This is a genomic window from Methylobacterium sp. 174MFSha1.1 (genome assembly GCF_900116815.1).
Classification (GTDB): domain Bacteria; phylum Pseudomonadota; class Alphaproteobacteria; order Rhizobiales; family Beijerinckiaceae; genus Methylobacterium.
The window spans coordinates 112,140-168,567 of the sequence record NZ_FPCB01000016.1 but is presented as its reverse complement, the minus strand read 5'-3'; the positions used below and the strand labels follow the sequence as shown (position 1 = coordinate 168,567).

Below are 56,428 nucleotides of genomic sequence, written 5' to 3'. Positions count from 1 at the left end.
CGCGGGCCGCGTCGCTGACGTTGCCTCTAAGCCGCATCGCGCGCCATGTCACACCGGTTCGCGGAGAAAATCCCGCTTGCCCGCCCAACCACGGCGGCAAGGGATCCCGGACGGCGGAACCCGTCGCCGGGAAGCGGGGTTCATCCTTCCGAAGAAGAGGTCCGGCTACGCCTTGCCGTGGGTCGGCTCCACCAGCCTCGTTGCCCCCCTCGGCTTGCCCATTGGCTTGCCACTCAGCGACGCGGTGCGGACGATCGCGTGCGGGGCGCAGCCGGGAGGGGTGCTGCGGTCGTCGGGCGCTCGCACCCGGACCGCGGGCCATCCGGACCCTGCGCCGCCAGTTGAGGAGAGACTCACCGCGAGTGTCGGCAGCCCTATCCCATCCCGCCCTTTGGCCCATCCCCTCGATGACCCTCGAAAACGGCGCACCCGACGCGCACGGAGCTTACCGCAAGCTGGCGCGTCAGCGGGCGAGGTGCTGCCGAGCCATCGTCACGGCTCGGCGCCCCGCATGGGCGGTGAGTGCGGTCTTCGCCGCTCTACAATACGTTCGACCCGTCAAAATCGACGCTCTCTCGTCGCGCGCGCTTCTGCCTCCCGCAATGCATCGTCGAGCCGTTTCTCTTGGCTCGCCGAAACGCTGGATCTGGCATACGGATTCCGATCGTAAGATTTTTGCGACATGTAATTTTGATTGGCATTATTAGTTGAAGCATACTGAGCTTGCTTTATTGGATTTGCCGCAACATCAAAACTCATCATCGCCGGAACAGCGAAGATAGCAAAGCGAATGCAAGCTGGTAACAACATGAACCCCTCCTCTGTCACGGCCGAGATGACACATTCTGCGTCCACGTCACCGTAGACGTGGACCCTTTGAAATATATGGTAACGTCCCGCGAGATCAACACTCGCGGGCCCGCTCCGCCGTGGGCGCTCGCAATTTCGAAAAATTTACCGCTGCCCTACGAAACTCAAGGTGCCGTGAGCGAGATTTTCAGCCGGTCGATATCACGCCGCGACCCGCTCAGAAGCGATCCGACCGCGGCCGAACCGGAAACCGGGACGAAGCTCATCCCCGGATTGATCTGCCCGCCGTACTTCGTCTCGAATTCGGCCGTATGGGTGATCGTCAGGGGTAGGGTCACGAAATCGGTCTTCGTGTCGAACGACTCGAAGCTCCTCCTGGTCCACTCGTATATTCCGAGATTTCCGTAGAACTCACCACGCGGCGACGATTTTCTGACGTACACCCTTCCGGCCACTTCGACGAGGTTGCAATCCTTCTTCCTCAGGTCGTTCAAGGTGACGGCGTTGAAGTCGATCTGCACGTCCCGTCCGGCACGGCTGCTGAAGCTGGGACCCAACCCGAGCTTGAACGCGCCGAGCGGGACGGCGCGGGCGATGTCGGAGGAGAGACCCAGCGCGCTCTCCTCGTCGATCTCGAGCGTCAAGCTGAACTTGGCCGCGAACCTTCCAAGCAAGCCATCGAGGAAGTCGATACGCTTCTCAAGATCCACCAGGGTGAATTGCAGTTCGCACTGAACCGTATCGACGATAGCCTCGATCTTGAGATTCTTTTCCGGCGGAAGTTCCGGCAGTGTCGCGCATCCAGCGGCCATGACGATACCGCCGCACAGCGACGCAAACCTTTTCAATGACATGACTGCTTTGCGAGCTCCAACTCATGTCATTAAATTTACCTTAGGGCATGATGGCAAGTGCGATTGCAGCTCGCAGAAGTCAAAGACCAAACTGTTGCCATCATGCAACAGCAAGGAGCAGAGATAGACAAAATTGGCCATCCAATAATAGGCCGATGTCAATATCTCGGCGCATTTCTGCAAATATTACAAAATATATGAGGTGGTGCAATAGACTTTTAACAAAACATTATTATAAACCACGCGGCAATCCATGCAGCAAGCCAGCGGAAGCCGGAATATCTGCCTCACGGAAGGCGGCATCTTTGCTGGATGCACACCTCCCGCTCCATCATGCTCGCCGGAGAGACCGGCTTCCCCTCACGGCCCCGCCCGGTCCGCCGCCAGCCGCTCCGCCCGCGCCTTCTCCTCAGGCGTGAGCCCCGATACAGCCTGGGTCAGCCAGGCATCGGACAGCCCTTGCGCCCGCGCGGCCATGTCCCAGGCGGCGGCCTCGACGAGGTTCTTCTGGACGCCGCGGCCGCTGGCGTAGAGCCGCGCCACGCGGTTCTGCGCCACGGCGTTGCCCCGGAAGGCGGCGTGGCGGAAGTAGCGGGCGGCGCGGGTCTCGTCCTTCGGCACGCCCTCGCCGTTGAACAGCAGGATCGAGAACTCGACCTCGCCGGCGAGGTCGCCGTTGTCGGCGGCGCGGCGGAACCAGCCGGCGGCCTTGGTGGTGTCCTTCGCCACCCCGCGGCCCTGGAGGTAGAGCACGCCGAGGGCGTGCTGGGCCGGAGCCAGCTCCTGGTGGGCGGCCTGGCGCAGGAGTTCGATCGCGCGGGTCAGGTCGGCGGGCACGCCGCTGCCGAGCAGGATCAGCGCCAGGTTGTAGCTCGCGGCGGCGTCGGCCCGGGCGGCAGCCTTCTCCAGGAGGGCGCGGCCGGCGGCAGGGTCCTTGGGCGCCCCGCGGCCCTCGATCTGCATCATGCCGAGGGTCGCGGCGGCATGGGGATCGCCGAGATTGGCGGCGAGTCGGTACCACTCGGCGGCCCGCGCCGGATCCTGGCGCACGCCGAGGCCCTGGCTGTAGAGCTCCGCCAGCAGGGTCATGGCGGGAAAGTCGGTCTTGTTCTTCTCCAGCCGCTTCGTCGCCTCGCGGAACGCCGTGACGTAGAAGCCGCGCTGGTAGGCGCCGTAGGCGAGGTCGGCATTCGGGTCGTTCGACGGCGCGGGCGGCAGCGTGGCGGCGCCCGGCAGGGTCGTGGACTTGGAGGCCCCGAAAGTATTGGGTTTGACCCCGAAGGTGGTGGGGGCGCCGAAACCGGGCGCGGCGGCCCCCGGCGGGGCGGCGGGTTCGGTCGTGGACGGGACGGACCGGGAGGCGGCCGGCCCGGCCGCGAGGCTCGCCAGTCCGAGGGACACCGTCCCGATGAGCGCCAGCGTTGCGAGGTCGGAGCGGCGCATCCTCACCCCTCCCCGCCCGCCGGGCGGTTCAGGATATGGGCCTGCGCCGCGGCGACCGCGGCCTCGCCCCCTTCCCCGGCCCAGAGCGCGGGATCGAGGCCGATGAACTCGGCTCCCGTCGCGACGAGGTCGGGCACGGCCTGGAGATCGTGGGCGAGCGCGATGCAGGGGGTCTCGAAGATCTCGACCCACCAGGTCAGCCGGGCCAGGAGGTCGTCGAGGGGAAGCCCCGGATCGTCGCCGAACAGGATGTAGTCCGCGCCCGCCTCCCCGGCCTGCATCGCGGCGTGCTTGCTGCGGATGCCGCCGACGCCGAGGATGCGGCCGTCGCGCAGGCGCTCGCGCAAGGCGTGGAGCGGCCCCTTGCCCGCGTCCTCCTCCTCGTCGTCCCCCTCGGACTCCACCTCCGCAGGGACCGCCTCGGCCTCGCCCGCCTGGACGTGGACGCCGTCGGCACCGCTGCGCGAGGCCACGGTGGCGAGATCGATGCCCCCGCCGCCGGCGAGCACGAGCGCCGCGCCGGCCTCCTGCACCGCCGGCGCGACCGCCTTGACGGCGTTGACGAGCGCCCGCTCGTCGCCCGGCGGCAGGCGCAGGATCACCGCGGCGACGTCGCCGGCCGCGACCGCGCGGGCGAGGCGGTCCCTGAGGTCCGGGCCGGCCTCGGGGGCGGTGAGGAGGATCAGGCGGGTCTGGGGATCGGCCATCGGGATCGTCGAGCCTTCGGGGCGAACGGGCGGGGGTGAAAACGCCAAGGGTTGAAAACGCCAAGGGTGAAAACGCATGGGGCGGACGGCCCCTCGGCCGCCCGCCCTGGTGCATCGCGAGTGGGGCGGCGATGCGGCGCGGGCCGCATCGCCGGTGCCGGGATGTTACTCCGCCGCGGCCTTCGTGGCGGCAAAGGACGGGTCGAGCTTGCCGGCGGCGTAGCGCTTGGCCATCTCGGACAGGGCGACCGGCCGGATCTTGCCGGCGTGGCCGGCGGTGCCGAACTCCTCGAAGCGCTGCTTGCACAGCTTCGTCATCGCGTCCATCGCGGGCTTCAGGTACTTGCGCGGGTCGAACTCGGCCTTGTTCTCCTGCAGGATCTTGCGGATCTGGCCGGTCATCGCCATCCGGTTGTCGGTGTCGATGTTGATCTTGCGCACGCCGTGCTTGATGCCGCGCTGGATTTCTTCCACCGGCACGCCCCAGGTCGGCTTCATCTCGCCGCCGTACTGGTTGATGATGTCCTGCAGGTCCTGCGGAACCGACGAGGAGCCGTGCATCACCAGGTGGGTGTTGGGCAGGCGGCGGTGGATTTCCTCGATCACGTTCATCGCCAGCACCGCGCCGTCGGGCTTGCGGGTGAACTTGTAGGCGCCGTGCGAGGTGCCCATCGCGACCGCGAGCGCGTCGACCTTGGTGGCCGCGACGAACTTCTCGGCTTCCGCCGGGTCGGTCAGGAGCTGGTCGTGCGACAGGGTGCCTTCGGCGCCGTGGCCGTCCTCGGCCTCGCCCTGGCCGCTCTCGAGCGAGCCGAGCACGCCGAGCTCGCCCTCGACCGAGCAGCCGGCCCAGTGCGCCATCTCGGTCACCTTGCGGGTGATCTCGACGTTGTAATTGTAGTCCGCCGGGGTCTTGCCGTCGGCCTTGAGCGACCCGTCCATCATCACCGAGGTGAAGCCGTACTGGATCGCGGTGGCGCAGGTCGCCTCGTTGTTCCCGTGATCCAGGTGCATGCAGACCGGGATGTGCGGATAGATCTCGACGAGGCCGTCGATCAGCTTGGCCAGCACGACGTCGTTGGCATAGGCGCGGGCGCCGCGGCTCGCCTGCAGGATCACCGGCGAGTCGGTGGCGTCGGCCGCCGCCATGATGGCGAGACCCTGTTCCATGTTGTTGATGTTGAAGGCCGGCACCCCGTAGCCGTGCTCGGCGGCGTGGTCGAGGAGCTGCCTGAGCGTGATGCGCGCCATATCGAAATCCTCCGAGATCGTCAGTGTTGCCGCATTGTAGCGGACGGGTCGGCGGGCGTCATAGCCCTGCCGACCTGAACGGAACCCTCAAGCTTTTTGGCGCAGCGCGTCGACGCCCGGGAGCGGCTTGCCCTCGAGCCATTCAAGGAAGGCGCCGCCGGCGGTCGAGATGTAGGTGAAGTCCTCGGACACGCCGGCGTGGTTGAGCGCCGCCACCGTGTCGCCGCCGCCCGCCACCGAGACGAGCTTGCCGGCCTTGGTCCGCGCCGCCGCGTGGCGCGCCGCCGCCACCGTGCCCTGGTCGAAGGGTGCGATCTCGAAGGCGCCGACGGGCCCGTTCCACACCAGGGTTCTGGCGTCGTCGATCGCCGCGGAGATCCGGTCGACCGACAGGCCCCCGATGTCGAGGATCATGCCGGTCTCGGGGATCGCGTCGACCCCGTAGGTGTGGTGGGGAGCGCCGGCCTTGAACTCCTCCGCCACCACGCCGTCCACCGGCAGGATGATCGCGCAGTTGTTCTCCCGCGCCGCCTCGATGATGGCTTGCGCGGTGCCGGCGAGGTCGCGCTCGCACAGCGACTTGCCGACGCCGAGGCCAGCGGCGTGCAGGAAGGTGTTGGCCATGCCGCCGCCGATCACCAGGGCGTCGACCTTGGCGACGAGGTTCTTCAGGAGGTCGATCTTGGTCGAGACCTTGGAGCCGCCGACGATCGCCACCACCGGCCGGGCCGGGGCCTCGAGGCCCTTGGTCAGGGCGTCGAGCTCGGCCTGCATCAGGCGCCCGGCATAGGCCGGCAGCACGTGGGCGAGGCCTTCGGTCGAGGCGTGCGCCCGGTGGGCGGCGGAGAAGGCCTCGTTGACGTAGACGTCGCCGTTCGCGGCGAGCGCCTTGACGAAGGCGGGGTCGTTCTTCTCCTCGCCGGCGTGGAAGCGGGTGTTCTCCAGCATCAGGACGTCGCCGTCCTTCAGCGCCGCGATCGCCGAGGCCGCCGTCTCGCCGATGCAATCCTCCGCGAAGGCGACCGGGCGGCCGAGCTCTTTGGCGGTGGCCTCGGCGATCGGGCGCAGGGACTCGGACGGGACTGGCTTGCCCTTCGGGCGGCCGAAATGCGCCAGCAGGATCACCTTGGCGCCGGCGTCGGACAGCTCGTTGAGGGTCGGCAGCACGCGCTTGATGCGGGTGGCGTCGGTGACGCGGCCCTGGTCCATCGGCACGTTGAAGTCGACGCGGACGAGGACGCGCTTGCCCTTCAGGTCGCCGGCATCGTCGAGGGTACGGAAACGGGTCATCGGCGGGGGCACCTTGTCGGGAGGGGGATGGGCGCTGTCGGGATCAGCGCAGCGGGATCAGGCCCTGGAGGTTGAGGCGCTGCGCGACCAGGGTCAGCGCCACCGTCAGGACGGCGGTGACGACGGCCGTGACGATCAGGGCGCCGGCGCCCGGCAGGCGGCGGGTGCGCTCGGTGAGCGCCCGGACCTCGTTGCGGAGCGCCGCGAGATCGGCCTGGCGGGCGGCCTCGTTCATGCGGGCGCCGGCCGCATCGACCCGGTCCTCGACGCGGGCGAGCAGAGCTTCGGAGCGGGCGTACTTGTCCTCGATCCGCGAGGCCTTGTCCTCGATGCGGGCGAGCTGGTCGGCGACCTGGGTCGGCAGCGCGACGGCGATCCGGGAGGGCGCGCCGGGCTGGGGCGGGACGGAAGTCGGCGGGGTGGGGGCCGGAACGGCGGGCGCCGCGTTCGGCGGCAGGGCGGCCGGGGTCGGAACCGGTCCCTGGAGCAGGGCGGTGTCGGCGGCGTTCGCGGGGCGGGGGGCGGGCGCGGCGTCGGTCATCGGCGGATCCTCGGGGGCGAATCCTGGCAAGGGCAGAGCGGGCGGCCCCGCGACGGGGCCGCCCGGGAACGAAGGCCGGCCCCGTCGGAGCCGGCCCGTCGCGTCGGCCGCGTCAGATCAGCTTCGCCATCGCGATGGCGGTGTCGGCCATGCGGTTCGAGAAGCCCCACTCGTTGTCGTACCAGGTCAGCACGCGCACGAAGGTGCCGTCCATGACCTTTGTCTGGTCGATGTGGAAGGTCGACGAGTGGGGGTCGTGGTTGAAGTCGATCGAGACGTTCGGGGCCTCGGTGAAGCCGAGCACGCCCTTGAGCGGGCCGTTCGCCGCCGCCTTGATCGCCTCGTTGATCTCGGCGACCGAGGTGGCGCGCTTGGAGTTGAACTTGAAGTCGACGACCGAGACGTTCGGGGTCGGCACGCGGATCGAGGTGCCGTCGAGGCGGCCGTTCAGCTCCGGCAGCACCAGGCCGACGGCCTTGGCGGCGCCGGTCGTGGTCGGGATCATCGACAGGGCGGCGGCGCGGGCCCGGTAGAGGTCCTTGTGCATCTGGTCCAGCGACGGCTGGTCGTTGGTGTAGGAGTGGATCGTGGTCATGAAGCCGCGCTCGATGCCGACGGCGTCGTTGAGCACCTTGGCGACCGGGGCGAGGCAGTTGGTGGTGCACGAGGCGTTGGAGACCACGAGGTGGTCGGCCGTCAGCTTGTCGTGGTTCACGCCGTAGACGACCGTGAGGTCGGCGCCGTCGGCGGGGGCCGAGACGAGGACGCGCTTGGCGCCGGCGTCGAGGTGCAGCTTCGCCTTGTCCTTCGAGGTGAAGATGCCGGTGCATTCCATCGCGATGTCGACGCCGAGCTCGCGGTGGGGCAGCTCGGCCGGGTTCTTGATCGCGGTGACGCGGATGCGCTGGCCGTCGACCACGATGTGGTCGCCCTCGACCGAGACGGTGCCGGGGAACTTGCCGTGGACCGAATCGAAGCGCAGCAGGTGGGCGTTGGTCTCGACCGGGCCGAGATCGTTGATGGCCACGACCTCGATGTCGGTGCGGCCGGCCTCCTTGATGGCGCGCAGGACGTTGCGGCCGATGCGTCCGAAGCCGTTGATGGCGACCTTGACCGTCATGTGTTCTCTCCCGTGGGGTTGGCGTGGCGGAGGGGATGGGGGCCGGACGACCCCGCAGCGGACCGGGCGGCGCGGCGGGCGCGGCGCGCGTCGACGCCGAAGAGGAGCCGGCCTTCGCCGGCATGTACGCTGAAGGGGAGCCGGCCTTCGCCGGCATGTATGCTGAAGAGAAGCCGGCCTTCGCCGGCATGGCCCGCCGCGCCGCCCGTGGTCCCGGACACGCCGGCCGTCCCGGCGGGGACGGCACTGGCGGGGAGCACGGGAAGCGTCACGGCGGCTCGTATTTCTGTCAATCCGCCGGCGACAGCCGCCCGGCGGGGGCGCCGGCTTCCTATCATGGCGCCGGGAGGTGTCAAACCCGGGCGGGGCCTTGGGGAAAACCGTCCCGTCCGCGATCACGATGCGGCAGCATCGTGCGGTTTTACGGTGGATGACCCGCCGTTCACGCGCGTGTGGCGATCGTCATCCGCTCGCCGCGTCGATTCTGCCCGGCACGGATGCCGGGACATCGCGTGGAACATCTTTAACCATGCTCGCGCAACGGGCGGGAGACAGTCGGACCCGTAACGAAGATTGCAGTCGCCGACCTGTATGCCGAGAGGTATAGGTGACGACAACGATGCAGATCGATCTTCACACCCTCTATTGCCTGATCGTGGGCACGGTGCTGGTCGCCGGTGCGACGATGCTGTGGGAGCGCCAGGCCCAGCCGCGGCGGGCCCGCGAGCTCGGAATCTGGGCCGGCGCCTTCCTGGCCTTCGCGGCGGGCCTGGTCATGGCGATCAACCGGACCGCCCTGCCGGGCGTCCTGGGATCGGCGCTGGCCAACCTGCTGATCGTGTCCGGCTACCTGATGATCCTGCACGGCGTCGCCCTTCTCGACGGGCGGGCGCGGCTGCGGCTGCCGCTCGCCGTGCTCGCCGGCCTGGCCCTCCTGTGGATCACGGTCGGGGTGCGCGCGCCCGGCATGCTCTGGAACTATCTCGGCTCGCTGCCGATCGCGCTGGCCTGCGGGCTGACCGCCTGGCGGCTCCTGCAGAGCCGCACCGCCCGGTCCTTGCGCGCGCGGCAGGTCGCGGTCGCGGTGGCGGGCGGGCACGCCCTGTTCTACCTCGTGCGGGGGGTCGCGACGCCGGCCCTCGTGGCGATCTTCGGCGAGGGGCTGCTGCCGGTCTTCGGCAAGGTGACGATGTACGAGGGCGTGCTCTACTCCGTTGCGATGCCGATGGGGCTGATCGCGCTGGTGCGCGAGGAGGCGCAGGCACAGGCCGTCGCGGCGTCCCGCACCGACCACCTCACCGGCCTGCAGAACCGCCACGGCTTCTTCGAGGACGGGGAGCGGCTCCTCGCCGAGCGCCCCGCCGCGCTGCTGGCCTTCGACCTCGACCACTTCAAGGCGATCAACGACCGCCACGGCCACGCCGCCGGCGACGTGGTGCTGCGGCTCTTCGCCGACACCGCCCGCCGGGCCGCCGGGCCGGACGCCCTCGTCGCCCGGCTCGGCGGCGAGGAATTCGCCGCCCTGCTGCCGGGGCTCGACGTCGCCGCGGCGCGGCAGGTCGGCGAGGGCGTCGCCCGCCGCTTCGCCGAGGCGGCGCTCGACCGCGCCGGGCCCGGCATCCCGGCGACCGTCAGCATCGGGCTCGCCGCGGCGCGGACCGAGAGCCGCGACCTCCCCACCCTGCTCTCGGCCGCCGACCGCGCCCTCTACCGGGCCAAGGCCGCCGGGCGGAACCGGCTGGAGGTGGCGGCGGCGGCGTGATCGTCCCCGCACTCCCCGTTATTCCCCCCTCACCCGGGCGGCATCCCCGTTCCCGCCGGGCCGGCCGGCACGGCGATTGCGACGCGGGCCCCGGACCTTTAGGGTTTCGGCCGAGTATCCGTGGTTGTCGGTCGGCGTTCGTCGCGGCGTTTTTTTCGGAGGTGAGCATGACCGCAGCGGTGGAGGAAGCGCTGCGCCGCCTCGAAGCTTCGGTGGCCCTGCTCGAATCCGCGGTGGCGCGCCGGCTCGACGCGGAGCGCAGCCACAGCGACCTCGAGACCGAGCTGGAGATCATGCGCGACGACCGGGCCCGGCTCGCGGCGGAGCTCGACGGCGCGACCGCCCGCCTCGCCGAGATGCAGTCGGTGACCGAGGACGTCGACCACCGCCTCGGCCGCGCCATCGGCACCGTCGAGGGCGTGCTCGGTCGCTCCGGCGAACGGGGCGAGGGGTGACGGCTCGCAAACCCCCGCTGCCGCGCCGGCCTTCCACGCATTCGATGACGGGACCCGTGCCCAAGGTGACCCCATGCCTCAAGTGACCGTCACCATCGCCGGCAAGACCTACCGCATGGCCTGCGGCGAGGGCGAGGAGCGCCACCTCGAAGGGCTGGCCGCGAGCTTCGACTCCCGCATCGGCGACATGCGCAAGGCCTTCGGCGAGATCGGCGACATGCGCCTGCACGTGATGGCGGCGCTCACCCTCGCCGACGAGCTGGCCGAGACCAAGCGCCGGATGGAGGCGATGGAGCGCGAGACCGCATCCTTGCGCGAATCCACCGATGCCGGCAGCGCCGAGCGCGAGGCTTCCGAAGCGCGCCTCGCCGAGACCGTGCAGCGCACGGCGGAGCGGATCGAGCGGCTGGCGCGGCGCCTGGGGCCGGTACCCGGAGGCGCGCAGGGCGGCTGAGGCCGCCCGCAATCACCGCCGCGCCGTCGAGCCCCGGGCGATCAGCCGCCCGCTGAGCACCACCTTGCGCACCGGCTGGCCGGGGGTCTTCAGCCGGTCGAACAGGAGGCCGATCGCCTGGGCGCCGATCTCGGCGACGGGCTGCTCGATCACCGTCAGGCCGGGCTCGACCAGCTCGGTCCAGGGCTCGTTGTCGAACCCCGCGAGCGCGATCCCGCCGGGCCAGGCGACGCCCGCCGCGCGGGCCGCCCGCACCGCCCCCATCAGGATCAGGCCGTTCGAGACGATCAGGGCCTCGGGGACCTCCGGCTCGGCGAGCCAGCGCGCCACCTCGGCTTGCGCCGGCTCGGCCTCGGGCGGCACGGTGCGCATCTGCGGCGCGAGCCCGTGCCGGCGCATCGCCGCGAGGTAGCCGTCGCGGCGCTCCTCGGCGGTCGAGCTGGTGGAGCCGAACAGCCCACTGATACGGGAATAGCCCTGCTCCACCAGGTGGTCGACCAGGGCCGCGCCCGCCGCCACGTTGTCGAGCACCACCCCGTCATGGCCGCCGGGCGGGCCGGTGCGGTCGATCAGCACCAGGGGGAAGGAAAAGTCCTCCGGCCGCAGCCGCTCGGCGGTGCGGCGGGTCGGCGCGAAGACGACGCCGGTGACCCGCTCCTCCTGCATCAGGCGCAGGTACAGGGCCTCGCGCTCGGCATCCTCGCCCGTGTTGCACAGGATCAGCCGCATCCCGGCCTGGTAGGCCGCATCCTCGACCGCCCGGCTGACCGCAGTGAAGAACGGGTTGCGGATGTCGGCGACGATGAGCCCGATGGTCTGGGCCGATTGCGAGCGCAGGCGGCGGGCCGACAGGTTCGGACGGTAGCCGGTCGCCCGCACCGCCGCCTCGACCTGCTCGCGCAGGGCGTCGCTGACCGGGCCCTTGCCCAGCGCCCGCGACACGGTCGCGGTGGAAACGCCCGCCGCGCGGGCGACGTCACGGATGCCGACGGTCATCGCCTCGAAAACGTTTTCAGCCTCGTTACACCTGTTGTGACAGCCAGACGCGCCCTGCGCAAGTCCTGACACCGGCCGTGTCGCGAGCGAGCCGCAGATTGCCGCTTGACGCGGTCAATGAAAACGTTTTCATAGACGACAAGGAAAACCCGAACGCTTTCCGGGAGGAAGCCCGCCATGCTCGCGCCGACACCGCCGCTGACGCCGCGCGTCCTGATCCGCACCGCCGCCTCCCCTTCGACCAAGGAGGCCGCCATCCGCGAGGCGGCTCAGCTCCTCGTCGCCGCCGGCTGCATCGACCCGGCCTACGAGGCCAGCATGCTGCGCCGGGAAGAGGTGGCGAACACCTATCTCGGCCACGGCGTCGTGATCCCGCACGGCATGGTCGACGATCGCGCCCTGGTGCGCGAGAGCGGCCTCGCGGTGCTCCAGGTGCCCGGCGGCGTCGCCTGGCACGACGGGCAGGACGCCCATCTGGTGGTGGCGATCGCCGCCCAGTCCGACACCCACATCACGGTCCTGCGCCGCCTCACCCGGCTGATCCAGGACGAGGCCCGGCTCGAGCGCCTGCGCACCACGACCGACGCCGCCGAGATCGCCGCGGCGCTGGCCGAGGACGCCGCGTCGGGGAGCGCCGGCCCGGCCGCCGACCTCGCCCAGCGCTTTACCTGGACCGTCGACTATCCCACCGGCCTGCATGCCCGCCCGGCCTCGGCCTGGGTCGAGGCGGCCCGCACCAGCCCCGCCCGGATCCAGGTCCGCCACGGCGCCGAGGTGGCGGATGCCAAGAACCTCATCTCGCTGCTCCAGCTCGGCCTGCGCGCCGGCGACGAGGCGGTGATCTCCGCCGAGGGCGACGACGCGCCGGCGGCGCTGGCCCGGCTCAAGGCCGTGGTCACCGGCCTGTCGGCCGGCGAGAAGGCGGCCGCCGCCCGCGCGGCGGAGGCCGCCGCCAAGGCCGCGGCCCCGGTGGCGGGCTGGAACCCGGTCGATGCCTGCCAGGTGATCCCCGGCATCGGCGCGAGCCCGGGCCTCGCCATCGGGCCGATCCACGTCCTCGGCCCCACCGAGGTGGCGGTGCCGGACGAGCCCGAGCCGCTGACCCGCGGCGGCGACCGGCTGCACGCGGCGCTCGAATCGACCGCGGCGCAGCTCAAGGCCCTCGCCGACGATACCGGCCGGCGCCTCGGCAAGGCCGATGCGGGAATCTTCAAGGCGCAAGCCGACCTCATCGCCGACACCGACCTGATCACGCTGGCCTGCCAGCTGATGGTCGAGGGCCACGGCGTCGCCTTCGCGTGGAACCAGGCGGTGGAGCGGATGGCCGGCCAGCTCTCGGCTCTGGGCAACCCGGTCCTCGCCGCCCGCGCGGCGGATCTGCGCGACGTCGGCCGCCGGGTGCTGGCGCAGATCGATCCCGCACTCCGGTCCGGCCACGCCCTCCCGGACGAGCCCTGCATCCTCTTGAGCCCCGACCTCGCGCCCTCCGACACCGCCGGGCTCGATCCGGCCCGGGTGCTCGGGCTCGCGACGGCGCAGGGGGGTCCGACCTCCCACACCGCGATCCTCGCTCGCACCCTGGGCATCCCCTCGGTGGTGGCGGCCGGTCCCGGCTTGCTCGCTCTGGCCGCGGGCCAGCGGGCGATCCTCGACGGCACCACCGGGCGGCTCTACGTCGATCCCAGCGAGCGCGACCTCGCCTCGGCGCAGGCCTGGCACGAATCCTTGAGGGCGACGCAGGAGGCCGAGGCCCGCGAGCGCGGCCTGCCGGCCCGCACCCGCGACGGGCACGCCCTCGCCATCGGCGCCAACGTCAACACGCCCGACCAGGTGCCCTTCGCCCTGTCGCAGGGCGCCGAGGGCGTCGGCCTGATGCGGACCGAGTTCCTGTTCCTGGAGCGCGGCGACACCCCGGACGAGGACGACCAGTACGCCACCTACCGGGCGATGCTGGAGGCGCTCGCCGGCCGCCCGCTGATCGTGCGCGCCCTCGATATCGGCGGCGACAAGCAGGTGCCCCACCTCGCCCTGCCGAAGGAGGAGAACCCCTTCCTCGGCGTGCGCGGCGCCCGGCTGCTCCTGCGCCGGCCCGACCTGATGGAGCCGCAGCTACGCGCCCTCTACCGCGCCGCGAAGGATTGCCTGCCGGCGGACGCCCCGACCGGCAAGGACGCGCCGCTCTCGATCATGTTCCCGATGATCACCTCGGTCCCCGAGGTCACGGCCCTGCGCGCGGCCTGCGAGCGGATCCGGACCGAGATCGGCGCGCCGGACGTGCCGCTCGGCATCATGATCGAGGTGCCGGCGGCGGCGATCCAGGCCGACGCGCTGGCGGCCCATTGCGACTTCTTCTCGATCGGCACCAACGACCTGACGCAGTACGCGCTGGCCATCGACCGCCAGAACACCGAGCTGGCACCGGAGGCCGATTCGCTCCACCCGGCGGTTTTGCGCCTGGTGCGGATGACCTGCGAGGGCGCCGCCCGGCACGGGCGCTATGTCGGGGTCTGCGGCGGCATCGCCGGCGATCCGTTCGGGGCCGGGCTGCTCGCGGGCCTCGGCGTGCACGAGCTCTCGATGACCCCCCGCGACCTGCCGGCGGTGAAGGCGCGCCTGCGCGCCGCCTCGCTCACCGAGCTGAAGGCGCTCGCCGACGAGGCCTGCGCGCAACCCGACGCCGCGTCGGTGCGGGCCCTCGACCGTTCGGAGGCGCACCGGTGACCCGCGTCCTCACCCTCACCCTCAACCCGGCGATCGACCGCACCGTCACACTCGACCGGCTGGCGCCGGGCGAGGTCCACCGCGCCCGCGCGGTGCGCGACGATGCCGGCGGCAAGGGCATCAACGTGGCGAGCTGCCTCGCCGACTGGGGCGTGCCGGTCGCCGCCGCCGGGGTGCTCGGCTCCGGCAACGCCGCCGCCTTCGAGGCCCTGTTCATCGCCAAGGGCATCGAGGACCGCTTCGTCTGGGTGCCGGGCGAGACCCGCACCAACCTGAAGCTCGTCGATCCCGCCGGCACCACCGACGTCAACCTGCCGGGCCTCGCCCTCGACCCCGCGACCCTGCGGGCGGTGCGGGCGCTCCTCGCCGAGGCTGCCGGCCCGGACACGCTCGCGGTTCTCGCCGGGAGCCTGCCGGCGGGCGCGGCGCCCGGGCTCTACGCCCAGCTCACGGCGGAGCTGAAGGCCCGGGGCGCCCGTGTGCTGCTCGACGCCTCCGGCCCGGCGCTCACGGCGGCTCTCGTTGCCGAGATCTTGCCCGACGCGGTCAAGCCCAACCGGCACGAGCTGGAGGAATGGGCCGGCCGCCCCCTCCCCGCCCTCGACGACGTGGTGGCGGCGGCGCGAGGCCTGGTGGCGCGCGGCATTCCGCTCGTCGTGGTGTCGCTGGGCGCGGACGGCGCAGTGTTCGTGCGCGACGGGGAGGCGCTGCATGCGCTCCCGCCGGCGATGGAGGTGGCGAGCACCGTCGGGGCTGGCGACGCCCTGGTGGCCGGGCTGGTGGCGGGCCTCTGCGCGGATCTGAGCCTCGGCGACACCGCCCGCCTGGCGCTGGCTTTCGCCGCCGGCAAGCTGACCCGGGCGGGGGCCAACCTGCCGGGGCGCGAGGCGGTCGCGGCGATCGCGAAGGACATCGAGATCCGCCAATTGCCGGCGTGATTTAGCCAAACACCATCCCACCCACGACCTCATCCTGAGGTGCGACCGAAGGGAGCCTCGAAGGAGGCCTCCAGAAGTCACTGCGATCTCTGGAGCCCTCCTTCGAGGTCAGTCGATTTTCAATCGACTGACACCTCAGGATGAGGTCGTGAGCGGGACCCAAGAATGAACTCCAACCCAATCGAAGATCGCTTCGTCCGGCAACCACAACACATCCCAGGAGGAACACCCCCATGACCCACTTGGTGGCCGTCGTCGGCGGCGATCTCAGCACCCACGCGGTGCTGGCGGCCGAGGCCCTGCGCCGGGCGGCGGGGCGGCGCAACCAGCGCCTCGACCTCGAACTCCGCGGCCGCGGCGCGACCGGCGCGCCCTTGAGCGAGGGCGCGATCCAGGGCGCCGACGCGGTGCTCCTCGTCGGGACCGGCGATCTCGGCGAGGGCCGGTTCGGCGCCTTGAGCCGCGCCAAGGCGGCGATCGAGGACGTGCTCACCGACGTCGACGGGGTGATCGACCGCGCGCTCGCGGGCAGAAGCCCCGGCGCGAAGCCGGGCGCTGCGCCGGAGACGGGCGGGCCCAGGCGCATCGTCGCCATCACCTCCTGCCCGACCGGCATCGCCCACACCTTCATGGCGGCGGAAGGCATCCAGGCCGCCGCGCAGGCGCTGGGCCACGCGGTGCGGGTCGAGACGCAAGGCTCCGTCGGCGCCCGCGATGCCCTGACGCCCGACGAGATCGCGGCGGCCGACATCGTGCTCATCGCCGCCGATACCGGGGTCGATCGCGGGCGCTTCGCCGGCAAGCGGGTCTACGCCACCACCACCAAGGCGGCGATCCGCGACGGCAAGGGGCTGATCGCCACCGCCCTGAAGGACGCCGAGCTGCAGGGCGAGGCCGCATCCGAATCCGGCCCCGCGCGCCCGGCCGCCGCCGAGAAGAAGGCCGGCGCCTACAAGCACCTGATGACCGGCGTGTCGTTCATGCTGCCCTTCGTGGTGGCGGGCGGCCTCCTGATCGCGCTCGCCTTCGCCTTCGGGGGCATCGACGCGATGTCGCCGGAGAACAAGGGGAGCTTGGGCTTTGCCCTCGGCGAGATCGGCGCCAAGGCGGCCTTCGCGCTGATCGTGCCGGCGCTCGCCGGCTACATCGCCTACTCGATCGCCGACCGGCCCGGCATCGCCCCGGGGATGATCGGCGGCATGCTGGCGGCGAACCTCAACGCCGGCTTCCTCGGCGGCATCGTGGCGGGCTTCATCGCCGGCTACACCGTGTCGTTCCTGAGCCGCCACATCCGCCTGCCGAAGAACCTGGAGGGCCTCAAGCCCGTCCTGATCCTGCCGCTCCTCGGCACGCTCGTGACCGGCCTCCTGATGGTCTACGTCGTCGGCGTGCCGGTGGCGGCTTTGCTGGCCGCGCTCACCGGCTGGCTCAAGGGTATGCAGGGCGCGAGCGCGCTGCTGCTCGGCCTGATCCTCGGCGCCATGATGGCGGTCGACATGGGCGGGCCGATCAACAAGGCGGCCTACGCCTCCTCCGCCGCGCTGATCTCCTCGGGCATCTATGCCCCGATGGCCGCCGTGATGCTCGCCGGCATGACCCCGCCGCTCGGCATCGCGCTGGCCACCCGGCTCTTCCCCGGCCGCTTCAGCGAAGCGGAGCGCGAGGCCGGCAGCGCCGCGGCGGTTCTGGGCGCGGCCTTCATCACTGAGGGGGCGATCCCCTTCGCGGCCGCCGATCCCCTGCGGGTGATCCCGGCCCTGGTGGCCGGCTCGGCGGTGGCGGGCGCCCTGTCGATGACCCTCGGGGTGGCGCTCCGCGTCCCCCATGGCGGCCTGTTCGTGCTGCCGATCCCGAACGCCATCACCCCGGTGCTCGGCGCCGTGGTGGCCCTCGTCGCCGGCACCGTCATCACCGCCGTGCTGGTGGGCGTGTTCAAGAAGCGGGCGGCCTGACCAGCCGCATTCCCGCGGCGACGATCCGACACGGCCCCAGCCCTTCGGATCGTCGCCGCCCGTGCCTTTTCCTGATAGATGAGGATGCTCGCCCGCGCTCCCGCGGGTCGTTGCTTGACTTGTGTCGGATTGGACTACGCGGCGGCATGACGGTGATCGGGCAGGTCACGCTGGACCTGGTCCAGACGGTGAAGGCGGCGCAGAGCACGGCCGAGATCGCGGCGATCCTGATCCGCGCCGGCGGGATCTTCGGCTACGAGCATTTCGCCATCGCGGGCCTGCCGCAGCGCGCCGGCGAGACCCTGCCCGAGCGGCTGCTGCTGATGCACTGGCCGGCGGAATGGGCGTCGCGCTACGTCGCGCGGGGTTACGTCCGGCACGATCCGGTGGCGGCGCATGTGCGGCGCACCACCGAGCCGTTCCGGTGGTCGGAGGTCGCGATCGAGCCCGGCGCGGTCCTGGCCCGGCGGATCATGGACGAGGCCCGCGCCTTCGGCCTCGGCGACGGCTTCTGCGTGCCGATCCACGACATCGACGGCACCGAGAGCGTCGCCTCCTTCGGCGCGCCGCGGATGGACCTGTCGGAGGAGGCCCGGGCCGGGCTGCATCTCCTGGGGATCTACGCCCACCTCGCCTCGCGCCGCCTCGGCCCGGCCGTGCCGGCGAGGCCCAGCCGCCCGGGCGGGGCGACGCCGTGCCGGACGCGCGACGTCGCGTGCCGCGCGGGGAATATCGCCGGCGGGACCGACCGGGAGACTTCATGCGAGATCCGATTGGTCGCTTCGGGCGATCCTGTCGGATCGCTCACGCAATGCGGATTTCGGCTTCGCTCGGACGCCGCGTGAGCCGATGATACGAATTCCGGAAGGAATCGTCCGGCGACTGTATCACTCGACCCCGGCCGGGGGCTTCAGCGTCGCGCCGATGCGCGAGGAGACGATCACCGCCTGGGTGCGGCTCTCGACGCCGAGCTTCTGCAGGATCGCCGAGACGTGGGCCTTCACGGTCGCCTCCGAGACGCCGAGCTCGTAGGCGATCTGCTTGTTGAGCAGGCCCTCGGACAGCATCATCAGCACCCGCACCTGCTGCGGCGTCAGGGTGGCGAGGCGGCGCATCAGGTCGGCCGTCTCCTTGTCCTCGGAGGCCGACAACTCGATGTCCGGCGGCGACCAGTTGCCGCCGGCCAGCACCTGCCCGATCGCCTCGCCGATGCGGTCGACCTCGAGGGATTTCGGGATGAAGCCGGCGGCGCCGAAATCGAGGGCGCGGCGGATCACCACCGGGTCCTCGTTGGCCGAGACGATCACCACGGGGATCGCCGGGTGCTGCGCCCGCAGGTAGATCAGGCCGGAGAAGCCCTGCACCCCCGGCATCGTGAGATCGAGCAGCACGAGGTCGATCTCGGGCTCCCGGTCGAGGATCGCCGTCAGCGGTTCGAGCCCGCTCGCCTCGATGATCCGGGCGCCGGGCATGATCGCCGTCACGGCGCCGCGCAGCGCACCGCGAAAGAGCGGGTGGTCGTCCGCGACGACGATGGTGGTCTCGGAACCCAACGCACTCCCCGCCACGGCACCCGCGCTCCTTGGCGCTTCTCGGCCTACTTCTTTTGTCTCTATAGCTTTTTTTGGCGGGGTTGAAACCGGAGGGTGTGCGTTCTCCACGCCGGTCCGCCCGTGGTCGATTGCGCAGGGCGCCACGCCCGCGCCGGCGGTCTTCCGCCCCGGGACATGCCCATCCGAACCGGATCCCCCGGCACGAGCCGGCCGCCATCCGCGTCATCGTGCGAATGCGGCACCGTCGACGCCCGCCCTGGGAGTTCGCCGGGCGCCCCCTACCCTCGTCCCGACCCGCAACGCTCGCACCGGCCCCCGCGGTCGGCGCGCCGCCCGACCCGGAGGCGTACCCGACGATGGCCCGAAATTCACCGAACCAAAATCCACCGGATCACGATCGACCGGACCGGGATCTGCCGGACCTGCCGCCGGAAGCCTTCGCGAAGCGCGACCGCACGCCCGATCCGCTGTTCTACGAACACCCCCGCTTCGTGACCCATATCGACGCCGCCGCGATCGCGGCGGTGACCGACCTGTACCGGGAGGTGATCCCGCCGGGCGGCGCCGTCCTCGACCTGATGTCGAGCTGGGTCAGCCACCTGCCGGAGGAGGTCGCCTATGCCAGCGTCGTCGGCCACGGCCTGAACGCCGCGGAGCTCGCCGCCAACCCGCGCCTGACCCGGCGTTTCGTGCAGGATCTCAACGCCGCGCCGCACCTGCCCCTCGACGCGGCGAGCGTCGACGCCGCCCTGATCTGCGTCTCGGTGCAGTACCTGCAGCGGCCGGTGGCCGTCCTGTCCGAGGTCGCCCGCGTGCTGCGCCCTGGCGCCCCGGTGGTGATCTCGTTCTCGAACCGCTGCTTCCCGACCAAGGCGGTGGCCATCTGGCACGGCCTCGACGTCGCGGGCCAGGTCCAGCTCGTCGGCCTGTATCTCGAACGCGCCGGCTTCACCCGCATCGAGGGATGGGCGCTGCGGCCCGAGGGCGGTCCGGGCGACCCGATGACGGCGGTGATCGGCCGGGTTCCGGCGGCTTGAGGAACCCCGGCCGCGGCGGATGCGGCCGCGCGGGCGTCACGGGCCGGCAGCGCCGGCTCCGGCCCTCTCGCCCGGCGCGCGGGCGGGGAACCAGTTGCCGTGGAAGCCCGGCGGGATCCGGTGCCCGAGGCGGATCGCAGCGACGGGCGGCGCCTCGAAGGATCGCGCGTCGAGGACGACGAAGTCCGTCGTGTCGCGCGCAGCGTCGATGACGAGCCCGACGAGCCAGCCTTCGTCCTCGCCGGCCTCGGGGTTCGCCGGCACGAAGACGAACTCGCCCGGGATCCGGCCGGCCCCGAAATCGTGCACCCGGCGCTCGCCCGTCTCCAGGTCGTGCCGGTAGAGCTGCGTCGCCCCGGCGAGCTGCGTGTTGCCGTCGGCCGGGACGCTGACCGTGTAGAGGAGGCGGTGGCGCTGCCCGAAGCGCCGCTCGTCGATGCGGGGGAATTCCTGCGCCGCCGGATCGAGCACCCGCCGGGCGACGTGCCGCGTCGCGGGATCGATGGTCCAGCGCTCGAGCCGGCCCGGGCCGTCGAACCCGCCCCCGGCCGCGGTGAACACCGTGTCGTAGGCGACGACGTCGAGGATCACCCGCCCGTCGGCGTCGTCGTAGGCGTTGGCGGTGTGGAACACGAAGCAGGGCTCGACCTCGCACCAGAGAATGTCGGCGCCGTCGCCCCGCCGGGGCAGCAGGCCGACCCGGGCCCGGTGGCCGGAATTCCAGCGGAACGGGAAGCGGTAGCCGGCGAGCAGCGCCCCGAACGAGAACGTGACCGGCAAGTCGAGCACGATCGCGAAGCGCGCGGTGATCGCGCAGTCGTGGATGCAGGGGCCGTGCTCGACCGCCACGGGCCTGTCGCGCACGACCTGCCCGGCCGGCCCGAGGACGACGTGGCGGACGCGGTCCCAGACGCGGCCGTCATAGGCGATCGCGTGGGTCTCGCCGGTCAGGGGATCGCGGTGCGGATGCCCGGTGAAGGAGCCGGCGAGCGTCCCGTCGAACGGGTTGTAGCGCTGGTCGTCCAGGGTCCGCGAGAGCTCGACGGGGGTGCTACCGGCCTCGACGACCGCGAAGATCCGGCCGCCGATCTCGACGACGTTGGTGTTGACGGTGTCGTCGCCCCGCCGCGGCCCGGGGGCGGGCGGCCGTCCGAGCGCCGCGGCGGCGTGGCGCGATCCGATCCAGCGGTTGCGGTACCACAAAGCCCGGCCGCCCTCGATCGCGAGACCGTGCACCATGCCGTCGCCGAGGAACCAGTCGTGGCCCCGCCTCGCCGGGCGGACGGGATTGGCCCCCATCTTGAGGTAGAGGCCGTCGAGGCCGGGCGGGATCGTCCCGGCGACGGGCAGGTCCTGGAGGGTCAGCTCCTCGCGCATCGGTTCGTGGATTCCGACCACGAAGGGATTTGGCGCACCGGGCAGCCGCAGCCGGTTGCAGGCCGCCCACAGGCCGACGCCGACCTCGGCGGCGGCCCGCACAGCCGACTCGATTCGCTTCGACATCAGCGGCGATCTCCGGATCGGATGACGGGCCGGACCGTCGTCGCGACGGGCCCGCCCTCGGGCCGCCGGAGGAGGACCGAAGGGCCGACGCGCGGGCCGGCCGGGAGGATGATCATGTCCGAGGATACCGAAAAGCGTCGCGCCTTGCTCAGTGCCCACAGGGACGCAGCGGGCCCGTCAGTGGCGCCGGCGCACCGCCCGCGACGCCGTCCGGCAGCGCCGTTCCGGGAATCCGGGATTAAACGAGGCTCTCGCACGTCACCTCAGAGACGTCATCACGCCACGGAGGACCTGTGAGCATCGGACTGATCGCCCTGCTGGACGATGTCGCGGCCCTCGCCAAGACGGCCGCGGCCTCCCTCGACGACATCGCCGGGCAGGCCAGCAAGGCGGGTGCGAAGGCCGCCGGCGTCGTCATCGACGATGCCGCGGTCACGCCGCGCTACGTCGTCGGCTTCGCGGCCGACCGGGAATTGCCCATCGTCGCCCGGATCGCGGTGGGCTCCCTGCGCAACAAGCTCCTGATCCTGCTGCCGGGCGCGCTCGCGCTCAGCGCCCTGGCTCCCTGGGCGATCACCCCGCTGCTCATGCTGGGCGGCGCCTATCTCTGCTACGAGGGGACCGAGAAGGTCTACGAAGCCCTCGTCCCCCACCAGGCCCATGCCCACGAGGACCGGCTCGGAGCCGGCCCGGGAGCGGACCGGACGCTGGAGGACCGACGCGTCGCGAGCGCCATCAAGACCGACTTCATCCTCTCCGCGGAGATCATGGCGATCACCCTCGCGGCCATTCCGGAGGGGAGCTTCTGGATGCGGGCCGCCGTCCTGGCGATCGTGGCCGTGGGCATCACCGCGGCCGTCTACGGCGCCGTCGCCCTGATCGTGAAGGCCGACGATGCAGGCCTTGCCCTCGCCGGCAATGCCTCGCCCTCGCCTCTCGGACGACTCAGCCGGGGCGTCGGACGCGCCGTGGTGAAGGGCATGCCCGGCCTGCTCAAGCTGCTGGGCATCGTCGGCACGGCCGCGATGATCTGGGTGGGCGGCGGCATCCTGATCCACGGCCTGGAGGGCTACGGCCTGTCGGGTCCGGCCCACGCGATCCACGGGGCCGCCACCCACGTCGCGGCGCTGCTTCCGGCAGCCGGGGGGTTGGTGGAGTGGCTGGTCACGGCGACGGCCTCAGGGCTCGTCGGCCTGGTCGTCGGCGGTCTCCTGATCCCGATCACCGGCTTCGTTCTGGTGCCGGCATGGCAGAGCCTCGCGCGGTCACGCCATCGTGCCGCCTGAGGTGTCGCACCGCGTCGCGTCACGAGAGACCGCCGCCGGCGCCGCGCGGGCTCCGTCCCGGGTCCGGTGAGGGAAGTGGCCGCGCCCGCAGGCCGTCAGCCCGCGAGGAGCCGCCGGGCCGCCGCCAGGTTCGCCCGCACGTGGTCCTCGGGCGCGGTGGCGCCGGTGATCGGCACCTCGATCGACAGGGAGGCCGTCGCCGGCAACGCTGCGACCAGCGCCCGCAGCGGCAACGCCCCGTCGCCCGGGGGCAGGCGCCCGGCCCGGGCCTCCTGGATGATCGCGTCCGTCGATCGCGGCGCCTCGGCCGGAGCGTCGCAGAGCTGCGCGTGGCGGATCAGGCCGGGCGGTACGGCGCGCACGTCCTCGGGCGAGCCACCGGTCCGGGCGAGGTGGAGCGCGTCGACGAGGACGCCGCCATTCGGCCGGCCGGCGGCCTCGACCACCCGGACGGCATCGGGCAGGCTGGCGACCTGCCGCCAGGCCATGCATTCGAGGTCGACGCCCAGGCCGAACCCGGCCGCGAGGTCGCAGAGCTCGGCGAAGCGGGCGACGAGGCGCGGGCGATCGGGGTCGTCGCCGCACACGCTCAGGCGCCGGGCGCCGAGCCCCGCGGCGGATTCGAGCATGCCGGCGAGCGAGGCCGGCACGAAATCCTCGGACAGCGTGACGAACTCGATGTCGTGGACGCGCATCCCCTCGTCGGCGAGCGCCCGGCGCATCTCACGAAACACGTCGCTCCCGGCCGGCAGCGCGTAGAACGGCGCCCCCGGGAAGGCGGGGTAGAGGCGCAGGCCCACCGCGGCGCAGCCGGTCCGGGCGCCGAGCCGGACGAGATCGACGGGCGTCACCCCGATGCATGTGAAGTGGGCGAGGCCGAGCGGCCAGTCGGACGAGGCGTGCATGGTGATCGCTCGAAGGTGGGGATCGCGGGGCGGTCGCGCGCGGACAGGGCGGGGATGCTCGTCCGCTCAAGGAGCGAGCGTGTCGGCGAGGTGCCGCCGGAGGTTGGTGCCCGTGCGGTGGATGTGCTCGCGCAAGCGGTCGCAGGCGAAGTCGGCGTCCCGCGCGACCGCGCCCTGCGCGATCTCGCTATGCTCCTGGGCGATGGTCCGGTCGCCGCCGGGCGTGCGGCGCAGGAACGAGCGCCGGTAGCGGTCGTTCAGGCTGAGCAGCACGCCGCAGAAGTTGAGCAGCAGCGGCATGCGGCAGCCGGCGATCAGCGTGAGGTGGAACTCCCGGTGATACGCCTCCCACCGCTCCAGCGTGTCGGGCTGCTCCGGGTCCCGCGCGATCCGGTTCATGCGGTGGAGGGCCCGCATCACGTCGCCCTCCCAGTCCACGGTGCCGATCGCGATCGCCTGGCGCAGGGCCAGGATCTCGAACTCCTCGCGCAGCCGGGTGATCTCCGCCAGGTTCGAGAGCGAGACCGGCGCGACGCGGTAGCCGCGATTGTCCTCGAAGACCACGAGCCCGTCGGAGATCAGCCGGGCGAGCGCCTCCCGCAGCGGGCTGAGGGAAACCCCGAAGCTCGCGCGGGCGCGTTCCAGGTTGATCTTGCTGCCCGCTTCGAGCTGGCCGGAGACGATCGCCTCGCGCAGCCGGTCGACGAGCTGGCTCGCCATCGTGTTCTTGCCGTCGTCGACCAGGGCGAGGCCCGGCATGGCCGCTGCGGGGGCAGGCCGAAGCCCGTCCCGGTCGCCCGCAGCGCGTCGGCTCCTGGCCTCGGTCAAGGCGGCTTCCCTCCAAACAGGCGATCCTGCACTTCGTCGACGATCCGTATGAAAAACGATTTTCCTTGTCAATCAGGGTGATCCCGTCTGTCCTGGCGGATGCCGGAACGCACCTGAATCCTCGACATGGACGAGCCCCCACCAGCGGCTTCGGTTCGGCGAAAATATCCGACTTCTGAGTCCCTTGATCGGTTTTTACTTCTTGCGAGCATCCGTCCCCCTTCGGGCAACCACGGTCACGGGCGCGCTTCCGCAGCATCCGTCGCCCCACGCGAAGCGCCGAAGCCCCATGACAACAATCGCTTCTTGACGAATAATCGATGATATGGGACCAGGATGCGGTTTCAGAGAGGCGGAAAGCCATGCGCATTGAGCGCCAGCAGGACGTAACGCCGGCCGTACTGAAGGTCATGGCGCGGACGCGCGACCCCCGCCTGCGCGAGATCATGACCTCGCTCATCACCCACCTGCACGGCTTCGTCCGCGACGTGCGCCTCACCGAGGCCGAGTTCCGCGACGCCACGGCGATCCTCAACGAGATCGGGGCGCTCGCCTCCGACACCCACAACGAGTTCGTGCTGATGGCCGGCTCACTCGGCGTGTCGTCCCTCGTCTGCCTCCTGAACAACGGCGACCACGGCAACACCGAGACCTCGCAGTCGCTGCTCGGGCCGTTCTGGCGCCTCAACGCGCCGCGGGTCGAGAATGGCGGCACGATCGTGCGCTCCGACACGCCGGGCGACCCGCTCTTCGTCAACGCCCGCGTGCTCGACGGCGAGGGCCGGCCGATCGCGGGAGCGGAGGTCGACGTGTGGCACGCCTCGCCGGTCGGCCTCTACGAGAACCAGGATCCCGAGCAGGCCGAGATGAACCTGCGCGGCAAGTTCACCACCGACGACGAGGGCCGGTTCTGGTTCCGTACGGTGATGATGATCGGCTACCCCATCCCCACCGACGGGGTCGTCGGCCGGCTGCTGGCGGCTCAGGGTCGCCACCCGATGCGCCCGGCCCACCTGCACGCCCTGATCGTCAAGCCGGGCTTCAAGGTGCTGATCTCGCAGGTCTACGACGCCAACGACCCGCATATCGACTCCGACGTGCAGTTCGGCGTGACCAAGGCCCTCGTCGGTGACTTCGTCCGCCACGAGGAGCCGCATCCGGACGCGTCGGAGCCCTGGTACTCCCTCGACTACACCTACGTCATGGAGTCCGGCGAGGCCGTGCTGCCGCGCCCGCCGATCAAGTGAAATCTTGCAAGTGACATTCCGGAGCGAACAGCCGTGCTGAGCGACGACGACCACCGCAAGGCCGCCGAGGCCATCCTCAAGGCCGAGCGCGAGCGGGTGCCCTGCCCGCTTCTCTCCAAGACGTTCCCGGGCATGGACATCGCGGACGCCTACCGCGTCCAGGATCTCTGGGCCGAGGCGCGCATCGCCTCGGGCGCCCGGCTGGCCGGCCACAAGATCGGGCTGACCTCGCGCGCCATGCAGATGGCCTCGAAGATGACCGAGCCGGATTACGGCCGCATCCTCGACGACGCCTTGTTCAACGACGGGGCGCAGATCCGCGCCGACCTGTTCATCAAGCCGCGGCTCGAGGTCGAGCTCGCCTTCATCATGGGCGAGGACCTGTCGGGGCCGGGCTGCCGCATCTACGACGTGATGCGGGCGACCGAGTTCGTGGTCCCGGCGCTGGAAATCATCGACTACCGCACCGAGGTGCCGCGGGCGATCGTCGACACCATCGCCGACAACGCCGCCTTCGGGGCGATCGTGGTCGGCGGGCGCACGGTCCGGCCCTTCGACGTCGACGTGCGCTGGATCGGCGCGACCCTGTCGCAGAACGGCATCATCGAGGAATCGGGCGTCTCGGCCGCCATCATGGGCCACCCGGCCGCCGGCATCGCCTGGCTGGTCAACAAGCTCGCAGCGGTCGATGCGGGATTGAAGAAGGGGCAGATCGTGCTCGGCGGCTCGTTCACCCGTCCGGTCGACATCAGGAAGGGCGACGTGATCCAGGCGGATTACGGCCCGCTCGGTGCCATCGGCGTCTCCTTCGTCTGAGAGCCTGCTTGAGGTGGCCGACCGCATTGAAACGCTCAACGTCATCCCGGGGCCGCGGAGCGGAACCCGGGATCCATAACCGCTGACGGCGCAGAACCGGGCTTGCACCGTCCCGCTTCATCCTGGAGCGTCAGCGGTGATGGATCCCGGGTTCCGCTCCGCGGCCCCGGGATGACGTCGGCGGGTTTCGACGAGGTCCTTCCACCGCCGATGGTCCCCCGCCCGTGAGATCCTGGCCGACGACATCATTCCAAGGGACACGACCGGCCTTGACGACGTGCTGACGGTGCAGCAACCAACAGTGGAGCGACAGTGCCGTTTCCGAGTGTGAACCGGCAGGCGACGGCGAAAGCTGCATGGATCCGCGAGAAGGCAGGGCCGTCCGCTACATCTTCGGCGATTTCGTCCTGAGCCCGTCCGAGCAGCGGCTCTGGCGAGCCGACACGGTCGTCCGGCTCGGGGGGCGACCGATGGCGATCCTGACCGCGCTCGTCGAACGCGCAGGACAGGTCGTCGACAAGGAAGACCTCACCAGGCGCGCCTGGCCCCGGACGACGGTCGACGAGTCCAACCTGAAGGTCAACATCGCGGCGATCCGGCGCGCCCTCGACGAACGGGACCCGGAGAGACGGTTCATCGCGACGGTGAGCGGACACGGGTACCGCTTCGTCGCGCCCGTCGACGTCGCGCCCATCGTCCCGCCCATCGTCCCGCCCGTGCCGATCCCGGCCGCAGCCCGGCGCCACAACCTGCCGAGACCGACGGACCTGCTCGGCCGGTCGGAGGATCTCGCCGAGATCTCGACGCATGTGCTGCAGCGGCCGCTAATCACGATCACGGGTCCCGGCGGCGTCGGCAAGACCAGCCTCGCCGTGGCCCTGGGGCACGGCGTCGTCGAGCAGTTCCGGGACGGGGTCTGGATGGTCGACCTGTGCGTCGTCGACAGCGACCGCTACCTCGCGAGCGCGCTCGCCCAGGAGATGGGGATGGCCATCCACGCGGACGATCCTCAGGCCGCGCTGGCGGCGGTCCTGGCGGAGCGGCAGTGCCTGCTCGTCCTCGATGGCTGCGAGAACTCCCTCGACCAGGCGGCCCGGCTGGCCACCCTGCTCGCCACCGCCGCGCCCCGAACCCACGTGCTGGCAACGAGCCGGGAGCCGCTCCGGGTGGCCGGCGAGGGCGTGCATCCCCTCCGCCCCCTGGCGGTTCCGGCAGCGGACGGGACGCCCGCCGCGCGGGACGTCCTGACGATCCCGGCCGTCGCGCTGTTCGTCGCGCGCGCGTCGGCGGCCGCTCCGGGCTTCGACGTACGGGACGACGACGCGCCGGCGCTCGTCGAGATCTGCCGCCGCCTCGACGGGCTGCCGCTGGCCCTGGAGCTCGCCGCGACGCGGGTCGGGGCGTTCGGACCCCGCGGCCTCCTTCGGGTGCTGAGCGAGCGCCTGGACATTCTGGACGACGGCCGGCGGGCGGGTCACCCCCGGCATCGCGGCCTGACCGCGACGCTGGATTGGAGCTACGGGCTGCTCTCGGAGGAGGAGCAGGCCTTGTTTCGACGGCTGTCCGTCTTCCACGGCGTCTTCCCGCTCGACGCGGCGCTCGCGGTCGGCGGGACCGAATGCAGGGGCCGCCGCATCAGCCACCTGGCCGATCTCGTCGCCAAGTCGCTGGTCGTCGCAATCCCCGGGCCGTCGTCGCGTTACCATTTGCTCGACACGACGCGGGATTACGGCTTGCAGCGCCTCGCCGAGAGCCACGAGGGCGATGCGGTCCGCCAGCGGCACGCGGAATTCTGCCTCGCGCAATGCCGCGACGCCTCGGGCCGCAAGGGCGTGCCGCCGGCCGCCGATCCACCTGAGGACCTGGTCACGCTCGTGCACAACGTCCGCGCCGCGCTCGACTGGTGCCTGACCGACCGGCGCGATCCCGCCCTCGGCCGGACGCTGGCCGCCGCGGCGCTCGCGGTGTGGGACACGCTCTCGCTGCTCCAGGAGCGGATCGAGGCGAGCGAGCGGGCGCTGGCAACAATCGCACCCGCCGACGGTCCGGAAGACCGGGACGAGATCGCGCTGCGGGCGTCGCTCGCCGCCGCCCTGCTGCAGGTCGAGGGTCCGAGCGCGCGGATCGCGGAGCTGTGGCGCGGCGCGCTCGCCCGCGCCGAACGGCTGTCCGATCTCGACGGCCAGCTGCGGGCGCTCTGGGGCCTGTGCGATTTCGAGACCTGGACCGGCGATCATCGCGCCGCGCTCGCCCTGACGACGCGCATCGGGACGCTGGCGGCGGCCGGCGGCGATCGCGCGGCCGGCGCGGCGGTCGACCGGCCAGCCGCCACCGCTTTGCGCTATCTCGGCCGGCTCGACGAGGCCCGCGAGGCGGCGGACCGCCTCCTGGCGCGTGCGGCGCGCCGTGACGGCCCCGGCCGGCGGCTGGAGGATCACGGCCTGGTCGCGGCGCGCGGTACGCTCGCGAACGTCCTGTGGCTCCAGGGCCGGCCGGATCACGCCGTCGCGGCGGCGCGGCGCGCGCTCGCCGAGGCCGAAGCTGGCGGCCAGGCCTTCGCCCTCACGAACGCCCTGGCGCATACGGTGATCCCGATCGCGCTCCATGGCGGCGACCTCGACGAGGCCGAGCGCGGCCTCGCCCGGCTCGGAGACCACGTCGCGCATCACGCCATGCGGATCTGGCGGGTCATCGCCGATGGCCTCGAGGCGATCGTGAGCCTGCGCCGGGGCGATGCGGGCGGGCTGCACCGCCTCGAGGATGCCCTCGTCGAGATGGGGGAGATCGGCTTCCGGATGCGGCGCCCGGCCTATCTGGGCTCCTTGGCGTCCGGCCTCGCGGCCCATGGCCGCCTTCCGGACGCGCTGTCCCGCATCGATGCCGCCCTCGCCGCCGCCGAGCAGGGCGGCGAAGCCTGGTGCCGGCCGGAACTGCTGCGCATCCGAGGCGAGATCCGTCTCGCCTCCGCGGGCCATGCCGGCGCGTCGGACGCGGCGCGGCACTTCCGGCAGGCGATGGATCTCGCCGGCCGGCAGGGAGCGGCGATGTGGCACTTACGGGCGGCGATGAGCCTCGCCGCGCTGGACGAGCGCTACGGCGGCCGCGCGGCCCTCGCGGTCATCCTCGGCAACTTCGACGCGGCGCTCGACACGCCCGATCTCAGGGCCGCGCGCGCCCGCCTCGCCGGCGAGGCGGACATCGGCAAGGACGGGCCGGTCTCCCTGGCCTGACGCCGCCCCTCGATCAGGCGACGGCCGCCTGATCCAATGCCGGATAGTCGGTGTAACCCTCGGCGCCGCCGCCGTAGAATGTCGCCGGGTCGGCCTCCGCCAGGGGGGCCTGTCGGCGCAGCCGCTCGACCAGGTCGGGATTGCCGATGAACGGACGGCCGAAGGCGATCATGTCGGCGTAGCCGGACGCGACCGCCTCGACCGCGAGGTGCCGGTCGTAGCCGTTATTGGCGATGTAGGCCCCGCCGAACGCGGCGTGCAGCGCCTTGTAGTCGAAGGCGGACGATCCGTTCGGCCCGCGCGTCTGCCCCTCGACGCAGTGGAGATACGCGAGCCCGAGCTCTCCCAATCGCCGGGCGAGGTGGCCGTAGGTCGTCTGCGGGTCGCTGTCGAGCGGGGTATCGCCGACGGCCCGCGTCATCGGCGAGAGCCGCAGGCCGACGCGGTCGGCGCCCCAGACCTCCGCCACCGCCGTGACGACCTCGATGGGGAGCCGCGTGCGGTTCTCGATCGCACCGCCGTAGCGGTCCGTCCTGCGGTTCGTGCTGTCGCGGATGAACTGGTCGAGCAGGTAGCAATTCGCGGAATGCACCTCGACCCCGTCGAAGCCCGCCTGCTTCGCCAGGGACGCGGCGCGCCGGTAATCGTCGATCACGCCGGGGATCTCGTCGGTCCGCAGCGCGCGCGGCATCGAGGGAGGTGCCTGGGTGCGGCTTTCGAGGAAAACGAGTTCGCCGGCCTGGATGGCCGAGGCCGAGACCGGCGCCTCGCCGTTCTCCTGAAGGCTGACATGCGACATGCGCCCGACATGCCAGAGCTGGCAGACGATCCGCCCGCCGGCCTCGTGCACGGCCGCGGTCACGCGCGACCACGCCTCGGCCTGCGCCTCCGTGTAGATCCCCGGCGTGAAGGCGTAGCCCCGCCCCTGCCGCGAGATGTTGGTCGCCTCGGTGACGATGAGGCCGGCCGAGGCGCGCTGCCGGTAATACGCGACGGCGAGATCCGAATGGATGCCGTCCATGCCGGCGCGCGAGCGCGTCAACGGGGCCATCGCGACGCGGTTGGCGACGTCGATGGCGCCGATCGTCGTCGGCGAGAACAGGTCACGATCTGCATTGGTCGGCATGCGCGGGGTCTCTCCTTACCTGACGAACTGTTCGATTGATTAAATCAACCAATTCTGCCCACAGACCGCCAACTCTCCACGTCATCCCGGGGCTCGGCGAAGTCGAGAACCCGGGATCCATAACCGCCGACGTTTCGGGATGAAGCGGAAGGCTTTTCGCCAGGTCTTGTACCGTCGGCGGTTATGGATCCCGGGTTCCGCTGCGCGGCCCCGGGATGACGCGGAGGGTGTCAAGACCGTCGCTCAGGCTAAACAGGGCCTCACTCCGCCCGGGCGGCCGCGTCGCTCCGGTTGGCGTACATGAGCTCGGTCGAGTGCGAGTAGACCTCGATCAGGTTGCCCCAGGGATCCTCGCAATAGACGGCCTTGAACGGCTCGCCCTCGAACAGCGTCCAGACCTTGGAGCGCTGCTTGCCGCCCATCTCGGCGATCCGCCGCGTCAGGCCCTCGACGTCCGGGTCGACCAGGCAGAAGTGGAAGACGCCGGTCTTCCAGTAGCGGAAGTTGTCGTCCACGGATTCCGACTTCGGCGTGACGAACTCGAACAGTTCGATCCCCACCCCGTTCGCGGTGGCGAGGTGGGACACGTATCCCTCCTCGAAGCGGTCGCCGAAGATCCCCTTGAACACCTCGCCGATATGCGAGCCGTCGTGCCGGACGTGGAGGGGCCCGATGATGTGCCGGCAGGCGAAGGCCTTGGTGTACCACGCCGTGGCTGCCTCGATGTCGGTGACGGTCAGGCCGACATGCGTCACCGGAACGGGATGATAGGACATCGCTCTCTCCGAAGATGAAACACCGGGGGACGAGACATCAGGCCGCGCGCGGCAGCCGGTCGAGCAGCTTGTCGAGCGTGACGGGATAGTCGCGCACGCGGATGCCGGTCGCGTTATGGACGGCGTTCGCCACCGCCGCGGCGGCCCCGCACAGGCCGATCTCGCCGATGCCCTTGGCCTTCATCGGCGACGAGACCGGGTCGGGGTGGTCGAGGAAGACGACGTCGAGATGCGGGATGTCGGCGTGGACCGGCACCTCGTAGCCGCCGAGGTCGTGGTTGACGAAGAAGCCGTGGCGCGTGTCGACGACGAGCGCCTCCATGAGCGCCGACCCGACCCCCATCGTCATGGCGCCGATCACCTGGCTCCGCGCCGTGAGCGGGTTGAGCACCCGGCCGGCATCGATGACCGCGAGCATGCGGCGGAGGCGGATCTCCCCGGTGAACCGATCCACGGCGACTTCGGCGAACTGCGCCCCGAAGGTGGCCTGGACGAACGCCTTGTCGAGGTCGCCATAGGTGATCCGGTCTTCGGCCGTCAGCGGTGCGGCCCTCACGGCGTCGAGCAGCGGCACGCTCCGGCCTCCCGCCGTGACCATGCCGTCGGCGAACGCCACGTCCTCGGCGTTGAAGCCGAGCCGCGCCGCGACGCTCGCCCGCAAAGCCGTGCAGGCGGCGTAGAGCCCGGAGGTCGCGTTGTTCGCCCCGAACTGCCCACCGGAGCCGGCAGCTTCGGGATGGTCCGAATCGCCGAGCCGCACGGTCACGGCGTCGAGTGGCAGGCCCATCATCTCGGCGGCCGTCTGGGCGAGGATGGTGTAGCTGCCGGTCCCGATATCGGTCATGTCGGTCTCGACCGTGAGCCGGCCATCCTGCTCCAGCCGGATGCGGGCACCGGACGGCATCAGGAGGTTCTGGCGAAAGCCCGCCGCCATGCCCATGCCGAGAAGCCAGCGACCGTCGCTCACGGAACCGGGCACCGGGTTGCGGCGGGCCCAGCCGAAGGTTTTCGCGCCGACCTCGAGGCACTCGATCAGGTGGCGCTCCGAGAACGACCGCTGCGGCTTGCGCGGATCGACCTGCGTGTCGTTCCGGATCCGGAAGGCGACGGGGTCGAGGCCGAGCCTCTCGGCCATCTCGTCCATCGCGATCTCGAGCGCCATCAGGCCGGGGGCCTCCCCAGGCGCCCGCATGTCGTTGCCCTCGGCGAGGTCGAGGGTCGCGAGCCGCATCGACAAATCGCGGTTCGGGGTCGCGTAGATCAGCCGCGTCGGCGCGACCGCCGCCTCGGCGAAGGCGCCGGCCAGGTTGCCGTTGAGGCTGTGGTGGCCGATCGCCACGAGCCGCCCGTCACGGGTCGCGCCGAGGCGGATGCGCTGGATGGTGCCGGCGCGGCGCGTGCCGTTATTGGCGATCAGCGGGCGCTGCAGGGCGACCTTGCACGGGCGTCCGACGGCCTTGGAGCCGAGCGCGGCGAGGAGCGCGTCGCTCCGCATGATGAGCTTCGACCCGAATCCCCCGCCGATGAACGGCGCGTGCAGGCGCAAATCCTCCTTGGCGATCCCGAGCGCCTGCGCGAGGCTGTTGCGGTGCCAGGAGACCACCTGGGCCGAGGTCCAGATCGTCAGCGTGCCGTCGTGCCACGCGGCGGTGGTGGCGTGCGGCTCCATCATCGCGTGGGTCTGGTCGGGGGTGGTATAGGTCTCGTCCAGGGTCACGGGCGCGGTGGCGAGTGCCGCCTCGACGTCGCCGATCCGGTCGACCACGGGATAGTCCGGGGCGTCGCGATCCGCGACCGGCCCGGCCTTCGGCGCCTCCGCCGCCAGATCGCAGCGCGCCGGCTCGGCCTCGTAGTCGATGCGCAGGAGATGGGCCGCCGCGCGGGCCTCCTCGAAGGTGTTCGCCACGACGAGCGCGACGGATTGGTGATAGTGGCGCACCTCGGCGCCGCCGAACAGGGGCAGCGTCGTCCGGAACCCCGGCGGGGCGGCGTCGCGCTCCAGCGTCGTCAGGACCGCGAGGACGCCCGGAGCCGCCTTGGCCGCCGCGGCGTCGATCCGCGTCACCCGTCCGCGGGCGATCGTGGCGCCGACGATCCAGCCATAGGCGGGATCGGCCACCGCATCGTGCCGCTCGTAGGCGTAAGGCGCCGTCCCGGTGACCTTGAGGGCGCCGTCGACGCGCCGGTGCGGCTGCCCGATGATCCTCGTCCGGTCGATGGGGTTCTGCCCGGCAGGCGTATCGAAGTGCATGTCACGCCCTCCCTTCGCTCAGCGCCAGCGCGAGCGCGCGCTCGGCGAGCGGGATCTTGAAGGCGTTCTCGGCCGTCGGCGTCGCGCCCTCGAAAGCGGCCTTCACGACGGCGGCCGGACCGTCCGGCAGGCGCGCCTCCGCGTCCTCGACCCGCCAGGGTCGCGGGGCGACGCCCCCGAACGCGACCCGCCCGGTCCCGTCCTTCTGCAGGACGAGAGCGACCGACACGAGCGCGAAGGCGTAGGAGGCCCGGTCGCGGACCTTGTGATAGCGATGCGTCCCGCCCGGCGGCGGCGGGAGCGTGACGGCGGTGACGAGCTCGCCCGGTTCGAGCGGGTGCTCGATCTCCGGCCGGTCGCCCGGCAGCCGATGGAAGTCGCCGATCGCGATCCGGCGCTGCGACCCGTCGGGCCTCATCGTCTCGACCGCGGCGTCGAGGACGCGCAAGCCGACGGCCATGTCGCCCGGGTTCTGGGCGATGCAATGCGGGCTCGTGCCGACGACGGCGAGCCCGCGGGTGATGCCCCCGATCGCCGCGCAGCCCGAGCCGGGCCGGCGCTTGTTGCACGGCAGGCTCGTCTCGTAGAAGTACGGGCAGCGGTTGCGCTGCAGGAGGTTGCCGGCGGTCGTCGCCTTGTTGCGCAACTGCCCGGTCGCGCCGGCCACGATCGCCCGCGCGAGGATAGCGTAATCGCGCTTCACCCGCGGATGGGCGGCGACCTCGGTGTTGGTGGCGAGCGCGCCGATGCGCAGGCCGCCATCCGGCAGGTCCTCGATCGCCCTCAGGGGCAGGTGCCGGATGTCGACGAGGTGGGCCGGCGTCTCGATCTGGAATTTCATCAGGTCGAGCAGGTTGGTGCCGCCGGCGATGAAGCGCGCACCCGGCCGGGTGGCGACGGCCGCCTCGAGGCTCGCGGCGCGCTCATAGGTGAAGGGCTGCATCAGGGCCTCCCCGCCAAGTCGACTCCGGCAACGTCGACCCCGGCAACGTCGGCCACGGCCTCGGCGATGTTGGAATAGGCGCCGCAGCGGCAGATGTTGCCGCTCATGCGCTCGCGCAGCTCGCCGTTGCTCAAGCTCATCGGCGCGGTGAGGTCGCCGGTGGCGTGGCTCGGCACGCCCGCCGCGACCTCGGCGAGGACCGCCACCGCCGAGCAGATCTGGCCCGGCGTGCAGTAGCCGCACTGGAACGCGTCGTGCGCGACGAAGGCCGCCTGCATGGGATGCAGCCGCTCCGGCCGGCCCAACCCTTCGATCGTCGTCACTTCGTCCCCGTCATGCATCGCCGCGAGGCTGAGGCAGGCATTGATGCGGACCCCGTTCACCAGCACCGTGCAGGCGCCGCAATGGCCGTGGTCGCACCCCTTCTTGGTGCCCGTGAGGTGCAGGTGCTCGCGAAGCACGTCGAGCAGCGTGACGCGGGTGTCGAGGTCGAGGTGCCGGTGCTCGCCGTTGACCGTGAGCGACACGGGACGCGCCCCGGACGATCCTGCCGCCTGTCCGCCGGCTGCCGGCGACAGACCCGCTGCCGCAACGCCGACGGCCGCAGCGGTCACGACCTCCCGCCGGCTGATCTCGTGTGAGAGGGGAAGACTCATCGAAGATCCCTTCCTCATCGATCGGCGCGGGCGCGAAGGCCGGGGCGCGGGGCTGAATGGGCAGAATCCGGGCTCGGCCTCTCTCGCGAATCCGAGGTCTCGCGTCCGCGCCTCGTCATGATCGTCACGCCGCCGGAACGAGCTCCGGAGCCTCGGCGGACCAGGCCTAAGCTTGCGGATCGTGCGCCTTGCCGTAATTTACATATGCGAAGACTTTTCAGGCGGCCACAATGTCGTCCGTCCGACCTGCCTTCTCGCCACGTCGACCTGCGCCCTCAACCCCGGTTCGTCGCCGTTCGCCGCGCTTCGGCGGCGTCCGCGAAAGTCTTCTTCACGGGGCCGAGCACCTGGACGAATTCGAGCTGCTCGCCCTCGGGCCCCTTGCAGTAGATGATCGACCAGCCGTTCGACGGACCCTCGTGGATCTTGATCGTATTGGTGTTCCTCGGCGCCGCGCGGCGCTCCTCTTCGGAATGTACCGCCACGGTGCGGTTCGCCCTGACCTGATTCATGCCGCGGCGCGCGCACTCGGCCTCCAGATCGGCGATGAACGTGTCGAAGTCCACGTCGTCGCGGACGTAGAAGCAGATGTGCATCGAGCGCGGGTAGGCCGGGCTCATGTGGTCGCGCGGCTCGGCCCAGCTGTCGCCGCCGCCCATCGGCTGCGCTGCGTCGCGATACTGCAGGAGTTCGATGACGACGTTCTCGAACTGGACGAAGCGGACGTCGAGCCGCTGAGCGCCGCCCTTCAGGTCCGGGACGCCGATGGTGCGCGGATCGACGCGGCGCTCGCGGGCGACAATCTCCTGGTCGGCCAGCAGCGTGAAATGGACCGGCTCGCCCTTGAAGTCGCCGTCCCGCATGATCTCGGTCCCGCCGAGCACCTCGGTGTAGAAGGCGAAGGCCCGGTCCATGTTCTGGACCGTGACGCCGAAATGCTGCACGCCTTGCAGGCGTGCGCCGAGTGGACGCCCGCCCGGCCGCGCGGTCTGCGCGGAAGCCGAGGTTGCTCCGAGGAGACCTGCCGCCGCGACGGCGCCGGCACCCTGGAGGATCTCACGGCGAACTTGTCCGCCTTGCTCGTCGTTGCTCTCACGGCTCATCGCGATACACCGGCTTGAGGCTCTTACATTGAGAGATACTCAAGTCGCGCGCCGCGCGCCGGTAAAAAAAGGTAAAAAATCGACGGCGCGCCGATGACCTGTCCTGCGCCCCGGGATCGACCGGATCCGGCGCGACGACCCCTTCCGTCGCCGGTCACGACGGCAAAGCTCGCCTGGGTAGGCGACCGGTTGGCCGCCTCGCCAGCGTCCGCTCCCTCGATCGCATCCAGGCTCCTCGCCGAATCTGGGTTCCGACGATGTGCTATGCGGGGAAGGCCTCGTCCAATTGCCGCAACTCGTCCCGCTCCAGATTCAAGGTCAGAGCCGCTGCATTCTCGCGCACATGCGCGACCGAACCGGATTCGGGGATGGTGATCACGGTTCCGGAGCGCATCGCCCAGGCCAGAGCGACGGCTGCCGCGCTCGCGCCACGCGACGCGGCGATGCGCCGGACGGCCGGGTTCTGCAGGACATGCGCGCCTTCGCCGCCGAGGGGGGAATAGGCCATGATCGGCATGCGGTGTTGCGCGCACCACGGCAGGATCTCGCGCTCGGCCTTCCGGTCGGCCAGGCTGTAGGGCACCTGGTTGGTCGCGCATCGGTCGCCGGCAGGGATGTGGAACAGTCGATCGAGGTCGGCGACCCCGAAATTCGAGACTCCCCAACGCCTGATCTGGCCGCCGGCCCGCAATTGCTCGAAGGTGTCGACGACATCCGCCAGATCCTTCACGCGGTCGGGCCAATGCAGCAGGTACAAGTCGAGATGATCGGTTTCGAGGCGGGCGAGGCTGGCCGAGCACGCGCTCCGGATGCCCGCCGGTGTCGCGTGGGAGGGCCACACTTTCGAGACCAGGAAGACGCTGTCGCGCCGGCCCTCGATTACGCGCCCGATCAGCTGTTCCGCTCGTCCGTCGCCGTAGATCTCGGCGGTATCGATGAGCGTCATGCCGAGCGAGAGACCGGTGCTCATCGCCTGCTCCTCGTCGGCGAGGGCGCGCCGTCCCTGGCCGAGGCGCGCCGATCCCTGCCCCATGGCCGGCACGGCGGTGCCATCGCTCAGGGACACGGTTGGCGCGGCCGCACTCACGGCCATGCGGGGCAGACCGGCTGCCCAAATCAGGCCCGCGCTGCAGGCGGCGAAGCGACGTCGCGTGATCGCAGTCATGGCGCTCTCCGACCTCGAGGATGGATCGAAGAACGTACACGCGTGTGGAAGCGACAGGTATGGCGAAAGCGCGCGGTCCTCCCGTTGACGGACAGCGATGCCGTCGTGGACGCCTCATCGCCTCGCCGGAGCCATGCAGGGGATGCCGCGCCTACCCCTCGTGGCAGGCGGCCGCAGGATGACGCGGTCGTGGCGGATGCTCACCAGCCGCAAGACCTAATACCAACGGTCGTTGGAAACGACCTTTGGTCCCGTTCTCGAATTTTCGCCAAGCCTCTGGCTAAGCGTCGAAAATTCGAGATGGGTCAACGGCCTGATGCGTCAGCATCTCAGGCCGTTGGTATAAGGCGTCAGCCCCGGGGAGCCGAACCGGCCTTGGACGAAGCAGAGGACGGGCGGGGAACGCCGTCGGAAACATGGGGCCACCCAGTCCTTCGGGGCGAACAAGGTGTTCCGGTCCGAGGACTAAATGCACCTCACACAACTCCCGCTGCACCGGCCTCGCTAGAGCGAGCGATGGTGGCGACCGGGAGTTTTGCGAGAGACACTGAGAGGAGCGGGCGGTGAGTCAGATGCTCAACATGCCAACCCCCCTCCCCTCAACCGCGCTTGAAGGGTCCCGCGGCCTTCGCGGCAGCCATCGCGTGGCTGTCGCAGGCGACGCCCGACCACGTTACATTCGGGCGCTGCTCGAGGTCTTTGATTTTGCCGCATTGTCTTCGCCCAAACGGTCTCCGTTTGGGCAAAAATGCTTTAGACGACGCGCAATGTCGAGCCGTCGGTGAAATGTATCGTATCGATGCCCGATACGCTGATGAGCGTCCGCTCTCCAAGACCGTTTGCAAGAGCAACTGTCATCGAGCTTGCGCCGCTGATTACGGTGGCATCTGCGCTCGTGTATCCCGATACGGCCAATATATCCCTACCCCCTCCACCTATGATGGTGTCGGATCCGCTAGATTTCGATACATAAAACAGATCGTCCCCATTCGTTCCTACGATCTGAGTGATTCCATTCTTCGTATCAACAAACGTCGTCCCGCCAAGACCGCCATACAGCGAGTCTCCGCCACTTCCAGCATACAGCGTATCGAAAGCCCCCACGGCTGCGAGCATATTGTTTCCGGCGATAGCCGTGAGGGTATCCGAGCCGGCCCCTCCTGTCAGGGTGTCATGTCCGTCGGAGTTGCCGCTGGAGACGAGAGAGTTACCGCCGGAGCCCGCTGTGAGGCTTGATCTGCCACCGCCGTAGAGAGTGTCATGCCCGACGCCCCCCTGGAGCACGTTGGCGCCAGATCCTGCCAGCAGCGAGTTGTTCCCGCCTGCAGCCTCCAAAGTATCGGCTCCTGATCCGCCGTATAGCTGGTCGGAGCCAGACCCGATCGCAACAAGCTTGTTGTTGCCCGAGACGGCAACCAAGGTATCATTGCCGGCCCCGCCGACAAGCGTGTTGCTTCCTCCCACGTCCGTGAAGAGAAAGTTCCCGCCTTGGCCGGCCAGCATATTGGTCAGCCCGCCACCGAACAGAGTGTCGTGACCGGCGCCGCCCTGAAGAAAATTTTGGCCACTTCCTGCGTAGAGCAGATTATCGCCGGTGAGGGCGGTGAGCGTGTCGGAGCCAGATCCGCCATACAATTGGTCCGATCCGCTGCCGAGCCCAGTCAGCTGGTTCGCGCCGGAGCGAGAGACCAGTATGTCGTCTCCCACGCCGCCGACGAGAACATCATGGCCATGAGCATCTGTGAACAGCACGTTCCCGCCGGCTCCTGCCGTCAGGCGGCTATTTCCTCCACCGACAAGGGTGTCCCGCCCGTTGCCGCCTTCGAGATAGTTCCTGCCTGTGCCAGCGATAAGCAGGCTGTTTCCGCCGTTGGTCGAAACCAACGTATCAGTCGACTGGCTGCCGACGAGGGTATCGCTCCCTCCGCCGGAGACTATTATGGAATTTACATAATTATTACCAGAAAGGGCAGCCGACAGCACTTCACTCTGAGCGGTGCCATTGATGGCCTTTGAATAAACTGCAGGAGCTGTCACAAACGCGCCCCGCTCGTCGTCACTCCGCAGCGTTAGCAATTTTCCCTGCTGCACAGATAAATTGCTGGTCAGGACATAGATTTGACCGCTATTTACATCTTCGAACGAGATTGCGGCATCCGTGTGAAATCCCGTTTGTCGCACTTCGAAACTGTATCGCGGCCGAAAATAGGTTCCGCCCCTAAATCCTGTTATTTGTGCGCCTACGGTTATTGTAACATTTCCAGTGTTTATACCCGACTCATATTTACTGTCGAGACTTATGGACGGAGCTCCGCCCTCGAAAATGTTGCTGGAATAATTATTTCTAAGATCAAACAGCAGCGCATTGTCTGGGCTTACTTCGACGATCTGAGTACCCTCCTGGGTCACTGCGCCGGAGCCCGCAACGAAACCTCCCGCATAATATACGTCATATAGCGGACGATAGGGTGAATATGTCCCGCCGCCACTGACGTATTGCTGCCCGGCAGGTGTATAGAAATCCACGAAACTCATCGCTCGCCGCCGTTCATTTTTGATTGATATGGTGATTCGCCGGTGTATGCATCGTCATATAGACGAGTCCGCTCTAAAAACGAATGGATCGCGCCTCACGATACCCGATTCGAAGCTCGAACAAACTGGCCATAGGCTATCCATGAAGATCCGGCCGCCGTCAGGGCGAGGCCGCGCCGGGCCTTCTGCACGAGCGCCTGCCCGACTTGCTCCTCCAGCTTCCGCAGCTGCGTGTTGACGGCGGATTGCGACCGGCCCAGGCGCTCGGCCGCCCGGGCGAAGCTGCCGAGCTCGAACCCGGTCACGAAGGTTCGCAGCCCGTCCATGTCGAGGTTGCTGCGGGTCATCATCGTTCGATTTGATAGATATATAACTTCTAAAGTTTCTAATTTTCGGAACGATAATCGTCGCCTAGGAAGGGGGCGTCGACCGCTGCGGCGTGCCTTCGACCTCTTTCAGGAGACATCCCATGCCCCTCGTCCGCATCTCGCTCATCAGAGGCAAGTCACCGGAACACATCCGCGCCATTTCCGACGGCGTCCATCGCGGTTTGATGGCGGCCTACGGTGTGCCGGCGGACGATCGCTTCCAGCTCATCCACCAGCATGCGCGGGACGAGCTGGTCTACGACGCCGACTATCTCGGCCTTCACCGCACCGACGACATCGTGATCGTCAACATCATCGCCGGAAACTGGCGGGAGACGGCGCAGAAGAAGGCGCTCTACCGGGCGATCACCGACAACCTCGTCGAGAATCCCGGCCTGCGCCCGGAGGACGTCCTCATCGTCCTCTCGCCGAACGCGCGGGACGAGTGGTCCTTCGGCAACGGCCTCGCCTCCTACGTCAAGGACGACGCGGCCTGACGGTCCCGCGCCCGCGCCGGCCGCCGCCCGCACCGGCCTGCGGCCGCGGACGGCGACGCCGCGGCGCTCACGCATGCATCGCCAGCATCCAGACCGCCATGGCGACCATCATCAGGTTCTCGGTCAGCGAGACGAAGCCGAGCGGCACCTTGCTCGACCCGCCGACGCAGGCGCACTTGATCTCGCGTTTGTCGAGGTAGACCGCCTTGAACACCGAGACTGCGCCGACCGTGCCGATGAACAGGGCGACCGGGATCGACAGCCAGTTCAGGGCGCCCGCCACCATCAGGATTCCGGCGATGCCTTCCAGGAACGGGTAGGCGTAGGCGTAGCGCACCCAGCGCTGCCCGAGCAGGTCGTAGCCGAGGAACATCGACGAGAAGGTCTCGACGTCCTGCAACTTCAGGAGGGCGAGCACGCACATGCTGAAGGCGACGAACCACTCGGCCGCGCCCGGTTTCGGTGCGCGACCGTTCGCCGACAAGGTCGGTCCTGGGGCCCGGTGTTTCAAGTGGCGGCGGATCCCTTCGAGGTCGGCGGCGGCGCGATGCCGACGGGACGAGCCGACGCGGAGCAGTCCATCGTCATCGCCCGGTGCGGGATCCCGCCATCCATGAAGTCCGGGCCGAAGGCGACGAAGCCGAGCGTCTCGTAGAAGCCGAGCTTGTCGGTCTGGGCCGCGAGGACGAAGCGGTCGACGCCGATTTCCCGGCAATGGGCCATCGCGCGGAGCATCATCCGCCGGGCGATGCCCGATCCGCGCCGGTCGCGGCGCACGGCGACGCGGCCGATCTTGGCCTGCCCGGGACTCTCGGGCTTGAAGACGACCCGCAGCGTCCCGACGACCTCCCCCTCGACGAGGGCGACGAAGTGGGTGGCGACCGGATCGTCCGCGTCGATCTCCTCGTCGGCCGGCACGCCCTGCTCGACGACGAAGACGTCGTGCCGGAGCGCCATGGCGGCCTCGCCGAGGATCGAGGCGGCCGGTACCCTGACGATCTCGGTGTCCGATGCTGGCATCGCGTCCCTGCCCCCCTGCCGGCCGCGACCGGCACCCGGGGCCGGTGCCCCGCCTCCACTTAAGGCCCGCGCGCCCGCCGCTCCAGGGCCCGGCGGGCTGGTACCGACTCCGCAGTTCTCGGCAGTTCTCAGGCGTTGGCCGATGCGACGCACCGGAGGATTCGCGCATGGACAATCGGGACATCGTCGTCATCGGCGGTTCGTCGGGGGCGACCGCTCCCTTGAAGACGATCCTCGGCGCCCTGCCGGCGGATTTCCCCGCCTCCCTGTTCATCGTGCTGCACGTCCCCGCCCGCAGCCTCGGCCTGCTCGCCACCGTGACCGCCGCGGCGGGCCGCCTGCCGGTCCGGGCGGCGGCCGACGGCATGGCGATCCGGCCCGGCACCGTCACGCTCGGCGTGCCGGACCATCACCTCATCCTGACGGAGACGGGGATCCGGCTCGGACGCGGCCCGCGCGAGAACATGGCGCGGCCCTCGATCGATCCGCTGTTCCGCTCGGCCGCCGCGGCCTACGGCCCCCGGGTCATCGGAATCCTGCTGAGCGGCCTCCTGAACGACGGCGCCTCGGGCCTGGAGGCGATCAAGCGTTGCGGCGGGCTCGCGCTGGTGCAGGACCCCGCCGAGGCCCTGGCCGACGAGATGCCGCGCAGCGCCCTCGAGGCGCTGGAGGTCGATTTCACGCTGCCGGCCGCCCGCATTGGCGACGTCCTGTCGGAGCTGGTGCGCGATCCCGCCGGGCCGCGCCTGCCGATCCCGCCGGAACTCCGCCTCGAGGTCGACATCGCGGCGGGCGAGCGCATCGACAGCGACGTGCTGCGCCGTCTCGCCGATCCCGCGCCGATCACCTGCCCGCAATGCGGCGGCGTCCTCTCGCAGATGCGGGGCGCCAAGCCCCTGCGGTTCCACTGCCAGGTCGGCCACGCCTTCTCGGCCGAGGCCGTCGCCAAGGAGCAGGAGACCGCCGTCGACGAGGCGATGCGGGTGGCCCTGCGCATCATCGAGGAGCGGGCGGAACTCGTCCGGCGCATGGGGCGGGACGCGCGCGAGGCCGGTCGCCCCGCGGTCGCGGCGATGTACGAGGAGCGCGCCGTCGAGTACCGCCGCTACGCCGAGACGATCCGCAAGGCAGTCCTCAAGCGGCCCGCGCCCGAGCCCTCGGGCGACGAGGATGCGTGATCCCCCCGGGCGACCTTCGGGGCCGTCATGCGGCAGGATCGGAGATCCGGGAGCCCCATCCGATTGCAGCGCCACGGCACATGACGGCTTGGTCTGCTGGCCGGTCTGCTCGCGCCCACGGCACATCCCGCGCGCAACCTCATCCTGAGGTCGCGCGTGGGAGGGAGGATACTATCGGCTCTACGCCCCGGCCCTGTGCGGCACGGCGATATGATCGGCCAATGATCTAGAACTCGACCCCCAGCTTCACCCGCACCGCGTGGCGCTCGAAGTGGCTGAGGTCGAGGGGGCGGCGGGTCTGGCCCTCGGTGCGGTCGCGTCCGGCGACCTGGCCCGCATAGGCCAGCGTCACGAAGGCCTTGTCCGACAGGCGCCGGTAGAGCAGCGGGCCGAGCGTCAGCGCCCTGCCCTCGAAGCGGTTGAGGAAGGCGCCGTCATAGGCCCGCAGGTAGCGGAGTTCCGGGCCGAGGAAGATGTCGGCATCGAGCCGGAACGCCAGCGCGTTCGACCACAGAAAGGTCGAGGAGCGGTCGGTCTCGCGCGCGCCCCGCAAGGTGCCGACGGTCGGCTCGACGCTGAGGTTCATGCCGTACCAGACCTTGTCGGGCACCAGCCTCAGATCGAGCTGAAGCACGCTCTCCATGTCGAAGATGTCGGCGCCCCTCCCCTCCACCGCCAGCACCCGGGCGAAGCGCGGGCGCAGCTCGATCGCGAGGCCGAGGGGCTGCGCGTCGCTGCCCTTGAGGAACTGGTACTTCAGCTCGATCCCGGCTCCGTCGAAGCTGCCGTTGTCCTTGTCCGGCAGGTCGGCGGCGCCGCGCACCCGGCGGGCATCGCCGAACAGGCCGAACTCGACGCTGAACGACCTGGTCGGGTCGAACTGGTAGCTGAGCTTGGTGTTGGCGACGGCGTAGCGGCCCGGTCCCGTGTCGCCCCGCCGCTTGCCGGCGCGGCCCACGGTGTCGAGCAGGATTTCCTGTTCGCCCTTGCGGCCGGTGGTCGACCCTTCGGTGAAGCCGAACAGGTTCTCGGTGTCGACGTCGCTCTCCTCCCCGGCCGCGGCGGGCTGCGCCAGCGCGGCGGCGAGGAGGAACGCCCCGCGGACGATGCGGCCGGATCCCATCATGTCCCTCGGGCGCATCCTCAATCTCTCTTACGATTTCCGGACTGATCGTCCGGAAATCGTATCACAGCGATGTCACACGGGCCCGCGCGCCGGTGCAAGGCTGTCGCTGGGTCCGGCCTACGCCCTCTTCCCCCTAAACGGTGATGAAACCTTCGCCGTTGACGAACGCTTGATGGATCCAGGCCACACTGGAATCCGGGACAGGCCCGGCAGAGGTCAGGCGCCATGATGTGGGACGGCATCGCACTCTTCTCCGGCGCGCCGATACGGCGCTCAGCGGACGGCGTGCTGGGTGCCGCGGGTGTTCCCGACGCCAAGTCCAAGCCCCCCGAGCGCAAGCCCCCCGAGCACACGCCGCCCCGCCGGGCGAAGGTCGGCCTGGCGCTCGGCGGCGGAGCCGCCCGGGGCTGGTCGCATATCGGGGCGATCGAGGTCCTGCGGGAGGCCGGCATCACCATCGACGTGGTGGCGGGCTGCTCGATCGGAGCGGCGGTGGGCGCCTGCCACGCCGCCGGGAAGCTCACGGAACTGCGCGACTTCGCCCTGTCGCTGACCAAGCGCCGGGTGATGGGCCTGCTCGATTTCCACATCAGCGGCTCGGGGCTGATCGCCGGCGAGCGCCTGCGGCGGCTGCTCGAGCGCGACCTCGGCTCGTCCCGGATCGAGGACCTGCCGCTGACCTTCGCGGCGGTGGCGACCGAGCTCGGCAGCGGCCACGAGATCTGGCTCACCCGCGGCGGCCTCGTCGAGGCGGTGCGCGCGTCCTACGCGCTGCCGGGCATCTTCGACCCGGTGAAGATCGCCGGGCGCTGGCTGATGGACGGGGCGCTGGTCAATCCGGTGCCGGTGACGGCGGCCCGCGCGCTCGGCGCCGACGTGGTCCTGTGCGTCAACCTCAACGGCGACATGCGGGTGCGCGGCACGGTGATCCAGTCGCACGGGGCGGAGGGCGCCGACGCGGTGATGGAGGCCGCCGCCGAGGCCGCGGCGCTGCCGGACGAGCCGCGGCGCTGGCCGCTGATCGGTGGCCGGCGCCAGAAGCCGAAGCCCCGGCCCGAGGCCGGCGCGCCGAGCGGCATCGCCAGCGTGATGGTGGATGCCTTCAACATCACGCAGGATCGGATCTCGCGCTCGCGGCTGGCCGGCGACCCGCCCGACGTGATGATCAACCCGAAGCTCGCCCAGATGGGCCTGTTCGAGTTCCACCGGGCCGAGGAATGCATCGAGCTCGGCCGCCAGGCGACCCGGCGGATGCTGCCGGAGATCCACGAGATGATCGCGGCGGCAGTCACGCCGGTGTGAGGTCGCCGCCCGGGTGCCGGGTCAGGCGGTCGCGATGTACTCGCGCAGGGCCCGGTGCTCGGCCTCGACCGATTCGATGCGGTGCTTGACCACGTCGCCGATCGACACGAGGCCGGCCAGGCGGCCGTCCTCGACCACCGGGACGTGGCGGAAGCGGCCGTCGGTCATCAGCTCCATCACCTCGTCGATGGCGGTGGCGCGGGTGCAGCACACCACCTTGGCGGTCATGTGCCGGGAGACCGGCGCTTCGAGCGCCGCGCCGCCGCCGCGGACCACCGCCCGGATGATGTCGCGCTCCGAGAGCATGCCGAGGACGCTCTGGCCGGCATCGCTCACCACCAGGGCGCCGATGCCCTTCTCGGTCAGGAGCGCCGCGGCCTCCGCCAGCGTGCGGTGGGGCTGGACGGTCACCACGGTGCGGCCCTTCTGCGACAGGATGCGCGCAACGGTCATCAACACCTCCCTGCTAGAGCATTTTCTTCGGCGAAGCGGGTACCGGTTCACCGAAGAAAATGCGGCACATCAAAGACTTGAAGCACTGGACGGTCGCAACGCGACCGTCCAGTGCTTCAGGCCCCGCCGGCCTCGTGGCGTTCCGGGCGGGGCGCTTGTTCGGAGGGGGAGTGTGTGACCGCGCGCCGATCGAGGCAAGCACCCCGGAGGTCGAAGAGAAACAATCTTCGCGGGAGACCCGGTCTCCGCCGCAATCTCTTGCCTAGCTCCGCGACCTCCTGCCTGACTCAGCGTCGCCCGAGCCGATCGACCAGGGGCAGCAGCAGGAACCCGACGACGAACCCACCGAGATGCGCGTCCCAGGCGACCGCGGAATCGCTCAGGCCCAGCGGCAGGGCGGCGAGACCGAACAGCAGGTTGGTGACGAACCAGATCGCCAGGAACACCACCGCGGAGCGGTTGCGCAGGAGCTCGGGAATCGTCTGAAGCCGCGTCGGCACCGGGCGCTGCCACGGCACGGCACCGGCGCCGGCCGCCTCGACCGGCTGGAAGGCGAAGCGCACCGCCGCCGCCATCAGCCCCGACACGCCGGCCGAGGCGCCGATCAGCGGCACGGTGCTCAGGGGGTCGATGAGGACGTGAAGGAAGCCGCCGGCCGCGGTCGAGACCAGGGCGATCAGGCCGTAGCGCCAGGCGCCGCAGCGCCGCGCCACCGGCGTGCCGAAGGCCGCGAGCCAGACGCTGTTGAGCAGCACGTGGGCCCAGGAGCCGTGCAGGAGCGCGTAGGTGACGAAGGTCCAGGGCATCGCGCCCGGATCGGCCACGAGATAGGCCGCGAAGGCCTTGCGCGCCTCGACCTCGAGGGCGCCGCCCCCCGAGGCGGCGGCGGCCCGGATCACGTCGGCGGCCCGGTCGGGGTCGAGGGCGAGGGTCCAGCGCGCCGGCACCAGGGCGAGGTCGAGGAGCAGGGTGATGTCCCAGACGTCGGGCAGCACCTGCCGCACGGCGTGGATCAGCACCAGGATCCCGACCGAGGCGGTGACCACGGCGGGCATGTTGAACACCGGCACGCGCGGCGGTCGCGGGAGGTCGGGGGTGGCATCCATCTCGGCACCATTGCGGGCCCCACGGCCCGACCGCAAGGGCGGCCGCCGCCGCGGGCCCGGCGCACCCCCGAAAAGAGGACGCCATGGTCGAAAAAACATGGTCCCGCGGACAAAAAAAGGGAGAGCGTCGCCGCTCTCCCCGAAAGAGGATGACTCCGCGCGAGGCCGCTGTGCGGCCGCACGCGAAACGCCGTCAGGACCGTGACGACGCGGACCGTGACCGGTCCTCACCCCTTGGCATGCGGGCGGGCATAGGGTGGGCTCCCCGCCCCTGCCAGCCCGAAATCACCGTCGCCCACGACAATCGCGCAGGTGTGGGAGAAACGCAACATTTATGACTTGGTAACCTTAATCAAACCTTACGCCTTCGCAGCTCGGCCGTTCGGCATACGGTCTGCTGAACCGAATCAGTCGCGCCGGCCGCCGCCCCGAAACGGGACGGCGGCCGGCGACTCCAGGACAGCCCGATCCCGCGACCGTGCCAGACCGAGACGCCATGAAGCACCCGACCAGCCGCATGCTCCACGCCTACTGGAACGGCCTGCGCGGCGCCCGCGCCGCGCCGGAGCGGGGCGAGATCGAGCCCGGCGAGATCCGCCACGTCCTGGCCGACAGCCTGATCCTCGAGATCGACGCCCCCCGGCACGCCGCGACGGTGCGGCTCGCCGGCACCCGGCTCTGCGCGTTGTTCGGGGCCGAGCTGCGGGGCCTCTCCTTCGCGGGCCTGTGGGGCGAGGCGCCGGCCGCCGATCCGTGGCGGCTCGTCGAGGCGGTGATCCAGGAGACCACCGGCGTGGTGGTGGGCCTCGTCGGGGTGACGGAGGCGGGTGAGACGATCGACCTCGAATTGCTGCTGCTGCCCCTGCGCCACCGCGGCAAGACGCAGGCCCGGGTGATCGGCTCGCTGTCGCCGGCGGTGATCCCGACCTGGCTCGGCCTGCGCCCGATCGTGGCCCTGCGCACCGTGTCCCTGAGGATCCTCATCCCCGAGGCGAACGCCGCCCCCGCCCCGCTCGCGGCGCCGCCCCCGGCGGCCAACGACGAGCCGGGCCCGGAGCGCCGCAAGCGCTTCGTGGTGCATCGCGGCGGGCGGGTCTGAGCGGATCCATGTCGCCAGGCCAGACGGTATGTGACCGCAGAATGCGGGGCCTCCCCGTCTGCTTCAAAGCCTGTCTGGCTCTCTCGACGGCCCGAAACCCCGCAGGATCATTCCGGGGCCGCACAGCGGAGCCCGGATGCCGGAGGCACGCCCAGACACTCAGGTACTTCGGAAGCGGAACAGTTTCCGCCTTATCCTCGGCCAGTCGCGGTCATGGATTCCGGGCTCCGCTGCGCAGCCCCGGAATGACGCGGTAGATCTTCATTCCGTCGAGGGAAGCGAACCGGCTCTCAGCCGTCCGGCGAGTGGGGCGGACTCGTCCGCGTCACCCTGCATCCCGCAGCCGGTCCCCTGCCGCACCGTGCCCCGAGGCCGCCGCCGCCCGGTTGACGATGCCGCGGCTGAGCGTGACCCATTCGAGGTCGTTGATCGCCTTCACCAGCCGCTCGCGCTCCGGCGCCTCGGCCTCGTCGTCCGGCGCGGCCTCGGCGAGGTTCACGGCGGCGATCAGGACCTGGTCGCGGCCATCCTCGATGCGGGGATCGCGCTCGACATGGCCGCGCACGTCCTCGTCGAAGCGCTTGATGACCGCCCAGGGCAGCGCCTCGGCGCTGCACCCCGACGGGTAGCCGCGGGCGACGAGCCGGGCTCGGGCGGCGGCCTCCCGGACGAGTTCGACGAGCTTGGCGGCCATGGCCCCTCCCTACCGGCATTGCCTTCCTGTCGGCTTGCGGAGCGGGAACCCGCGGGAACGCCCGCGGGTCCCATGCCGGAGGCTTTACCGCGCCAGGAGCCCCTCCCCGGCCGCCTTCTCCATCGCCTCGGCATCCGCCGGCAGCAGCGTGCGCTCGGCCACCATCCGCTCGGCCGCCGCCGTCACCGCCGCCGCGTAGGCGCCCTCGGTCGGGTAGCGCTCCTCCAGCGAGACCCGCGGGTCGTTCGCGGCCTTGGCCGCCGCCCGCGTCTCGGGGAAGGCGAGGACGCCGCCCTTCTGGTTGCACAGGGTGTCGGCGGCGACGCCGCGGGTCGGGTTCCAGGCGGTGTAGGTCGCCCGCGGCGCCTCGATCAGCGGCAGGCGGATCCCCGCCAGCGTGTTGCCGTCGGGATCGACCTTCGGCAGCAGCACGGGGTAGGTGCCGCGCACCACCGGCGGGTCACCGGGCGCCACCCCGGGTTCCACCCACTGCGCCGGGGTGTAGAGGCCCGTATAGGGCAGGCCGGGGATCGGCGGGTAGAGATGGGCGGGCGCGCCCAGCGTGCCGTCGGCCCGCGACGGATAGCGGCTCGCCGGCGGCGCGACGCCGTCGGTGATCCAGGAGTCGAGTGCGGCGAGGAGGGCGCGGGACGCCGCCCCGGCATGGACCGGGCTCACCGGCAGGGCGCAGCCGGGCACGCTGGCGGTCGTCGCGTCGGGATCCGCGAAGTGCGGTGCACCGGTCACCATGTAGACCCGGACCTCCGGCGGCTGCGGCAGGTCGGCGCCGCGCGTGTCGGTGGTCACGAGCGCGCCGCGGGAGCCCCACAGCTCGTACTCGCTGTCGACATGCATCAGGCGCGGGCAGGTGTTGGTCAGCCGGCAGCGCAGGAACAGGCCGTCGCGCTTGCCCGTGAGCGCATCGGTCGTGGTCGCGTAGGCGAAGGGGAACTGGTCGGCGGGGTAATAGCGGTCGAGATGGGGACCGGGATTGCGGCCGGGCTGGGCGAAGCGGGCATTGGTGAAGCTGCGCCGGCTGCCGGCGATGTGCGGCATCATCCCGTCGAACACCATCCGGCCGCTCTCGTCCTCGTTGAGGCCGAGATAGAGCACGTCGCGCAGGACCCGGCCCGCTTGCGAGATGCCGAAGCCGACCGCCCGGTCGATGGTGCTGCGGCCGTCCCGCGCGAGCGGGTTCCGGTCGCCCGTCTCGTGGCGCAGGAAGGTCGCGACGTCGCGGATCGCCGCGAGACCCAGGCCCATCACTGCCGGGTCGCGGGCGGTGTAGCTCAATTCATAGAGGGCGCTGCCGTCGAAGCCCTTGGGCCGCGTGATCTCGATGCGCTTCGGGTCGAGGTAGCGGAACGACAGGTCGGGAGGCGTGGTGCGCGGATCCTCGGGCTTTGCCCGCACGGTGAGGCGGGCCTTTCCCGGGTCGAGGTCGGCGGCGGGCCAGGTCAGCGGCGCGGCGATCGGCGAGGTGGTGTTCTCGAAGCTCCACTCCTCCCGCGACGGGCCGGTGAGGCCGGCGAGCACCGGCAGGCGGATGCCCATGCCCGCGCCAGTCGTGCCGTTTCCTGGCGCGATGTCGCCCTGCCAGCCGATCCAGGCCAGCGTGTAGCCGCGCGACAGGAGAAAGCCCCGGCCGGCATCGCCCTCCTGTTCGAGCCGGCTCGACGCCGCGGTCGAGGCGCCCTCGAAGAGGGGCCCGATCAGCTTGCGGCCGCGATTGGGGATCTCGACGATCAGGAGCCCGTTGGGGCGCTCGGGGCGCAGCAGCACCACGTCGGCCACCGCCTCGACGCGGCCCGCGGCGTTGCGGGGCGCGAGCGCCAGGTCGGCGATGACGGCGTTGTGCGGGTCGGCGGGATCGAGGGCGATGGTCGCCCGGCCGGTGATTTTTTCCGCCTGGCCGCGCTCGCCGAAGCTGCGCCCCTGCAGGGCGGGTTTTTCCGCCGCGACGGTCTCGAACCGCGTCACCTCCGCGCCGGCCGGCCCGGCGGCGAGGCCGCAGCCGAGCATCGCCAGGGCCATGGCCCTCGGCATTCTGGTCATCGCTGGACTCCCCTGGCGGCGCCACGGACGGGCGCCTTCGGGAGGACAGTAACGGTACGGCATCCGGCATGGAACCGATTCCACCGCCGGGCTGCCCCGCACGCGTCAGGCGGCCAGCACGCTCGCGAGGTAGTGCCGGACGAAGCCGGGCATCCGCGCCGGATCGAGGTCCGCCGCCGCGCGCACCCCGACGATGGCCGACAGCTCCGGCTCCGTTTCTGCCGCGAGGTGGGCTTCTATGCCCGCCCGCACGGCGGCCTCGTCCGCGGCGAGCTGCACCGGGCGCAGCAGGGCCATCAGGCCGCCGTCGCGCACGATCACCCAGCCGGGATCCGGCCCCGCCGGGGCGACGAGGCCGGTCTCCTCCCGCAACTCGCGCAGCGCGCTCGCCGCGAGGTCGACCTCTCCGCCGGGGCCGATATCGGTCGGGTCCGGCGTGCCGCAGGGGAAGTAGACCCGCCCGGCGGCCGCCGTGTGCGGCCCCATCTCGCCGAGGAGGAAAGTGCCGTCCCGGGTGCGCGGCACCGCCGCCGCGAAGACGTTGAGGACGCTGCCGTCCGGGAAGCCCCAGTCCTTGAGAGCGGTGAGGGCGGCGTAGTCGGCCTCGAACAGCTCGGCGTCGAGCACGCCGTCGGTCAGCGTCCAGCGGCGCAGCATCAGCACCGTGCCGTTGAACATCGCCGGGCGGGCCGCCCGCCGCTCGTCCCAATGGGCCATGATGGCGGCCCGGTGGTCGCGGGCCCAGGGCCAGTCATGGGCGACCATCCGGGCCTCGACCCGGCGGGCCGGAGTGAGGGTGAGGCTCATCGGAGGTGCAGCACGCCCTCGGAGACCAGGACGGCGCTGCCGCCGATCTCGGCCGCGCGCAAGGAGCCGTCCTCGATCGTGAGCTGGAGCGCGATCTCGCTCGGCCGGCCCATCTCGAACCCTTGCGCGACGACGATGTCGTGCGTGCCGCTGCCCAAGGGCTCGAACTGCATGAGCGCCCCGGCGAAGGCCGCGACCGCGCCGCCGGTCGCCGGATCCTCGGCGATGCCGGCGGCGGGGGCGAACATCCGGGCCCGGAAGCTGTGGCCCGCCTCCCCGGTCTCGCCGGTATAGAGGAAGACCTTCGCGCCTTGCCCCAGGGCCTGCACCATCGCCTCGGCGCTGGTGCGGGCCCGCGCCAGGGCGTCGAGCCCCTGCACCGGCACGAGGTGGAACGGCGTGCCTGCGCTGTAGCGGCTCGGCCGGTGGCGGGCGAAGCCGATCTCGGACGGCGACAGGCCGAGCGCCCCGGCAAGGACCGTCGCGTCCGGCTCCTCGCCCCAGCTCTCCGGCAGGCGCGGCAGGCGGAAGCGCGCGCGGCCTCTTCCCTCGCCGGTCTCGACCACGCAGGGCACCACGCCGACCTGCTCCTCGAGGCCGAACGCTACCGCGTCGGCGATCTCCGCCCGCCGGTCGCCGAGGGCGAGCAGCACCGCGGTGCCGACGGTCGGGTGGCCCGCGAAGGCGAGCTCCTGGGCCGGCGTGAAGATCCGCAGCCGCGCCCGGTGCCGGGGCTCGGAGGGCGGCAGCACGAACACCGTCTCCGACAGGTTGAACTCGCCGGCGATGGCCTGCATCGCGACATCGTCCAGCCCCTCGGCGTCGAGCACCACCGCCAGCGGGTTGCCGGCCAAAGTGGTGTCGGTGAACACGTCCAGGGTGGCGTATCGGCGTGCGGGCATCCGGGTCTCGTCCTTCCGAAGCTCAGTCGCGCGAGGCAGCACGGATCGGGTCGGCGGTGCAAGTCCCGGGGATCGGGGAACGGTCACGCCGAGGCGTTATGGCATTTTCGCGAAACTGCCATAACGACGCTCGGCCTCCTCGGCGTCGCTCGGCATGGGGACCGTTCGCTGCGTCGAATCGTGCGGCATCGGATCTCCTCTTGCGACGGCTCGTGGCCCGTCGACCGGTATCCCACCCTGCAAGGGCCTTGGTGGATGGTGTAGGCGTGCGACACGATCCGACGGAGCGCCCGCCCTTGCCCCACACCCTGACCCCCGACACCGCCGCCCGCTTCGCCGCCCTCACGCTCGGCCACGTCACCCGGGAATACCCCAACAAGCCGGACCACACGCTCGCCGGCCCGGAGGATGCCCGCACGCCGGCCGCGCTGCACCCGGTCTTCTACGGCAGCTTCGACTGGCATTCCTGCGTCCACGGCTACTGGCTGCTCGCCCGGGTGCTGCGCCGCTTCCCCGACGGGCCGCAGGCGCCGGCGATCGTCGCGCTGTTCGACCGGCAGCTGACCGTCGAGAAGGTCGCGGGCGAGTGCGCCTATCTCGACGCGCCGACGGCGCGGGGGTTCAAGCGGCCCTATGGCTGGGCCTGGGCGCTCAAGCTCGCCGACGAGCTGGCGCAGCTGCCCGAGCCGCGCTGGTCGCGGGCGCTGGCGCCGATGGCGGAGATCTTCGCCCGGCGCTTCCGGGACTTCCTGCCGCTCTCGCCCTATCCGGTTCGGGTCGGCACCCACTTCAACACCGCCTTCGGGTTGCGGATGGCGGCGGATTACGCGGACAGCACGGGGGACGTGGCCCTGACGGCGCTTTTGCGCACCACCGCCGCGCGCTGGTACGGCGCCGATGCCGATTGCCCGGCCTGGGGCGAGCCGGGCGGCGACGACTTCCTGTCGTCCGCGCTGATCGAGGCCGAGTGCCTGCGCCGCCTGATGCCGGCGGACGAATTCCGGCCCTGGTTCGACCGCTTCCTGCCGCGCCTCGCCGAGCGCTCACCCGACACCCTGTTCCGGCCGGCGACCGTCACCGACCGCAGCGACGGCAAGATCGCCCATCTCGACGGGCTCAACCTCAGCCGCGCCTGGTGCCTGCGGGCGCTCGCCGGCGCGCTGCCGGCGGAGGATGCCCGCGTGCCGGTGCTGCGGGAGACGGCGGAGGCGCATCTCGACGCGGCCTTAGCCCACCTCGCCGACGACTACATGGGCGAGCACTGGCTGGCGAGCTTCGCGCTGCTCGCCCTGGAGGCGTGAAGGCTCAGGGCCGGTGCGGCTTGCAAAGATGACACCGCGGGGAGCTGGATCTCTCCTGACCGCGACCTCATCCTGAGAGACTGTTTGGTTGAAACCGACGGAATTGACACCCTCGATGTCATCCCGGGGCCGCGCAGCGGAACCCGGGATCCATAAACGCTGACGATGCAGGATGAAGCGGAACGCTGACCGCCCTGTCAGGCTGTGTCAGCGGTTATGGATCTCGGGTTCTCGGCAAGCCTCGCCCCGGGATGACACGGAGGGTGACAAGACTGTCCGTCGAGTCAGGCAGACTCTCACACCGCCTCGACCGGGAACGTCCGGCTCGGCGCTACGAACTCGTCCTGGGCCGCCACGGTCAGGATCTCCCGGGCGCCGGCCTCCGCGGTGCGGCGCAGGAGGCCGTAGATCGAGGCGGCGGCGGCCCCCAGGGCCTCGCCGGCCGAGCGGCTGCGGGCGTAGTGCACCAGGAACAGGGCCGCGGTGGCATCGCCCGCGCCGTTGACGCTGAGCGACAGCCGCGGGGTGCGCAGGCGCCAGAACTGCCCGTTCGCGCCGGCCAGCATGTCGATGCTGTCGTCGGGCGTCTCCTCGGTGTGGAGCGAGGTCACCAGCACCACCTTCGGCCCGCTCGCCTGCACGGCCGCCACCGCCGCCTTGGCGTCGGCGAGCGTCCGGGTCTCGATCCCGCTCAGGTAATCGAGCTCGAACTGGTTCGGGGTGATGAGGTCGGCCGCCGGCACCGCGTGGTCGCGCATGAATTCCGGGATGCCCGGGCGCACGAACACCCCGCGGCCGGTATCGCCGATCACCGGATCGCAGCAATAGAGCGCCGCGGGGTTGGCCTCCCGCACCCGCGCCACCGCCCGCAGGATCGCGGTGCCGATATCGGCCGAGCCCATGTAGCCCGACAGCACCCCGTCGCAGGTGGGCAGCGCCCCGCGCTCGGCGATGCCCTCGACCAGGTCCTCGATCGCCGGCCCGTCGAACACCCGGCCGCGCCAGGCGCCGTAGCCGGTATGGTTGGAGAACTGCACCGTGTGCACCGCCCAGACCTCGACCCCGAGCCGCTGCATCGGGAAGACCGCCGAGGCGTTGCCGACATGGCCGTAGGCGACGTGGGACTGGATCGACAGGACGTTCATCGCGACACGATCCTCGCGCGGGGGCTACCCAAGGCCCGCACGATTCCCGGATCCGGAGGCGCTTGGCAACAGTCTGGTCTCGGCACCGGAGGTTTCCCGGCAACGGGGCACGCGCGGCGACCGCGCCGGGCGCGCGCCTTCACACGGCGCACACCCCTCTCGCGTAAGGGAGGGGAACGCCCGCCCGGCGCCCCGACTTGTCCCGCAATCCCGCCCCCCTCACGCCCCAAGGCCGCCATGGATTTCGAGAGCTTACGCACCACGGTGCTCGACTTCCTGCGCGACCACCAGGCCTGGGCGCCGGTGATCACCGGGATCATCGCCTTCTGCGAGTCGCTCGTGGTGCTCTCGCTGCTGGTGCCGGCGACCGTGATCCTGATCGGGATCGGGGCGCTGATCGGCTCGGGGGCGATCCCGTTCCTGCCGGTGATGGTCGGGGCGGCGATCGGGGCGATCCTCGGCGACTGGGTCTCCTACGAGATCGGCCGCTACTACAAGGACGGCGCCAAGAAGCTCTGGCCGCTCAGCCGCTACCCGGAGATGGTGCAGAAGGGCGAGACCTTCTGCCAGCGCTGGGGCGCCTGGGCGATCTTCGTCGGCCGCTTCATCGGCCCGGCGCGCGCGGTGGTGCCGCTCGTCGCCGGGGTGGCGCTGCTGCCGCGGTTCTGGTTCCAGCTCGCCAACCTGTCCTCGGCCTTCGTCTGGGCCTTCGTCTGGCTGGCGCCGGGCGCCGGCCTGATCGACTGGCTGCGGCGGACCTGACGAAGCAGCAACCACAATATAGGAAAGCTGTCCGCCCGGCGGAACACCTGGCCCCGACGACGCATTCCGGACGGAAACCTCATGGAATCTTAAGTCGCGGCGGCAGATCTAGTTGGCACGGTCCCGAACGGGACCGTCCCCGGAATAACACGTCCATGCCCGACGCGCCGCCGACCTACCTGCTGCCACGCGCCGCGCCCCTGCGCTGGCTCGTGGATCCGAGCCTCGACCTCCCGGCCGAGTTGCGGATCCGACTCCTCGCGACGCTGATGGCCTCCCCGTCTTCGCTGGTGATCGGCGCGGTGGCGATGCTGATCATCGAGGCCGTGGCGGTGATCCGCCATCCGGGACCGGTCTTC

The 56,428-nt window shown here is 70.8% G+C and carries 49 protein-coding genes and 2 pseudogenes (1 of these 51 running past the window's edge); 19 read left to right on the top strand and 32 right to left on the bottom strand.

Going from position 1 to position 56,428, the window contains the following annotated elements:
• Nucleotides 1-558: 558 nt before the first annotated feature.
• From BM430_RS34020 to gap, 8 genes are all read right to left on the bottom strand, one after another.
• Nucleotides 559-810, bottom strand: coding sequence for a hypothetical protein (locus BM430_RS34020; RefSeq protein ID WP_143132041.1), 252 nt, complete (start codon nucleotides 808-810; stop codon nucleotides 559-561).
• Between the two features lie 164 nt (nucleotides 811-974).
• Nucleotides 975-1,622, bottom strand: coding sequence for a hypothetical protein (locus BM430_RS15480; RefSeq protein ID WP_143132040.1), 648 nt, complete (start codon nucleotides 1,620-1,622; stop codon nucleotides 975-977).
• Nucleotides 1,623-2,024: 402 nt separating this feature from the next.
• Entirely contained in the window at nucleotides 2,025-3,107 is a 1,083-nt protein-coding gene (locus BM430_RS35275; RefSeq protein ID WP_093568153.1) for a tetratricopeptide repeat protein, read from the bottom strand.
• Between the two features lie 2 nt (nucleotides 3,108-3,109).
• On the bottom strand, nucleotides 3,110-3,814 hold the full coding sequence (locus BM430_RS35270) for a thiamine phosphate synthase (protein ID WP_093568152.1): 705 nt from the start codon (nucleotides 3,812-3,814) through the stop codon (nucleotides 3,110-3,112).
• A gap of 165 nt (nucleotides 3,815-3,979) precedes the next feature.
• Nucleotides 3,980-5,065, bottom strand: coding sequence for a class II fructose-bisphosphate aldolase (fba, locus tag BM430_RS15465; protein ID WP_093568151.1), 1,086 nt, complete (start codon nucleotides 5,063-5,065; stop codon nucleotides 3,980-3,982).
• A gap of 87 nt (nucleotides 5,066-5,152) precedes the next feature.
• On the bottom strand, nucleotides 5,153-6,355 hold the full coding sequence (locus BM430_RS15460; RefSeq protein ID WP_093568150.1) for a phosphoglycerate kinase: 1,203 nt from the start codon (nucleotides 6,353-6,355) through the stop codon (nucleotides 5,153-5,155).
• Nucleotides 6,356-6,398: 43 nt separating this feature from the next.
• On the bottom strand, nucleotides 6,399-6,896 hold the full coding sequence (locus tag BM430_RS15455; protein WP_244539506.1) for a hypothetical protein: 498 nt from the start codon (nucleotides 6,894-6,896) through the stop codon (nucleotides 6,399-6,401).
• A gap of 112 nt (nucleotides 6,897-7,008) precedes the next feature.
• A complete protein-coding gene (gene gap / locus BM430_RS15450; RefSeq protein ID WP_093568149.1) occupies nucleotides 7,009-8,016 on the bottom strand; it encodes a type I glyceraldehyde-3-phosphate dehydrogenase in 1,008 nt (335 codons plus the stop codon).
• 619 nt (nucleotides 8,017-8,635) lie between these two features.
• On the opposite strand from gap, the gene BM430_RS15445 reads away from it, so the two are divergent.
• From BM430_RS15445 to BM430_RS15435, 3 genes are all read left to right on the top strand, one after another.
• Nucleotides 8,636-9,778 carry a GGDEF domain-containing protein gene (locus BM430_RS15445; protein WP_093568148.1) on the top strand — a complete coding sequence of 381 codons (1,143 nt, stop codon included), beginning with the start codon at nucleotides 8,636-8,638 and terminating at the stop codon, nucleotides 9,776-9,778.
• Nucleotides 9,779-9,945: 167 nt separating this feature from the next.
• Nucleotides 9,946-10,233, top strand: coding sequence for a DUF4164 domain-containing protein (locus BM430_RS15440; protein ID WP_048451520.1), 288 nt, complete (start codon nucleotides 9,946-9,948; stop codon nucleotides 10,231-10,233).
• Between the two features lie 73 nt (nucleotides 10,234-10,306).
• Nucleotides 10,307-10,687 carry a cell division protein ZapA gene (locus BM430_RS15435; RefSeq protein WP_093568147.1) on the top strand — a complete coding sequence of 127 codons (381 nt, stop codon included), beginning with the start codon at nucleotides 10,307-10,309 and terminating at the stop codon, nucleotides 10,685-10,687.
• Nucleotides 10,688-10,699: 12 nt separating this feature from the next.
• On the opposite strand, the gene BM430_RS15430 is transcribed toward BM430_RS15435, so the two are convergent.
• A complete protein-coding gene (locus BM430_RS15430) occupies nucleotides 10,700-11,683 on the bottom strand; it encodes a LacI family DNA-binding transcriptional regulator (protein ID WP_093568146.1) in 984 nt (327 codons plus the stop codon).
• A 177-nt stretch (nucleotides 11,684-11,860) separates the two neighbouring features.
• On the opposite strand from BM430_RS15430, the gene ptsP reads away from it, so the two are divergent.
• From ptsP to BM430_RS15410, 4 genes are all read left to right on the top strand, one after another.
• Nucleotides 11,861-14,404, top strand: coding sequence for a phosphoenolpyruvate--protein phosphotransferase (gene ptsP / locus BM430_RS15425; RefSeq protein WP_093568145.1), 2,544 nt, complete (start codon nucleotides 11,861-11,863; stop codon nucleotides 14,402-14,404).
• Complete coding sequence (pfkB, locus tag BM430_RS15420; protein ID WP_093568144.1) at nucleotides 14,401-15,342, top strand: 1-phosphofructokinase; 942 nt, start codon at nucleotides 14,401-14,403, stop codon at nucleotides 15,340-15,342. Before ptsP ends, pfkB begins: the two co-directional genes overlap by 4 nt.
• 233 nt (nucleotides 15,343-15,575) lie before the next feature.
• On the top strand, nucleotides 15,576-17,294 hold the full coding sequence (locus BM430_RS15415; protein WP_093568143.1) for a PTS fructose transporter subunit IIC: 1,719 nt from the start codon (nucleotides 15,576-15,578) through the stop codon (nucleotides 17,292-17,294).
• 146 nt (nucleotides 17,295-17,440) lie between these two features.
• Entirely contained in the window at nucleotides 17,441-18,139 is a 699-nt protein-coding gene (locus tag BM430_RS15410) for an autoinducer binding domain-containing protein (protein WP_093568142.1), read from the top strand.
• 42 nt (nucleotides 18,140-18,181) lie between these two features.
• Here BM430_RS15410 and BM430_RS15405 read toward each other — a convergent pair whose 3' ends face one another.
• A complete protein-coding gene (locus tag BM430_RS15405) occupies nucleotides 18,182-18,847 on the bottom strand; it encodes a response regulator (RefSeq protein WP_093568141.1) in 666 nt (221 codons plus the stop codon).
• A gap of 356 nt (nucleotides 18,848-19,203) precedes the next feature.
• Between BM430_RS15405 and BM430_RS15400 the strand changes: the two genes are divergently transcribed.
• The gene (locus BM430_RS15400; RefSeq protein ID WP_093568140.1) at nucleotides 19,204-19,884 is read left to right on the top strand and encodes a class I SAM-dependent methyltransferase; all 681 of its coding nucleotides are present in this window, start codon (nucleotides 19,204-19,206) and stop codon (nucleotides 19,882-19,884) included.
• A 36-nt stretch (nucleotides 19,885-19,920) separates the two neighbouring features.
• Here the strand turns inward: BM430_RS15400 and BM430_RS15395 are convergent, their stop codons facing one another.
• Nucleotides 19,921-21,387, bottom strand: a complete 1,467-nt coding sequence (locus BM430_RS15395; RefSeq protein ID WP_093568139.1) for an 8'-apo-carotenoid 13,14-cleaving dioxygenase — start codon at nucleotides 21,385-21,387, stop codon at nucleotides 19,921-19,923.
• 293 nt (nucleotides 21,388-21,680) lie between these two features.
• Here BM430_RS15395 and BM430_RS15390 point away from each other — a divergent pair, with 293 nt between their 5' ends.
• The gene (locus BM430_RS15390; protein ID WP_093568138.1) at nucleotides 21,681-22,673 is read left to right on the top strand and encodes a DUF808 domain-containing protein; all 993 of its coding nucleotides are present in this window, start codon (nucleotides 21,681-21,683) and stop codon (nucleotides 22,671-22,673) included.
• Nucleotides 22,674-22,768: 95 nt separating this feature from the next.
• Here the strand turns inward: BM430_RS15390 and BM430_RS15385 are convergent, their stop codons facing one another.
• Both BM430_RS15385 and BM430_RS15380 read right to left on the bottom strand, forming a co-directional pair.
• Nucleotides 22,769-23,578, bottom strand: coding sequence for a sugar phosphate isomerase/epimerase family protein (locus BM430_RS15385; RefSeq protein WP_093568137.1), 810 nt, complete (start codon nucleotides 23,576-23,578; stop codon nucleotides 22,769-22,771).
• A gap of 66 nt (nucleotides 23,579-23,644) precedes the next feature.
• Entirely contained in the window at nucleotides 23,645-24,337 is a 693-nt protein-coding gene (locus BM430_RS15380; RefSeq protein ID WP_093568136.1) for a GntR family transcriptional regulator, read from the bottom strand.
• 431 nt (nucleotides 24,338-24,768) lie between these two features.
• Between BM430_RS15380 and BM430_RS15375 the strand changes: the two genes are divergently transcribed.
• The 3 genes from BM430_RS15375 (at nucleotide 24,769) to BM430_RS15365 (ending at nucleotide 29,699) form a co-directional block, all read left to right on the top strand.
• The gene (locus tag BM430_RS15375; RefSeq protein ID WP_093568135.1) at nucleotides 24,769-25,653 is read left to right on the top strand and encodes a dioxygenase family protein; all 885 of its coding nucleotides are present in this window, start codon (nucleotides 24,769-24,771) and stop codon (nucleotides 25,651-25,653) included.
• A 33-nt stretch (nucleotides 25,654-25,686) separates the two neighbouring features.
• Entirely contained in the window at nucleotides 25,687-26,469 is a 783-nt protein-coding gene (gene hpaH / locus BM430_RS15370; protein ID WP_093568134.1) for a 2-oxo-hept-4-ene-1,7-dioate hydratase, read from the top strand.
• A 356-nt stretch (nucleotides 26,470-26,825) separates the two neighbouring features.
• Nucleotides 26,826-29,699 (top strand): ATP-binding protein, encoded by a 2,874-nt coding sequence (locus tag BM430_RS15365; RefSeq protein WP_093568133.1) that lies wholly within the window; start codon nucleotides 26,826-26,828, stop codon nucleotides 29,697-29,699.
• Nucleotides 29,700-29,712: 13 nt separating this feature from the next.
• Here the strand turns inward: BM430_RS15365 and BM430_RS15360 are convergent, their stop codons facing one another.
• From BM430_RS15360 to BM430_RS15325, 9 genes and pseudogenes are all read right to left on the bottom strand, one after another.
• Nucleotides 29,713-30,825, bottom strand: coding sequence for an alkene reductase (locus BM430_RS15360; protein WP_093568132.1), 1,113 nt, complete (start codon nucleotides 30,823-30,825; stop codon nucleotides 29,713-29,715).
• Nucleotides 30,826-31,085: 260 nt separating this feature from the next.
• Nucleotides 31,086-31,601 carry a VOC family protein gene (locus tag BM430_RS15355; RefSeq protein WP_093568131.1) on the bottom strand — a complete coding sequence of 172 codons (516 nt, stop codon included), beginning with the start codon at nucleotides 31,599-31,601 and terminating at the stop codon, nucleotides 31,086-31,088.
• 37 nt (nucleotides 31,602-31,638) lie between these two features.
• Nucleotides 31,639-33,852 carry an aldehyde oxidoreductase molybdenum-binding subunit PaoC gene (gene paoC / locus BM430_RS15350; RefSeq protein ID WP_093568130.1) on the bottom strand — a complete coding sequence of 738 codons (2,214 nt, stop codon included), beginning with the start codon at nucleotides 33,850-33,852 and terminating at the stop codon, nucleotides 31,639-31,641.
• Between the two features lies 1 nt (nucleotide 33,853).
• On the bottom strand, nucleotides 33,854-34,795 hold the full coding sequence (locus BM430_RS15345) for an FAD binding domain-containing protein (protein WP_093568129.1): 942 nt from the start codon (nucleotides 34,793-34,795) through the stop codon (nucleotides 33,854-33,856).
• Nucleotides 34,795-35,451, bottom strand: coding sequence for an aldehyde dehydrogenase iron-sulfur subunit PaoA (gene paoA, locus BM430_RS15340; RefSeq protein WP_093568128.1), 657 nt, complete (start codon nucleotides 35,449-35,451; stop codon nucleotides 34,795-34,797). Before paoA ends, BM430_RS15345 begins: the two co-directional genes overlap by 1 nt.
• Before the next feature lie 275 nt (nucleotides 35,452-35,726).
• The gene (locus BM430_RS15335) at nucleotides 35,727-36,554 is read right to left on the bottom strand and encodes a VOC family protein (RefSeq protein ID WP_093568127.1); all 828 of its coding nucleotides are present in this window, start codon (nucleotides 36,552-36,554) and stop codon (nucleotides 35,727-35,729) included.
• 262 nt (nucleotides 36,555-36,816) lie between these two features.
• Entirely contained in the window at nucleotides 36,817-37,719 is a 903-nt protein-coding gene (locus BM430_RS15330; protein WP_093568126.1) for an aldo/keto reductase, read from the bottom strand.
• Nucleotides 37,720-38,472: 753 nt separating this feature from the next.
• A complete protein-coding gene (locus tag BM430_RS34010; protein ID WP_143132039.1) occupies nucleotides 38,473-40,254 on the bottom strand; it encodes a calcium-binding protein in 1,782 nt (593 codons plus the stop codon).
• Between the two features lie 149 nt (nucleotides 40,255-40,403).
• Nucleotides 40,404-40,604: pseudogene (locus BM430_RS15325) on the bottom strand (LysR family transcriptional regulator); the annotation flags it as partial.
• A 119-nt stretch (nucleotides 40,605-40,723) separates the two neighbouring features.
• Here BM430_RS15325 and BM430_RS15320 point away from each other — a divergent pair.
• Nucleotides 40,724-41,119, top strand: a complete 396-nt coding sequence (locus BM430_RS15320) for a tautomerase family protein (RefSeq protein WP_093568125.1) — start codon at nucleotides 40,724-40,726, stop codon at nucleotides 41,117-41,119.
• Nucleotides 41,120-41,186: 67 nt separating this feature from the next.
• On the opposite strand, the pseudogene BM430_RS34730 reads toward BM430_RS15320, so the two are convergent.
• A pseudogene (locus BM430_RS34730) lies at nucleotides 41,187-41,570 on the bottom strand (MauE/DoxX family redox-associated membrane protein); the annotation flags it as partial.
• Nucleotides 41,571-41,626: 56 nt separating this feature from the next.
• Nucleotides 41,627-42,139, bottom strand: coding sequence for a GNAT family N-acetyltransferase (locus BM430_RS15310; RefSeq protein ID WP_093568124.1), 513 nt, complete (start codon nucleotides 42,137-42,139; stop codon nucleotides 41,627-41,629).
• A 167-nt stretch (nucleotides 42,140-42,306) separates the two neighbouring features.
• Here BM430_RS15310 and BM430_RS15305 point away from each other — a divergent pair, with 167 nt between their 5' ends.
• A complete protein-coding gene (locus BM430_RS15305) occupies nucleotides 42,307-43,317 on the top strand; it encodes a chemotaxis protein CheB (protein WP_093568123.1) in 1,011 nt (336 codons plus the stop codon).
• 226 nt (nucleotides 43,318-43,543) lie between these two features.
• Here the strand turns inward: BM430_RS15305 and BM430_RS15300 are convergent, their stop codons facing one another.
• A complete protein-coding gene (locus BM430_RS15300) occupies nucleotides 43,544-44,458 on the bottom strand; it encodes a hypothetical protein (RefSeq protein ID WP_244539505.1) in 915 nt (304 codons plus the stop codon).
• 210 nt (nucleotides 44,459-44,668) lie between these two features.
• Here BM430_RS15300 and BM430_RS15295 point away from each other — a divergent pair, with 210 nt between their 5' ends.
• Nucleotides 44,669-45,745: a patatin-like phospholipase family protein gene (locus tag BM430_RS15295; protein WP_093568121.1), complete on the top strand. Its 1,077-nt coding sequence runs from the start codon at nucleotides 44,669-44,671 to the stop codon at nucleotides 45,743-45,745.
• A gap of 21 nt (nucleotides 45,746-45,766) precedes the next feature.
• Here the strand turns inward: BM430_RS15295 and BM430_RS15290 are convergent, their stop codons facing one another.
• Together BM430_RS15290 and BM430_RS15285 are read right to left on the bottom strand one after the other, a co-directional pair.
• Nucleotides 45,767-46,198, bottom strand: a complete 432-nt coding sequence (locus BM430_RS15290) for a CBS domain-containing protein (RefSeq protein ID WP_093568120.1) — start codon at nucleotides 46,196-46,198, stop codon at nucleotides 45,767-45,769.
• A 287-nt stretch (nucleotides 46,199-46,485) separates the two neighbouring features.
• Entirely contained in the window at nucleotides 46,486-47,304 is an 819-nt protein-coding gene (locus BM430_RS15285) for a rhomboid family intramembrane serine protease (RefSeq protein WP_093568119.1), read from the bottom strand.
• Between the two features lie 496 nt (nucleotides 47,305-47,800).
• Between BM430_RS15285 and BM430_RS15280 the strand changes: the two genes are divergently transcribed.
• Nucleotides 47,801-48,403: a PAS domain-containing protein gene (locus tag BM430_RS15280; RefSeq protein ID WP_093568118.1), complete on the top strand. Its 603-nt coding sequence runs from the start codon at nucleotides 47,801-47,803 to the stop codon at nucleotides 48,401-48,403.
• Nucleotides 48,404-48,728: 325 nt separating this feature from the next.
• Here BM430_RS15280 and BM430_RS15275 read toward each other — a convergent pair whose 3' ends face one another.
• The 4 genes from BM430_RS15275 to BM430_RS15260 all read right to left on the bottom strand — a co-directional run bounded on the left by BM430_RS15275 (nucleotide 48,729) and on the right by BM430_RS15260 (nucleotide 52,861).
• Complete coding sequence (locus BM430_RS15275) at nucleotides 48,729-49,097, bottom strand: hypothetical protein (protein WP_093568117.1); 369 nt, start codon at nucleotides 49,095-49,097, stop codon at nucleotides 48,729-48,731.
• 84 nt (nucleotides 49,098-49,181) lie between these two features.
• Complete coding sequence (locus tag BM430_RS15270) at nucleotides 49,182-51,152, bottom strand: alpha/beta hydrolase domain-containing protein (RefSeq protein WP_093568116.1); 1,971 nt, start codon at nucleotides 51,150-51,152, stop codon at nucleotides 49,182-49,184.
• A 105-nt stretch (nucleotides 51,153-51,257) separates the two neighbouring features.
• Nucleotides 51,258-51,959 (bottom strand): NUDIX hydrolase, encoded by a 702-nt coding sequence (locus tag BM430_RS15265; protein ID WP_093568115.1) that lies wholly within the window; start codon nucleotides 51,957-51,959, stop codon nucleotides 51,258-51,260.
• Nucleotides 51,956-52,861: a PhzF family phenazine biosynthesis protein gene (locus BM430_RS15260; RefSeq protein ID WP_093568114.1), complete on the bottom strand. Its 906-nt coding sequence runs from the start codon at nucleotides 52,859-52,861 to the stop codon at nucleotides 51,956-51,958. The genes BM430_RS15265 and BM430_RS15260 overlap by 4 nt, the downstream gene beginning before the upstream one ends.
• Before the next feature lie 296 nt (nucleotides 52,862-53,157).
• Between BM430_RS15260 and BM430_RS15255 the strand changes: the two genes are divergently transcribed.
• Nucleotides 53,158-54,162, top strand: a complete 1,005-nt coding sequence (locus BM430_RS15255; protein WP_244539504.1) for a DUF2891 domain-containing protein — start codon at nucleotides 53,158-53,160, stop codon at nucleotides 54,160-54,162.
• A 296-nt stretch (nucleotides 54,163-54,458) separates the two neighbouring features.
• Here BM430_RS15255 and pdxY read toward each other — a convergent pair whose 3' ends face one another.
• On the bottom strand, nucleotides 54,459-55,307 hold the full coding sequence (gene pdxY, locus BM430_RS15250; RefSeq protein ID WP_093568112.1) for a pyridoxal kinase PdxY: 849 nt from the start codon (nucleotides 55,305-55,307) through the stop codon (nucleotides 54,459-54,461).
• Nucleotides 55,308-55,544: 237 nt separating this feature from the next.
• On the opposite strand from pdxY, the gene BM430_RS15245 reads away from it, so the two are divergent.
• Entirely contained in the window at nucleotides 55,545-56,069 is a 525-nt protein-coding gene (locus BM430_RS15245; RefSeq protein WP_093568111.1) for a DedA family protein, read from the top strand.
• 155 nt (nucleotides 56,070-56,224) lie between these two features.
• Nucleotides 56,225-56,428: the start of a GGDEF domain-containing protein gene (locus BM430_RS15240; protein ID WP_093568110.1), read on the top strand. 960 nt of this gene lie beyond the right edge of the window; the window shows 204 of its 1,164 coding nt (coding positions 1-204); its start codon is at nucleotides 56,225-56,227; the stop codon falls past the right edge of the window.

Coding starts and splice junctions, on each gene's coding strand:
- BM430_RS15440 (WP_048451520.1), top strand. CDS start 9,946: ATGACCGCAGCGGTGGAGGAAGCGCTGCGCCGCCTCGAAGCTTCGGTG.
- BM430_RS15460 (WP_093568150.1), bottom strand. CDS start 6,355: ATGACCCGTTTCCGTACCCTCGACGATGCCGGCGACCTGAAGGGCAAG.
- BM430_RS15455 (WP_244539506.1), bottom strand. CDS start 6,896: ATGACCGACGCCGCGCCCGCCCCCCGCCCCGCGAACGCCGCCGACACC.
- BM430_RS15410 (WP_093568142.1), top strand. CDS start 17,441: ATGACGGTGATCGGGCAGGTCACGCTGGACCTGGTCCAGACGGTGAAG.
- BM430_RS15400 (WP_093568140.1), top strand. CDS start 19,204: ATGGCCCGAAATTCACCGAACCAAAATCCACCGGATCACGATCGACCG.
- BM430_RS15430 (WP_093568146.1), bottom strand. CDS start 11,683: ATGACCGTCGGCATCCGTGACGTCGCCCGCGCGGCGGGCGTTTCCACC.
- BM430_RS15380 (WP_093568136.1), bottom strand. CDS start 24,337: ATGCCGGGCCTCGCCCTGGTCGACGACGGCAAGAACACGATGGCGAGC.
- BM430_RS15375 (WP_093568135.1), top strand. CDS start 24,769: ATGCGCATTGAGCGCCAGCAGGACGTAACGCCGGCCGTACTGAAGGTC.
- BM430_RS15355 (WP_093568131.1), bottom strand. CDS start 31,601: ATGTCCTATCATCCCGTTCCGGTGACGCATGTCGGCCTGACCGTCACC.
- BM430_RS34020 (WP_143132041.1), bottom strand. CDS start 810: ATGTTGTTACCAGCTTGCATTCGCTTTGCTATCTTCGCTGTTCCGGCG.
- fba (WP_093568151.1), bottom strand. CDS start 5,065: ATGGCGCGCATCACGCTCAGGCAGCTCCTCGACCACGCCGCCGAGCAC.
- BM430_RS15280 (WP_093568118.1), top strand. CDS start 47,801: ATGAAGCACCCGACCAGCCGCATGCTCCACGCCTACTGGAACGGCCTG.
- BM430_RS35270 (WP_093568152.1), bottom strand. CDS start 3,814: ATGGCCGATCCCCAGACCCGCCTGATCCTCCTCACCGCCCCCGAGGCC.
- BM430_RS15305 (WP_093568123.1), top strand. CDS start 42,307: ATGGACAATCGGGACATCGTCGTCATCGGCGGTTCGTCGGGGGCGACC.
- BM430_RS15365 (WP_093568133.1), top strand. CDS start 26,826: ATGGATCCGCGAGAAGGCAGGGCCGTCCGCTACATCTTCGGCGATTTC.
- BM430_RS15310 (WP_093568124.1), bottom strand. CDS start 42,139: ATGCCAGCATCGGACACCGAGATCGTCAGGGTACCGGCCGCCTCGATC.
- BM430_RS15385 (WP_093568137.1), bottom strand. CDS start 23,578: ATGCACGCCTCGTCCGACTGGCCGCTCGGCCTCGCCCACTTCACATGC.
- pdxY (WP_093568112.1), bottom strand. CDS start 55,307: ATGAACGTCCTGTCGATCCAGTCCCACGTCGCCTACGGCCATGTCGGC.
- BM430_RS34010 (WP_143132039.1), bottom strand. CDS start 40,254: ATGAGTTTCGTGGATTTCTATACACCTGCCGGGCAGCAATACGTCAGT.
- BM430_RS15435 (WP_093568147.1), top strand. CDS start 10,307: ATGCCTCAAGTGACCGTCACCATCGCCGGCAAGACCTACCGCATGGCC.
- paoA (WP_093568128.1), bottom strand. CDS start 35,451: ATGAGTCTTCCCCTCTCACACGAGATCAGCCGGCGGGAGGTCGTGACC.
- BM430_RS15290 (WP_093568120.1), bottom strand. CDS start 46,198: ATGACCGTTGCGCGCATCCTGTCGCAGAAGGGCCGCACCGTGGTGACC.
- BM430_RS15335 (WP_093568127.1), bottom strand. CDS start 36,554: ATGAGCCGTGAGAGCAACGACGAGCAAGGCGGACAAGTTCGCCGTGAG.
- BM430_RS15415 (WP_093568143.1), top strand. CDS start 15,576: ATGACCCACTTGGTGGCCGTCGTCGGCGGCGATCTCAGCACCCACGCG.
- BM430_RS15445 (WP_093568148.1), top strand. CDS start 8,636: ATGCAGATCGATCTTCACACCCTCTATTGCCTGATCGTGGGCACGGTG.
- BM430_RS15265 (WP_093568115.1), bottom strand. CDS start 51,959: ATGAGCCTCACCCTCACTCCGGCCCGCCGGGTCGAGGCCCGGATGGTC.
- BM430_RS15330 (WP_093568126.1), bottom strand. CDS start 37,719: ATGACTGCGATCACGCGACGTCGCTTCGCCGCCTGCAGCGCGGGCCTG.
- BM430_RS15360 (WP_093568132.1), bottom strand. CDS start 30,825: ATGCCGACCAATGCAGATCGTGACCTGTTCTCGCCGACGACGATCGGC.
- gap (WP_093568149.1), bottom strand. CDS start 8,016: ATGACGGTCAAGGTCGCCATCAACGGCTTCGGACGCATCGGCCGCAAC.
- BM430_RS15345 (WP_093568129.1), bottom strand. CDS start 34,795: ATGCAGCCCTTCACCTATGAGCGCGCCGCGAGCCTCGAGGCGGCCGTC.
- BM430_RS15300 (WP_244539505.1), bottom strand. CDS start 44,458: ATGCGCCCGAGGGACATGATGGGATCCGGCCGCATCGTCCGCGGGGCG.
- BM430_RS15295 (WP_093568121.1), top strand. CDS start 44,669: ATGATGTGGGACGGCATCGCACTCTTCTCCGGCGCGCCGATACGGCGC.
- BM430_RS15260 (WP_093568114.1), bottom strand. CDS start 52,861: ATGCCCGCACGCCGATACGCCACCCTGGACGTGTTCACCGACACCACT.
- BM430_RS15245 (WP_093568111.1), top strand. CDS start 55,545: ATGGATTTCGAGAGCTTACGCACCACGGTGCTCGACTTCCTGCGCGAC.
- BM430_RS35275 (WP_093568153.1), bottom strand. CDS start 3,107: ATGCGCCGCTCCGACCTCGCAACGCTGGCGCTCATCGGGACGGTGTCC.
- BM430_RS15480 (WP_143132040.1), bottom strand. CDS start 1,622: ATGGCCGCTGGATGCGCGACACTGCCGGAACTTCCGCCGGAAAAGAAT.
- ptsP (WP_093568145.1), top strand. CDS start 11,861: ATGCTCGCGCCGACACCGCCGCTGACGCCGCGCGTCCTGATCCGCACC.
- BM430_RS15395 (WP_093568139.1), bottom strand. CDS start 21,387: ATGTCGAAGCGAATCGAGTCGGCTGTGCGGGCCGCCGCCGAGGTCGGC.
- BM430_RS15320 (WP_093568125.1), top strand. CDS start 40,724: ATGCCCCTCGTCCGCATCTCGCTCATCAGAGGCAAGTCACCGGAACAC.
- BM430_RS15275 (WP_093568117.1), bottom strand. CDS start 49,097: ATGGCCGCCAAGCTCGTCGAACTCGTCCGGGAGGCCGCCGCCCGAGCC.
- BM430_RS15285 (WP_093568119.1), bottom strand. CDS start 47,304: ATGGATGCCACCCCCGACCTCCCGCGACCGCCGCGCGTGCCGGTGTTC.
- paoC (WP_093568130.1), bottom strand. CDS start 33,852: ATGCACTTCGATACGCCTGCCGGGCAGAACCCCATCGACCGGACGAGG.
- BM430_RS15270 (WP_093568116.1), bottom strand. CDS start 51,152: ATGACCAGAATGCCGAGGGCCATGGCCCTGGCGATGCTCGGCTGCGGC.